Origin of the sequence: Cellulomonas biazotea (genome assembly GCF_004306155.1) — a bacterium.
In the GTDB taxonomy this organism is placed as follows: Bacteria; Actinomycetota; Actinomycetes; order Actinomycetales; family Cellulomonadaceae; genus Cellulomonas; species Cellulomonas biazotea.
Map to the genome: position 1 here is coordinate 1 of NZ_BIMR01000059.1, position 49,979 is coordinate 49,979.

Annotated in this window: 41 protein-coding genes and 1 tRNA gene; 16 read left to right on the forward strand and 26 right to left on the reverse strand. The window is 72.5% G+C overall.

Features of this window, described 5'->3' with window-relative positions:
- The 4 genes from whiA to uvrC form a co-directional block, all read right to left on the reverse strand.
- Window positions 1–505: DNA-binding protein WhiA (gene whiA, locus CBZ_RS05130; RefSeq protein WP_130780514.1), on the reverse strand; the 505-nt coding region annotated here is incomplete at its 3' end.
- 48 nt (window positions 506–553) lie between these two features.
- Entirely contained in the window at window positions 554–1,555 is a 1,002-nt protein-coding gene (locus CBZ_RS05135; protein WP_130780515.1) for a gluconeogenesis factor YvcK family protein, read from the reverse strand.
- Complete coding sequence (gene rapZ / locus CBZ_RS05140; protein ID WP_130780516.1) at window positions 1,552–2,496, reverse strand: RNase adapter RapZ; 945 nt, start codon at window positions 2,494–2,496, stop codon at window positions 1,552–1,554. Before rapZ ends, CBZ_RS05135 begins: the two co-directional genes overlap by 4 nt.
- Window positions 2,493–4,538, reverse strand: a complete 2,046-nt coding sequence (gene uvrC, locus CBZ_RS05145) for an excinuclease ABC subunit UvrC (RefSeq protein WP_246013070.1) — start codon at window positions 4,536–4,538, stop codon at window positions 2,493–2,495. Before uvrC ends, rapZ begins: the two co-directional genes overlap by 4 nt.
- A gap of 115 nt (window positions 4,539–4,653) precedes the next feature.
- On the opposite strand from uvrC, the gene CBZ_RS05150 reads away from it, so the two are divergent.
- Window positions 4,654–5,181 (forward strand): OsmC family protein, encoded by a 528-nt coding sequence (locus CBZ_RS05150; protein WP_130780517.1) that lies wholly within the window; start codon window positions 4,654–4,656, stop codon window positions 5,179–5,181.
- A 131-nt stretch (window positions 5,182–5,312) separates the two neighbouring features.
- On the opposite strand, the gene uvrA is transcribed toward CBZ_RS05150, so the two are convergent.
- Entirely contained in the window at window positions 5,313–8,198 is a 2,886-nt protein-coding gene (gene uvrA, locus CBZ_RS05155; RefSeq protein WP_130780518.1) for an excinuclease ABC subunit UvrA, read from the reverse strand.
- A gap of 107 nt (window positions 8,199–8,305) precedes the next feature.
- Here uvrA and CBZ_RS05160 point away from each other — a divergent pair, with 107 nt between their 5' ends.
- A complete protein-coding gene (locus CBZ_RS05160; RefSeq protein WP_130780519.1) occupies window positions 8,306–10,192 on the forward strand; it encodes a glycoside hydrolase family 15 protein in 1,887 nt (628 codons plus the stop codon).
- Between the two features lie 4 nt (window positions 10,193–10,196).
- Window positions 10,197–10,904: an MBL fold metallo-hydrolase gene (locus CBZ_RS05165; protein WP_165446660.1), complete on the forward strand. Its 708-nt coding sequence runs from the start codon at window positions 10,197–10,199 to the stop codon at window positions 10,902–10,904.
- Between the two features lie 30 nt (window positions 10,905–10,934).
- On the opposite strand, the gene CBZ_RS05170 is transcribed toward CBZ_RS05165, so the two are convergent.
- Window positions 10,935–12,098 (reverse strand): acyl-CoA dehydrogenase family protein, encoded by a 1,164-nt coding sequence (locus CBZ_RS05170; RefSeq protein WP_130780520.1) that lies wholly within the window; start codon window positions 12,096–12,098, stop codon window positions 10,935–10,937.
- Window positions 12,099–12,146: 48 nt separating this feature from the next.
- Between CBZ_RS05170 and CBZ_RS05175 the strand changes: the two genes are divergently transcribed.
- Complete coding sequence (locus tag CBZ_RS05175; protein ID WP_130780521.1) at window positions 12,147–12,434, forward strand: YciI family protein; 288 nt, start codon at window positions 12,147–12,149, stop codon at window positions 12,432–12,434.
- A gap of 76 nt (window positions 12,435–12,510) precedes the next feature.
- Here CBZ_RS05175 and CBZ_RS05180 read toward each other — a convergent pair whose 3' ends face one another.
- Window positions 12,511–13,521 (reverse strand): TerC family protein, encoded by a 1,011-nt coding sequence (locus CBZ_RS05180; protein WP_130780522.1) that lies wholly within the window; start codon window positions 13,519–13,521, stop codon window positions 12,511–12,513.
- A 257-nt stretch (window positions 13,522–13,778) separates the two neighbouring features.
- Window positions 13,779–15,884: an excinuclease ABC subunit UvrB gene (gene uvrB / locus CBZ_RS05185; RefSeq protein WP_130780523.1), complete on the reverse strand. Its 2,106-nt coding sequence runs from the start codon at window positions 15,882–15,884 to the stop codon at window positions 13,779–13,781.
- A gap of 130 nt (window positions 15,885–16,014) precedes the next feature.
- Here uvrB and CBZ_RS05190 point away from each other — a divergent pair, with 130 nt between their 5' ends.
- Window positions 16,015–17,091 (forward strand): hypothetical protein, encoded by a 1,077-nt coding sequence (locus tag CBZ_RS05190; protein ID WP_130780524.1) that lies wholly within the window; start codon window positions 16,015–16,017, stop codon window positions 17,089–17,091.
- Here CBZ_RS05190 and pcp read toward each other — a convergent pair.
- From pcp to CBZ_RS05230, 8 genes are all read right to left on the reverse strand, one after another.
- Complete coding sequence (gene pcp, locus CBZ_RS05195; RefSeq protein WP_130780525.1) at window positions 17,071–17,709, reverse strand: pyroglutamyl-peptidase I; 639 nt, start codon at window positions 17,707–17,709, stop codon at window positions 17,071–17,073. The genes CBZ_RS05190 and pcp overlap by 21 nt on opposite strands.
- Window positions 17,706–18,335, reverse strand: a complete 630-nt coding sequence (gene coaE, locus CBZ_RS05200) for a dephospho-CoA kinase (RefSeq protein WP_130780526.1) — start codon at window positions 18,333–18,335, stop codon at window positions 17,706–17,708. Before coaE ends, pcp begins: the two co-directional genes overlap by 4 nt.
- A gap of 150 nt (window positions 18,336–18,485) precedes the next feature.
- Window positions 18,486–19,970: a 30S ribosomal protein S1 gene (gene rpsA, locus CBZ_RS05205; protein WP_130780527.1), complete on the reverse strand. Its 1,485-nt coding sequence runs from the start codon at window positions 19,968–19,970 to the stop codon at window positions 18,486–18,488.
- A gap of 241 nt (window positions 19,971–20,211) precedes the next feature.
- Window positions 20,212–21,237, reverse strand: coding sequence for a 6-phosphofructokinase (locus CBZ_RS05210; RefSeq protein ID WP_130780528.1), 1,026 nt, complete (start codon window positions 21,235–21,237; stop codon window positions 20,212–20,214).
- A 172-nt stretch (window positions 21,238–21,409) separates the two neighbouring features.
- Complete coding sequence (locus CBZ_RS05215; RefSeq protein ID WP_130780529.1) at window positions 21,410–23,167, reverse strand: dipeptide ABC transporter ATP-binding protein; 1,758 nt, start codon at window positions 23,165–23,167, stop codon at window positions 21,410–21,412.
- 5 nt (window positions 23,168–23,172) lie between these two features.
- Window positions 23,173–24,114 carry an ABC transporter permease gene (locus tag CBZ_RS05220; RefSeq protein WP_130780530.1) on the reverse strand — a complete coding sequence of 314 codons (942 nt, stop codon included), beginning with the start codon at window positions 24,112–24,114 and terminating at the stop codon, window positions 23,173–23,175.
- Complete coding sequence (locus CBZ_RS05225) at window positions 24,111–25,118, reverse strand: ABC transporter permease (RefSeq protein ID WP_130780531.1); 1,008 nt, start codon at window positions 25,116–25,118, stop codon at window positions 24,111–24,113. The genes CBZ_RS05220 and CBZ_RS05225 overlap by 4 nt, the downstream gene beginning before the upstream one ends.
- 18 nt (window positions 25,119–25,136) lie before the next feature.
- Window positions 25,137–26,804 (reverse strand): ABC transporter substrate-binding protein, encoded by a 1,668-nt coding sequence (locus CBZ_RS05230; RefSeq protein WP_130780532.1) that lies wholly within the window; start codon window positions 26,802–26,804, stop codon window positions 25,137–25,139.
- A gap of 130 nt (window positions 26,805–26,934) precedes the next feature.
- Here CBZ_RS05230 and CBZ_RS05235 point away from each other — a divergent pair, with 130 nt between their 5' ends.
- On the forward strand, window positions 26,935–27,786 hold the full coding sequence (locus CBZ_RS05235) for a class I SAM-dependent methyltransferase (protein ID WP_130780533.1): 852 nt from the start codon (window positions 26,935–26,937) through the stop codon (window positions 27,784–27,786).
- Window positions 27,787–27,864: 78 nt separating this feature from the next.
- On the opposite strand, the gene CBZ_RS05240 is transcribed toward CBZ_RS05235, so the two are convergent.
- From CBZ_RS05240 to polA, 3 genes are all read right to left on the reverse strand, one after another.
- Window positions 27,865–29,517, reverse strand: coding sequence for a monocarboxylic acid transporter (locus CBZ_RS05240; RefSeq protein WP_130780534.1), 1,653 nt, complete (start codon window positions 29,515–29,517; stop codon window positions 27,865–27,867).
- The gene (locus CBZ_RS05245) at window positions 29,514–29,867 is read right to left on the reverse strand and encodes a DUF485 domain-containing protein (protein WP_130780535.1); all 354 of its coding nucleotides are present in this window, start codon (window positions 29,865–29,867) and stop codon (window positions 29,514–29,516) included. Before CBZ_RS05245 ends, CBZ_RS05240 begins: the two co-directional genes overlap by 4 nt.
- A 176-nt stretch (window positions 29,868–30,043) precedes the next feature.
- A complete protein-coding gene (gene polA / locus CBZ_RS05250) occupies window positions 30,044–32,701 on the reverse strand; it encodes a DNA polymerase I (RefSeq protein WP_246013074.1) in 2,658 nt (885 codons plus the stop codon).
- A 133-nt stretch (window positions 32,702–32,834) separates the two neighbouring features.
- On the opposite strand from polA, the gene CBZ_RS05255 reads away from it, so the two are divergent.
- On the forward strand, window positions 32,835–33,248 hold the full coding sequence (locus CBZ_RS05255; protein WP_130780537.1) for a PaaI family thioesterase: 414 nt from the start codon (window positions 32,835–32,837) through the stop codon (window positions 33,246–33,248).
- Here the strand turns inward: CBZ_RS05255 and CBZ_RS05260 are convergent.
- Entirely contained in the window at window positions 33,164–33,883 is a 720-nt protein-coding gene (locus tag CBZ_RS05260; RefSeq protein WP_165446662.1) for a GNAT family N-acetyltransferase, read from the reverse strand. The two genes, CBZ_RS05255 and CBZ_RS05260, sit on opposite strands and share 85 nt — an antisense overlap.
- Window positions 33,884–34,216: 333 nt before the next feature.
- Between CBZ_RS05260 and CBZ_RS05265 the strand changes: the two genes are divergently transcribed.
- The 4 genes from CBZ_RS05265 to CBZ_RS05280 are packed head-to-tail and all read left to right on the forward strand — an operon-like array spanning window position 34,217 to window position 38,467.
- Window positions 34,217–35,653, forward strand: coding sequence for a branched-chain amino acid ABC transporter permease (locus tag CBZ_RS05265; protein ID WP_130780538.1), 1,437 nt, complete (start codon window positions 34,217–34,219; stop codon window positions 35,651–35,653).
- 12 nt (window positions 35,654–35,665) lie between these two features.
- The gene (locus CBZ_RS05270; RefSeq protein WP_130780539.1) at window positions 35,666–36,652 is read left to right on the forward strand and encodes a branched-chain amino acid ABC transporter permease; all 987 of its coding nucleotides are present in this window, start codon (window positions 35,666–35,668) and stop codon (window positions 36,650–36,652) included.
- Complete coding sequence (locus CBZ_RS05275) at window positions 36,642–37,601, forward strand: ABC transporter ATP-binding protein (RefSeq protein ID WP_130780540.1); 960 nt, start codon at window positions 36,642–36,644, stop codon at window positions 37,599–37,601. Before CBZ_RS05270 ends, CBZ_RS05275 begins: the two co-directional genes overlap by 11 nt.
- Window positions 37,598–38,467, forward strand: a complete 870-nt coding sequence (locus CBZ_RS05280; protein ID WP_246013072.1) for an ABC transporter ATP-binding protein — start codon at window positions 37,598–37,600, stop codon at window positions 38,465–38,467. The genes CBZ_RS05275 and CBZ_RS05280 overlap by 4 nt, the downstream gene beginning before the upstream one ends.
- A gap of 84 nt (window positions 38,468–38,551) precedes the next feature.
- Here CBZ_RS05280 and CBZ_RS05285 read toward each other — a convergent pair whose 3' ends face one another.
- Together CBZ_RS05285 and CBZ_RS05290 are read right to left on the reverse strand one after the other, a co-directional pair.
- Window positions 38,552–39,958 (reverse strand): cellulose-binding domain-containing protein, encoded by a 1,407-nt coding sequence (locus CBZ_RS05285; RefSeq protein WP_130780541.1) that lies wholly within the window; start codon window positions 39,956–39,958, stop codon window positions 38,552–38,554.
- Between the two features lie 132 nt (window positions 39,959–40,090).
- Window positions 40,091–40,732 (reverse strand): nucleotidyltransferase family protein, encoded by a 642-nt coding sequence (locus CBZ_RS05290; RefSeq protein ID WP_130780542.1) that lies wholly within the window; start codon window positions 40,730–40,732, stop codon window positions 40,091–40,093.
- A 58-nt stretch (window positions 40,733–40,790) separates the two neighbouring features.
- On the opposite strand from CBZ_RS05290, the gene CBZ_RS05295 reads away from it, so the two are divergent.
- Window positions 40,791–41,555 carry an endonuclease/exonuclease/phosphatase family protein gene (locus CBZ_RS05295; RefSeq protein WP_130780543.1) on the forward strand — a complete coding sequence of 255 codons (765 nt, stop codon included), beginning with the start codon at window positions 40,791–40,793 and terminating at the stop codon, window positions 41,553–41,555.
- Between the two features lie 90 nt (window positions 41,556–41,645).
- On the opposite strand, the gene CBZ_RS05300 is transcribed toward CBZ_RS05295, so the two are convergent.
- Complete coding sequence (locus tag CBZ_RS05300; RefSeq protein ID WP_130780544.1) at window positions 41,646–42,905, reverse strand: ABC transporter substrate-binding protein; 1,260 nt, start codon at window positions 42,903–42,905, stop codon at window positions 41,646–41,648.
- 206 nt (window positions 42,906–43,111) lie between these two features.
- Window positions 43,112–43,795: an ANTAR domain-containing response regulator gene (locus tag CBZ_RS05305; RefSeq protein ID WP_130780545.1), complete on the reverse strand. Its 684-nt coding sequence runs from the start codon at window positions 43,793–43,795 to the stop codon at window positions 43,112–43,114.
- A gap of 141 nt (window positions 43,796–43,936) precedes the next feature.
- On the opposite strand from CBZ_RS05305, the gene CBZ_RS05310 reads away from it, so the two are divergent.
- A tRNA-Leu gene (locus tag CBZ_RS05310) sits at window positions 43,937–44,010 on the forward strand.
- 66 nt (window positions 44,011–44,076) lie between these two features.
- Here CBZ_RS05310 and CBZ_RS05315 read toward each other — a convergent pair.
- Window positions 44,077–44,793: a NosD domain-containing protein gene (locus CBZ_RS05315; RefSeq protein WP_165446663.1), complete on the reverse strand. Its 717-nt coding sequence runs from the start codon at window positions 44,791–44,793 to the stop codon at window positions 44,077–44,079.
- Window positions 44,794–45,013: 220 nt separating this feature from the next.
- Between CBZ_RS05315 and CBZ_RS05320 the strand changes: the two genes are divergently transcribed.
- Window positions 45,014–46,297, forward strand: coding sequence for a Fic family protein (locus CBZ_RS05320; protein ID WP_218022713.1), 1,284 nt, complete (start codon window positions 45,014–45,016; stop codon window positions 46,295–46,297).
- 73 nt (window positions 46,298–46,370) lie between these two features.
- Entirely contained in the window at window positions 46,371–47,258 is an 888-nt protein-coding gene (locus tag CBZ_RS05325; protein WP_130780547.1) for a phenylalanine 4-monooxygenase, read from the forward strand.
- A gap of 15 nt (window positions 47,259–47,273) precedes the next feature.
- Here the strand turns inward: CBZ_RS05325 and CBZ_RS05330 are convergent, their stop codons facing one another.
- Window positions 47,274–49,187, reverse strand: coding sequence for an FAD-binding monooxygenase (locus CBZ_RS05330; RefSeq protein WP_130780548.1), 1,914 nt, complete (start codon window positions 49,185–49,187; stop codon window positions 47,274–47,276).
- 180 nt (window positions 49,188–49,367) lie between these two features.
- On the opposite strand from CBZ_RS05330, the gene CBZ_RS05335 reads away from it, so the two are divergent.
- Window positions 49,368–49,979: thiamine pyrophosphate-binding protein (locus CBZ_RS05335; RefSeq protein ID WP_130780549.1), on the forward strand; the 612-nt coding region annotated here is incomplete at its 3' end.

Consider the following 49,979-nt stretch of genomic DNA (forward strand, 5'->3'; position numbering starts at 1 on the left):
GGCGCCGCGCGGCGCCGACGAGCGCGAGGGCCGCCTCCGGGCCGGGGCACGTGACCTCGAGCGCCGACGACCGGCCGGGCTCCGTCAGCGAGCCGTGCGCGAGGAACGCCCCACGCCACGCCGCCTCGGCCTCGGCGATGCCCGCCGAGACGACCTGGGGCGGCAGCCCGCGCACGGGTCGGCCGCGGTTGTCGAGCAGGCCCGTCTGCCGCGCGAGCGACTCGCCGTCCTTCACGACGCGCACCACGTACCGGCTCCCCCGGCGCAGCCCGCCGCCGGAGACGACGATGATCTCGCTCTCGTGCCCGTAGACCTCGGAGATCGCCTGCCGCAGCCGTCGCGCCGCGATGCCCGTGTCGAGCTCCGCCTCGATGACGATCCGGCCCGAGATGATGTGCAGGCCGCCTGCGAAACGCAGGGTCGCCGAGACCTCCGCCTTCCGGACCGAGGTCCGGTCGATCTTCAGACGCGCGAGCTCGTCCTTCACCTGTGCCGTCAACGCCATGGCGTCATCCTGCCATCCGGGACACGCGTCCGGGTCCGGTCCGGGAGGTCAGCGTGCGTCGTCCGCGCGCGTCCCCACGTCGCCCAGGAACCCCTCGACGACGTCACGGAAGGCGGCCGCGAGGCGTAGCGGGTCGTGCAGCGGCGTCCCGTCGCCGCGGCTCACCTGGCGCAGCAGCAGCCGGGCGCCCAGGCGCTCGCTCGCCGCGCCGAGCTCACCGACGTCGTCCACGGCGCCCGGGTCGGCGACGACCGCGTCGACCCGCAGCTCCGGCGCGTGCGCGTGCAGCGCGTCGAGGTACTCGTCCGCGCGCATCCCCTCCGTCTCCCCCGACTCCGGGGAGAGGTTGAGCGTGAGGATCGTCCGCGCGGACGTCCGGTGCAGCGCGTCACGCAGGCCCGGGACCAGCAGGTGGGGCATGACGGACGTGTACCAGGAGCCCGGTCCGAGGACGACCCAGTCGGCGGCCTCGATCGCCGCGACCGCCTCCGGGCACGCCGGCGGGTCCTGCGGCTCCAGGCGCAGGTGCTCGATGCGTCCCGGCGTCGTCGCGACCGACACCTGGCCGCAGACCCGCTCCCGGGCGCCGTCGGCGTGCACGACGTCCGCCTCGATGCGCAGCGGCACGGAGACCATCGGCAGGACGCGGCCGCGCGCCCCCAGCAGCCGCCCGACCCAGTCGAGGCCCTCGACGGTGTCGTCCAGCAGCTCCCACAGGGCGACGATCAGCAGGTTGCCGACCGCGTGGCGGTCCAGGGCGCCGTCCGAGGAGAAGCGGTGCTGCAGGACGTCACGCCACGTGCGGCCCCACTCCGAGTCGTCGCACAGCGCCGCGAGGGCCATCCGCAGGTCGCCGGGCGGCAGGACGCCGAGCTCGTCGCGCAGCCGCCCGGAGGAGCCGCCGTCGTCGGCGACCGTCACGACGGCGGTGATCCGGTCGGTCATGAGCCGCAGCGCCGAGAGCGTCGCGGACAGCCCGTGACCGCCACCGAGGGCGACCACCGCCGGTCCGGAGCCACGGGCGTCACGCAGGGAGGGCAGTGCGCTCATTCCTTGCCGAGGTCCCGCGCCGTCACCGCCACCTGGTGCCCGCGCTCGCGCAGGCGGGCCGCGACGGCCTCGCTGATCGCGACCGAGCGGTGCTTGCCGCCGGTGCAGCCCACAGCGATCGTCACGTACCGCTTCTCCTCGTGCAGGTACCCCGCGAGGACGGGCTCCAGTGCGTCGACGTACCGGTCGACGAACGTGAGGGCACCGGGCAGGCCGAGCACGTAGTCGCGGACGGGCGCGTCCCGGCCGGACAGGTGCCGCAGCTCGGTGATCCAGTACGGGTTGGCGAGGAACCGCACGTCGGCGACGTGGTCGGCGTCGAGCGGGATGCCGTACTTGAACCCGAAGGACATGACGGACACACGCAGCACGTCGGGCGTCGCGCCGGCGACGACCTCGCGGACCTGCCGGGCGAGGTCGTGCACGTTGAGGTCGGACGTGTCGATCACCGTGTCCGACCGCTCGCGCATGTCGCCGAGGACGGCGCGCTCGGTCGTGATGCCGTCGAGGATCGTGCCGTCGCCCTGCAGCGGGTGCGGGCGCCGGACCTGCTCGTAACGGCGCACGAGGACCTCGTCCGACGCGTCGAGGAACAGGATCCGGTAGTCGACGCCGGCGGCGCGCAGGCTGTCGAGGACCTGGCGCACGTCGGCGAAGAACTCGCGGCCGCGCACGTCGACGACGGCGGCGAGACGCTGCGCGCGCTCCCCCGAGACGCCGCTGGTCAGCATGCCGACGAGGTGCGTGAGCATCTGCGCGGGCAGGTTGTCCACGACGTACCAGTCGAGGTCCTCGAGCACGGCGGCGGCTCGCGTGCGCCCCGCACCGGACATGCCGGTGATGATGAGGAGCTGCGGGGCGGTGCGGCGCGGGCCCTCGGTCGCGGCCTCGATCGCGGGGATGCCGGCAGGGACGGTGATCGGCGACGGCTCGTCGGTCATGACCTCAGCATGCCAGCCTCGTCGCCGTCGGCGACGTCCGCCACGTCGGGGGCGTCCGACCCGGTGGTGACCGGACGCGCCGCGGTGTCCCCGGCCAGGGCGGCGACGACGGCGGCGGCCGTGCGCTCCCCCATGCCCTGCACGGTCGCGATCTCCTCCGCGGAGGCCGCACGCAGCCGCTTGACGCTCCCGAAGTGGCGCAGCAGCGCCGCCTGCCGCGCCGGGCCGAGGCCCGGGACGTCGTCCAGGACGGACGCGGTCATGCCCTTGCTGCGGCGGCGGCGGTGCGCGGTGATCGCGAACCGGTGGGCCTCGTCGCGCAGGCGCTGCAGAAGGTACAGGCCCTCGGAGCTGCGCTGCAGGATGACCGGGTAGTCGTCGCCCGGCAGCCAGACCTCCTCGAGCCTCTTCGCGAGACCGCACAGCGCGACGTCGTCGATCCCGAGCTCCGCCATCGCGGCCGCGGCGGCCGCGACCTGCGGCTGGCCGCCGTCGACGACGATGAGGTTCGGCGGGTACGCGAACCTCTGCGGCCGTCCCGTGGTCTCGTCGACCGGTCCGGACCGGCGCGGCGCGTCGTCCTCGTCGTCCGCGCCGATGCCGAGCTCGACGTCGCCCGCGGCGGAGCGCTCCGCGAGATACCGCCGGAACCGGCGCGTGATGACCTCGTGCATCGCAGCCGTGTCGTCGCGCGCCCCCTCGCCGTCGGGACCGCGCAGGTTGAACAGGCGGTACTCGCTCTTGCGGGCGAGCCCGTCCTCGAACACGACCATGGACGCCGACTGGTACGTGCCCTGGTTGTGGGACACGTCGAAGCACTCGATGCGCAGCGGGGCAGAGGCGAGATCGAGCGCCTCCTGGATCTCCCGCAGCGCCTGGCTGCGGGTCGTGAGGTCGCCCGCTCGACGCGTGCGGTGCAGGACCAGCGCGTGCTCGGCATTGCGCTGCACGGTCGCCGCGAGCTCGCGCTTGTCACCCCGCTGCGCGACCCGGACCTGCACGCGCGACCCGCGCATGCCGCCGAGCCAGTCCTGCACCTGCTCGACGTCGGGCGGCAGGACGGGTACGAGGACCTCGCGGGGCACAGAGGCGGTGCCCGCGTCGTCGTCGGTGCCGTACACCTGCTGCAGCAGGTGCTCGACGAGCTCGCCGTCCGTGACGTCCTCGACCTTCTCGACGACCCACCCGCGCTGGCCGCGGATGCGCCCGTCGCGGACGTGGAACACCTGCACCGCCGCCTCGAGCTCGTCGCCCGCCAGAGCGAAGATGTCGGCGTCGGTGCCGTCCTTGAGGACGACCGCGTTGCGCTCGGTGGCCTTCTCGAGCGTCGCGATGTCGTCGCGCAGGCGCGCAGCCTGCTCGTAGTCGAGCTCGGCGGCGGCCTCCTTCATGCGGGCGGTCAGGCGGCGCGTGAAGCGGGCGGTGTCGCCCGCCATGAAGTCGCAGAAGTCCTGCGCGAGCGCGTGGTGGTCCTCGGGCGAGATCCGGCCGACGCACGGTGCGGAGCACTTGTCGATGTACCCGAGGAGGCACGGCCGGCCCTGCTGGTGCGCCCGCTTGAAGACGCCCGCGGAGCACGTGCGGACCGGGAAGACGCGCAGCAGCAGGTCGACGGTCTCGCGGATCGCCCACGCGTGCGCGTACGGCCCGAAGTAGCGGGTGCCCTTGCGCTTGGCGCCGCGCATCACCTGGACGCGGGGGAAGGCGTCGGCCATCGTGACCGCGAGGTACGGGTACGACTTGTCGTCGCGGTACTTGACGTTGAACCGCGGGTCGAACTCCTTGATCCACGTGTACTCGAGGGCGAGCGCGGCGACCTCGGTCGGCACGACGGTCCACTCGACCGACGCCGCCGTGGTCACCATCTGCTGGGTGCGCGGATGCAGCCCGTGGACGTCCTGGAAGTAGCTCGACAGGCGCGAGCGCAGGCTCTTGGCCTTGCCGACGTAGATGACCCGACCGTGCTCGTCGCGGAAGCGGTACACCCCGGGGCTGTCGGGGAGCTCCCCCGGGGCGGGCCGGTACGTGGCGGGATCAGCCATGGTGCCGAGCGTAGTTCGGGGCGCCGACGTGCCCGTGCGGGCAGGTCGCGCCGACCGTCCGGGACGAGCGGCGACGGTCGGTGCACGGGGCGGTGCCGCGGGCTACCGTGGGCCGATGGGCCCCCTGCACACGTACTCGATCGACGTGACCTGGACCGGAGCGGGGACGCGCGGGACGGCGAGCTACACGTCGTACAGCCGCGACCACGACGTGCAGATCGGCAGCAAGCCGCCGCTGCCCGGCTCGTCCGACCCGGCGTTCCGCGGAGACCCGTCCCGGTACTCGCCCGAGGAGCTCTTCGTCGCGTCGATCGCGCAGTGCCACATGCTGTGGTTCCTGCACCTGGCCGCCGCCGCGGGCGTCGTGGTCGTCGCGTACACCGACGAGGCGGTCGGGACGATGCGTGTGGAGTCGGCCGGTCACGGTCAGTTCACGGAGGTCGTCCTGCGCCCGCGCGTCACCGTGGCGCGCGGCAACCACCTGCCGGACGGGTCGGCGGTGACCGATGCCGTCCTGGCCGGCCTGCACCATGCGACGCACGAGCACTGCTTCATCGCCCGGTCGGTCAACTTCCCCGTGCGGCACGAGCCTGTCCCGCTGCGCGTCGCCGCCCCGGTCGGCGCCACCCCGACCGCGGGCTGACGTCGGGCCCCGGCTCGACGAGGCGGCGACGAGCGCGCCACGACCCGCGACGGCGCCGCCAGGACGGGTGTCGGGGCGAGCGTCGGGCAGGGCGTCACCGAGAGGTCGCTCGACGAGGCGGACGTCCCCGGTCAGGCCGTCGCCCTCTCGCGCTCGCGGACCGGCTCGTCCTGGACGTCGCCGTCGAGGACCTCGGCGAGGAACCGGCCGGTGTGGCTGGCCTTCACCCGGGCGACGTGCTCGGGCGTGCCCTGCGCGACGACGGTTCCGCCGCCGCTGCCGCCCTCGGGGCCCATGTCGACCACCCAGTCGGCGTTCTTGATGACGTCGAGGTTGTGCTCGATGACGAGGACGCTGTTGCCCTTGTCGACGAGCGACTGCAGGACGCCGAGGAGCTTGCGGATGTCCTCGAAGTGCAGACCGGTCGTGGGCTCGTCGAGCACGTAGATCGTGCGGCCCGTGGACCGTCGCTGGAGCTCAGCGGCGAGCTTGACGCGCTGTGCCTCGCCACCCGACAGGGTGGGGGCGGGCTGGCCGAGCCGGACGTAGCCGAGGCCGACGTCGACGAGCGTGCGCAGGTGCCGCGAGATCGCGGGGACGGCGGCGAAGAACTCCGCGGCCTCCTCGATGGGCATCGCGAGCACGTCGGCGACGGTCTTGCCCTTGAAGTGCACCTCGAGCGTCTCGCGGTTGTACCGGGCGCCGTGGCACACCTCGCACGGCACGTAGACGTCGGGCAGGAAGTTCATCTCGATCTTCAGGGTGCCGTCGCCCGAGCACGCCTCGCAGCGGCCGCCCTTGACGTTGAAGGAGAACCGCCCGGGCGTGTAGCCGCGGACCTTCGCCTCGGTGGTCTCCGCGAAGAGGCGACGGACGTGGTCCCAGACGCCGGTGTACGTCGCGGGGTTCGAGCGCGGGGTCCGCCCGATCGGGCCCTGGTCGACGTGCACGACCTTGTCCAGGTGCTCGAGGCCGGTGACGCGCTTGTGCCGTCCGGCGACCTGGCGGGCGCCGTTGAGCTCGTTGGCGAGGACCGTGTAGAGGATGGAGTTGACGAGCGTCGACTTGCCCGAGCCCGACACGCCGGTGATCGCGGTGAGGGTGCCGAGCGGGAAGGACACGTCGATGCCGCGCAGGTTGTGCTCGCGGGCGCCGACGACGGTGAGCTGCTTCTTCGGGTCGGTGGGGCGCCGCTCGGCGGGCATCGGGATGGACCGGCGGCGCGACAGGTAGGCGCCGGTGACCGACTCGGGGGCCTTCAGCAGGCCCTCGAAGTCGCCGGAGTGCACGACGCGGCCGCCGTGCTCCCCCGCGCCGGGGCCGATGTCGACGATCCAGTCGGCAGTCCGGATGGTGTCCTCGTCGTGCTCGACGACGATGAGCGTGTTGCCGAGGTCGCGCAGGCGCGTGAGCGTGTCGATGAGGCGGCGGTTGTCCCGCTGGTGCAGGCCGATGCTCGGCTCGTCGAGGACGTAGAGCACGCCGACGAGGCCGGACCCGATCTGCGTCGCAAGCCGGATCCGCTGAGCCTCGCCGCCGGAGAGCGTCGCGGCGGGGCGGGTCAGCGAGAGGTAGTCGAGGCCGACGTCGAGCAGGAAGCCGAGGCGGGCCTGGATCTCCTTGAGGACCTGGGCGGCGATGGCGCGCTCGCGCTCGCCGAGCTCGAGCTGGTCGAGGAACGCGCGGGCCTCGCGGATCGGCAGGTCGCAGACCTGGGCGATGGACTTGCCGCCGACGCGGACGGCGAGGACCTCGGGCTTGAGTCGCGCGCCGGAGCAGACCGGGCACGGGACCTCACGCATGTAGGCCTCGTACTTCTCCTTGCTCCAGTCCGACTCGGTCTCGGAGTGGCGGCGCTCGAGGAACGTGATGACGCCCTCGAAGCCGGTCGAGTAGGACCGCTCGCGGCCCCACCGGTTCTTGTAGCGGACCTTGACCTCGTGGTTCTGGCCGAAAAGGACGGCGTCCCTGGCCCGCTGCGGCAGGGCGCGCCACGGCACGGTGGTCGAGAAGCCCATGTCCTGGGCGAGGGCGCCGAGGACCCGCGTGAAGTACTCGCTCGACACCTGCGCCCACGGGGCGACCGCGCCCTCGTCGAGCGAGAGGTCCTCGTCCGGCACGACGAGATCGGGGTCGACCTCGAGGCGCGAGCCGATGCCGGTGCACTCGGGGCACGCGCCGTACGGGGCGTTGAAGGAGAACGTGCGGGGCTCGATCTCGTCGAGGGTCAGCACGTGGTCGTTCGGGCAGGCGCGGTTCTCCGAGAACCGGCGCTCGCGCGTCGGGTCGTCCGTGTCGGCGTCGACAAGCTCGATGACGAGCAGGCCGCCGGCGAGGCCGAGCGCGGTCTCGACGGAGTCGGTCAGGCGACGCTGGACGCCGTCGCGCGCGACGAGGCGGTCGACGACGACCTCGATGTCGTGCTTGAGCTTCTTCTCCAGCGTCGGCGGCTCGGTGAGCTGCACGACCTCGCCGTCGACGCGGGCGCGGGAGAAGCCCTTGCCCTGGAGCTCCTTGAAGAGGTCCGCGTACTCGCCCTTGCGGCCGCGCACGACGGGCGCGAGCACCTGGTAGCGGGTGCCCTCGGGGAGCTCGAGGAGCCGGTCGACGATCTGCTGCGGGGTCTGCGCGGTGACGCGCTCGCCGCACTCCGGGCAGTACTGCGTGCCCGCGCGGGCGAAGAGCAGGCGCAGGTAGTCGTAGACCTCGGTGATCGTCCCGACCGTCGACCGCGGGTTGCGGTTGGTCGACTTCTGGTCGATCGACACCGCGGGCGACAAGCCCTCGATGAAGTCGACGTCGGGCTTGTCCATCTGCCCGAGGAACTGCCGCGCGTACGCGGACAGCGACTCGACGTACCGCCGCTGCCCCTCCGCGAAGATGGTGTCGAAGGCGAGCGACGACTTGCCGGAGCCGGACAGTCCCGTGAACACGATGAGCTTGTCGCGCGGGAGGTCGAGGTCGACGTTGCGGAGGTTGTGCTCGCGGGCGCCCTGCACCACCAGTCGATCATTCACGGCGGGAAGTCTACGTGCCGCCACCGACAATCGCACACCTGTTCGACGTGAGCGGAACCCGGTGCTCCGCGTGCCGCCCGGTCGTGCGCACCGCATCCTGGGACCCCATGGACGCCACACCCGACGCCCCCGCCCCCCGTCCCGCCCCTGCACGCGCCCCCGGTCGCACCCCCGGCGACGAGGCCGCACCGATCTCCGAGTACGCCGCACTGGGCGACGGCCGGTCCGTCGCGCTCGTGTCCCGCTTCGGGTCCGTCGACTGGCTGTGCCTCCCGGCGTTCGACAGCGCCGCGTGCTTCTCGCGCCTGCTCGGGACGTCCGACCACGGCCGCTGGCTGCTCACCGTGGCGCACGCCACCGACGTGCGGCGCCGCTACCTGGACGACTCGTTCGTGCTGGAGACGACGTACACGACGCCGACCGGGACCGCGGTCGTCGTCGACGCGATGCCCATGGCCGACGGGCGCGCCGACCTGGTGCGGCGCGTCGAGTGCACGGACGGGACCGTCGAGGTGCGGCACGAGTGGGTGGTGCGGTTCGGGTACGGCGCCATCGAGCCATGGGTGCACCGCCTGACGGACGACGAGGGCGAGCCGGCGATCCGCGCGGTCGCCGGGCCCGACGCGCTGCTGCTGCGCGGCGACAGGCTGCCCCGCCCGTCGGACCACCGGCACCGCGACGAGTTCACGCTCGCGGCCGGCGAGGCCGTCGACCTCGCCCTCACGTGGACCCCGTCGTGGGAGCCGCTCCCGCCGCGGCTGAGCGTGCCCGACCGGCTCGACCGCACGCGCGTCCTGTGGGGGCTGTGGGCCCGCTCCGCCGAGTACGAGGGGTCCTACCGGGAGGCGGTCGTCCGGTCCCTGCTCGTCCTGCGCCTGCTCACCGACGTCGAGACCGGCGGCATCGTCGCCGCCGCGACGACGTCGCTGCCCGAGGACTTCGGGGGCGAGCGCAACTGGGACTACCGGTACTGCTGGCTGCGGGACGCCGCGATGACGCTCGAGGCGCTGCTCGAGCACGGCTACCGCGAGGAGGCGACCGCGTGGCGCGACTGGCTGCTGCGCGCGGTCGCGGGCGACCCCGCGGACCTGCAGATCATGTACCGCGTCGACGGCGGCCGTGACCTGCCCGAGCGCACGCTCGACCACCTCCCCGGCTACGCCGGGTCACGGCCGGTCCGGGTCGGGAACGCGGCCGTCGGCCAGGTCCAGAACGACGTCCTCGGCGAGGTCATGTGCGCCCTCGAGCTCGCGCGGCAGTCCGGGCTGCCCGACAGCGCCGACTCGTGGTCGCTGCAGCGCCACCTCGTCGAGGAGCTCCTCACCCACTGGCGCGACCCCGACCGTGGCATCTGGGAGGTCCGCGGCGACCCGCAGCACTTCACGCACTCCAAGGTGATGTCCTGGGCCGCGGTCGACCGTGCCGTCCAGGCGGTGGAGGTGCACGGGCTCGACGGACCTGTCGAGCGGTGGCGCGCCGCCCGCGACGAGATCCACGCCGACGTCCTCGCGCACGGCTGGGACGAGGAGCGCGGCACGTTCGTGCAGGCCTACGGAGCGAAGCACACCGACGCCGCCCTCCTGCAGATCCTGCAGGTCGGCTTCCTGCCACCCGACGACCCGCGCCTGCGCTCGACCGTCGCCGCCGTCCGGGCCGACCTCGAGATCGCCCCCGGGCTGCTGCGGCGCTACCCCACCAGCCGCACCGACGACGGCCTGCAGGGCGGCGAGCACGCCTTCCTCGCCTGCTCGTTCTGGCTCGCCGACGCGCTCGCGCGCCTCGACGACGTCGACGAGTCCACCGCGCTGCTCGACGACCTCACCGCGCTCGCGAACGACGTCGGGCTCCTCGCCGAGCAGTACGACCCCACCGGGCGACGCATGGCCGGCAACGTGCCGCAGGCGCTGTCGCACCTCGCCCTGGTCCGCGCCGTGCACAGCCACGACCTCGCGCTCGAACGCGCGGGACTGCGCCACCGGGTCGGGAGAGGATGAGGTCGTGACGTACACGGGCGACGTGCAGCGCGACGGCCCCACGGCCGTGCGCGTCCTCGACGAGATCGAGATCCGCAAGGTCAGCGTCGGCCCCATGGACAACGACGCCTACCTGCTCACGTGCCGCCGGCAGCACGCCCAGGTGCTCGTCGACGCCGCCGACGACGCCGACCGGCTCCTCGCCCTCGTCCGCGAGGGCTCCCCCGCCGCCCGGCTCGACCTCGTCGTCACGACCCATCAGCACGCCGACCACCACCGGGCGCTCGCCTCCGTCGTGGCCGTCACCCGCACGACCGTCGCCGCCGGCGCCGAGGACGCCCCCGCCGTCGAGGCCGCGACCGGCGTGACCGTGCACCGCCCCCTGCGCCACGGCGACGTGCTCACCGTCGGCCACCTCACGCTCGAGGTCGTCGGCCTGCGCGGGCACACCGACGGGTCCGTCGCGCTCGTCTACCGCGAGCCCGAGCACGTCGCCGCACCCGGCGCCGTCGCCGGCCGCGCGCACGTCTTCACCGGCGACTCACTCTTCCCCGGCGGGGTCGGCAACACCGGCGGCGACCCCGCCCGGTTCACCCGGCTCCTCGACGACGTCACCGCGCGCCTCTTCGACCGGTTCGGCGACGACACCTGGGTCTACCCCGGGCACGGACGCGACACGACCCTCGGCGCGGAACGTCCCCACCTCGACGAGTGGCGCGCCCGCGGCTGGTGACCGCCCCGCGACGGCACGCCGCCTCGCCCGCTACTCCTCGACCGGCCCCAGCACCGACGTCGCGACCGTCGCGTGCGCCGACTCGTCGTCCGACGGGTGGAACATCCCCGCCAGGACATCCCGGTACAACCGCCCCAGCTCGCTGCCCGTGAAGTACGAGCCGCCGCCCGACACCCGGATCGCCAGGTCCACGACCGTCCGTGCCGACTCCGTCGCCCGCACCTTGAGACCGACCAGCTGCGCGAACCACCGCGCCCCGTGTTCCACCCGCTCGTCGACGTCCCGCGCCAGCGCGAACACCTGCAGCTCCGCACCGTCCTGCACCAGCGCCGCCTCCGCGACCTTCCACCGGATGTCCGGGTCCTGCGCGTACGGCCGGCCGTCGTACTTCATCGACGTCCGACGACGCGTCGCCGCCGCACCGACCTCCAGCGCACGACGCCCGATGCCCGTGTACACCGCCGCGAGCAGCACCTCGAACACCGCGAACAGCGCGAAGACGAACGGGTCACCGCTCGGCCCCGGCGGCAGGCGGCGGTACACCCGGTCCGCCGGGGCGAGCGCACCGTCGAGCACCGTCGTCGCCGACTGCGTCGCCCGCATCCCCAGCGTGTCCCAGTCGTCCCGCGCCGTCGCACCCCCGTCCGCACGCGACACGACACCGTGCACCAGACGCGGGTCGTCCGGGTCGGAGTCGTCCAGCCCGAACGTCGCGAGCCGCGTCCACACCGGCGACAACGACGTGAAGATCTTCGTGCCGAAGTACCGGTAGCCCCCGTCGGGCTGCCGCTCCGCCCGCGTGCGCGACCCGAACATCACCAGGTCGTTGCCCGCCTCCGAGTTCCCGAACGCGAACACCTCCCCCTGCGCCGCGTCGGACAGCACGAACTCGAACGCCTCGTCGCCCCGGTCCACCAGCAGCGCCGCCAGACCCGTCACCACCAGGTGCATGTTGACCGCCAGCGCCGTCGCCGGCGCCGCACCCGCCAGCCGCACCTGCTCCCGCGCGACCTCCTCCAGCGTCAGACCCGCACCACCGAGACGCTCCGGCACGAACGCCGTCAGGTACCCCACCGCGACCAGATCCGCCAGGTCGTCGTGCGGGAACGTGTTGTCCCGGTCGTGACCCGGCGCGCGCTCGCGGATCCTCTCCAGCAGGTCGTCGGTCAGGAGCGTGCGCAGCGGGCGGGCCATCCCGCCACTCTGCCACCCGCCCCACCAGGCCTGCGGCAGGATGGGCGCATGCCGACCTATGCCGTGCGCTACACCTACGACGAGCGCACCGACGTGCGCGACGCCGTCCGCCCCGAGCACCGCGACTACCTCCGCGGGCTCGCCGACCAGGGGCTGCTCCTCGGCTCCGGCCCGTTCACCGACGGCGACCCCGGCGCCCTGCTCGTCTTCCGCACCGACGACCGCGACGCGCTCGCGGCCCTCCTCGCGGCCGACCCGTTCGCACGCGAGGGGATCGTCGCCGCGACGGACGTCCGCGGCTGGGACGTGGTCATCGGCCCGTGGAGCCAGGTCTGACGGCTCGTCCGCCACGCACGACGACGCCCGGGTCCCCCACTGCTGGGGCCCGGGCGTCGTCGTGTGCTGAGCGGTGTCAGGCGTCGGTGCGGCTCGCCTCGAGGCGGGCGTCGTTGCGCGTCTTGACCAGGCTCGCGACGGTGGCGACCGCGAGCGTGCCGAGGATGACGGTGAGCGACAGCCAGATCGGGATCTCGGGCGCCCACTCGACGGGCTCGCCGCCGTTGATGAAGGGCAGCTCGTTGACGTGCAGCGCGTGCAGGACGAGCTTGATGCCGATGAAGCCGAGGATGACCGACAGGCCCTGCGACAGGTAGACGAGCCGGTCGAGCAGGCCGCCGATGAGGAAGTAGAGCTGGCGCAGGCCGAGCAGCGCGAACGCGTTGGCCGTGAAGACGATGTACGGCTCCTCGGTGAGGCCGTAGATCGCGGGGATCGAGTCGAGCGCGAACAGGATGTCGGTCGAGCCGATCGCGACCATGACGACGAGCATCGGCGTGAAGAACCGCTTGCCGTCGATGCGGACGGTCAGCTTGTCGCCGTGGTACTGCTCGGTCGTCGGCACGAGGCGCTTGAAGAGGCGGACGGCGATGCCGTCGCCGGCCTTGTCGTCCTCCACGTGGTCGGGGTCGTGGTGCTCGCGCGCCAGCTTGACGGCCGTGTACACGAGGAACGCGCCGAAGATGTAGAAGACCCAGGAGAACTGCTCGATCGCGGCGGCGCCGGCGAGGATGAAGACGGTGCGCAGCACGAGGGCGATGACGACGCCGACCAGCAGGACCTTCTGCTGGTACTCCCGGGGTACCGCGAACTTCGTCATGATGATGAGGAAGACGAAGAGGTTGTCGACCGAGAGGCTCTTCTCGGTGACGTACCCGGCGAAGTACTCGGTGCCGAAGTCCCAGCCGGACACGATCCCCAGGCCGATGCCGAAGACCACCGCGAGGCCGATGTAGAACAGCGACCAGCGCACGGACTCCTGGAAGGAGGGCGCGTGCGGGGTGCGCACGTGGGCGTAGAAGTCGAAGATGACGAGCCCGAGGACTCCGGCGGCGGTGACCGCCCACACCCAGCCAGTGACGTCCATGAAGATACCTACCTCCGGTACGGGAACAAGGTCGAGTACCGAAGGTCTCCCCCACCCGACTGGTCGGGCCGAGCGTCCCGGGGACCGCTGGGTCCCGTGCTGACGACACGCTCGCTCGTGGGGTACTCCCCTTCAGAGTGGCCAGCGTAAGTGACCAAGGGCCCAGGAGCACCACGCCACGGCCGACTGTGTGCGGCGTCACATGCGAACGCATGGACCGGCCCGCCGACGGCGTGCCGTGGAGCCGAGCCGAGCGGTCAGGCGGTCGCGGCCTGCATCTGCCGGAGCTCCTTCTTGAGGCCGGAGATCTCGTCACGCAGACGCGCCGCGAGCTCGAACTGCAGCTCTCCCGCCGCGCCGTGCATCTGGTCGGTGAGGTCCTGGATGAGCCCGGCGAGCTCGCCTGCCGCGGCACCGGCGAGCCGGGTGCGCTCGTCACGCGGCGCGCCCTTCGACCCGAAGCCCGGCACGGGAGCCTTGCCGCGGCTCGACTGCCGACCCGCACCGCCCAGCAGCTCGGCCGTGTCGGCGTCCTCGCGGGCCAGCAGGTCGGTGATGTCGCCGATCTTCTTGCGCAGCGGCGTCGGGTCGATGCCGTGCTCGGTGTTGTAGGCGATCTGCTTCTCGCGGCGACGGTTCGTCTCCTCGATGGCGATCTGCATCGCGGCCGTGATCTTGTCCGCGTACATGTGGACCTGGCCCGACACGTTGCGGGCCGCACGACCGATCGTCTGGATGAGCGACTTGCCCGACCGCAGGAAGCCCTCCTTGTCGGCGTCGAGGATCGCGACGAGCGACACCTCGGGCAGGTCGAGACCCTCGCGGAGCAGGTTGATGCCGACCAGGACGTCGTACTCCCCGAGTCGCAGCTCGCGCAGCAGCTCGACGCGGCGCAGCGTGTCGACCTCCGAGTGCAGGTACCGGACCCGGACGCCCTTCTCCAGGAAGTAGTCCGTGAGGTCCTCGGCCATCTTCTTCGTCAGGGTCGTGACCAGGACGCGCTCGTCCTTCTCGACGCGCTCGTGGATCTCGCCGAGCAGGTCGTCGATCTGGCCCTTCGTCGGCTTCACGACGACCTCGGGGTCGATCAGCCCGGTCGGTCGGATGATCTGCTCCACCACGCCGTCCGCCATGGACAGCTCGTAGTCGCCCGGCGTCGCCGACAGGTACACCGTCTGACCGATGCGCTCGACGAACTCCTCCCAGCGCAGTGGCCGGTTGTCGGTCGCGCTCGGCAGCCGGAAGCCGTGCTCGACGAGCGCGCGCTTGCGCGACATGTCGCCCTCGAACATCGCGCCGATCTGCGGGACGGTCACGTGCGACTCGTCGATGACCAGCAGGAAGTCCTCGGGGAAGAAGTCGAGGAGCGTGTTGGGCGCCGAGCCGGCGGTGCGGCCGTCGATGTGCCGCGAGTAGTTCTCGATGCCTGAGCACGAGCCGATCTGGCGCATCATCTCGATGTCGTAGGTGGTGCGCATGCGCAGCCGCTGGGCCTCGAGGAGCTTGTTCTGCTTCTCCAGCTCGTCGAGGCGCGCCTCGAGCTCGAGCTCGATGCCCGTGATCGCCCGCTCCATCCGCTCGGGGCCGGCGACGTAGTGGGTCGCCGGGAAGATCATCATCTGCTCCTCGCTGCGGACGACGTCGCCCGTGAGCGGGTGCAGGGTGGCGATGGCCTCGATCTCGTCGCCGAAGAACTCGATCCGGATCGCGAGCTCCTCGTACATCGGGATGATCTCGACCGTGTCGCCGCGGACCCGGAACGTCCCGCGCGTGAACGCCAGGTCGTTGCGCGTGTACTGCATCTGCACGAACCGCCGCAGCAGCTGGTCGCGGTCGATCTGCTGCCCGACGTTCAGCGTGACCATCCGGTCGACGTACTCCTGCGGGGTGCCGAGGCCGTAGATGCAGCTCACCGACGCCACCACGACGACGTCCCGCCGGGTCAGCAGCGAGCTCGTGGCGGAGTGCCGCAGGCGCTCGACCTCGTCGTTGATCGACGAGTCCTTCTCGATGTAGGTGTCCGTCTGCGCGATGTACGCCTCGGGCTGGTAGTAGTCGTAGTACGACACGAAGTACTCGACGGCGTTGTTCGGCAGGAGCTCCCGGAACTCGGTCGCGAGCTGCGCGGCGAGCGTCTTGTTGGGCGCCATGACGAGCGTGGGTCGCTGGACCTGCTCGATGAGCCACGCCGTCGTCGCGGACTTGCCGGTCCCCGTCGCACCGAGCAGCACGACGTCCTTCTCCCCCGCGTTGACCCGTCGGGTGAGGTCGGCGATCGCCTGGGGCTGGTCGCCCGAGGGCGAGTACTCGGAGATCACCTCGAACGGTGCGACGGTCCGCTGCAGCTCGGTCACAGGACGCATGCCCCCACGGTACGTGGCACCACCGACACCCGCCCCGGTCGTGGTCCAGGGCGGTCGTGCCCGCGCGGAGCGCGCAGACCGACCGGGCGTTCCCGCCCGTTGTGCCGCCTCAGGATGGTACACATGGAGGATGCGGATAACGGCACCCTCGCAGGTCGCGACGGCGAAGCCCCCGACCCGGCTCCCCGCGCCCGCGCAGCAGCCCGCCCTCGACGGGCTCGGCCCCCTCCCCGAGGCCGCCTGGGCGACCGTCCGCGGCCCCGAGCGGTACGCCCCCCAGCTGCGCCGCCTCGCCGACGCTGCCGTCGCCGCCGGCCTCACGCCCACGGACCTCTCCTCCCCCGCGGGCCCGTGGGGGAAGCAGACGGGGATGGACCACCTCGGCGACGTCCGCGGCTGGAAGCCCGCCACGCGCGCGCTCTACGGCAAGGTCGCCCGCTACGCCGGCATCGCACTGCCCCAGCCGCACACGCCCGAGCCCGCCGTGCGCCGCCTCGACCTCGCCTGGCTGCTGCGCGCCGCCCCCACCGACGTCGACGACCTCGACGCGATCCGCGCCCGCGCCTGGCTCGCCGTCGCCGTGCACTGGCCCGCACCGCTCCCCCAGTGGGCGGCGCTGCGCCGTGAGCACGTCTCCACGACGCCCGACGGCCACGTCGCGATCGTCGCCCCCACCGCCCACGACGCCGCCCGCCACCACCCGGCCGGGGTCGGCGACGAGGCCGCCCGCGCGTGGCTCACCGGCACCGTGTCCGTCCCGGCCGCCGTCGCGTGGGAGACGTGGGACCGGACCCGTGACCGCGACCCGCGCCTCGCCGCGAGCCCGTGGGCGCTCGCCGCGCTGGTCCCCGGTCGGCTGCCCGGCTCGGCCGTGGGCGACCCCCTGTCCGTCCGCGGGCTCCAGGCCGCGTTCGGGCGGCACACGGCGCGCGCGGCCGTCGTCGTCCAGCTCGCCGGCCGGGACGACCTCGCCCGCGCCTACGGCGCGCTCTCGTACGACACCGTGCGCCGGCTGGCGCAGACGGGCGGCTGGACCGCGGACGGGCTGCACGTGCCGCGCGGGCTCGTGCGCGCGTCACGGCGGCCCGCCACGGCGACCGACCCCGACCGGCCCGCACGACGCGGCACCGTGCGCGAGGCACGCCCCTCGCCTGGCACCGCCGTCGGAGGCGGGTCCGGCCGGGCGTCAGGACAGGGCGCCCGCTGACACCCGCACGTCCGTCTCCGTGCGCACCGCCGCCCCCACCAGCGCGACCAGGGCACGCGCGACGTCCACCGTCGCGAGCGTCGGGCCGTCCCCGACCTGCTCCGGCGCCCGAGGGACGTGCACGAAGCCGCTGCGGACCTCGGGACGTGCGGCGAGCAGGTGCTGCAGCGCGTAGAACGTGGCGTTGCAGACGTACGTCCCGGCGGTTCCCGACACCTCGGCCGGCACACCGGCGTCGCGGGCCGCCAGCACGCACGCCTTGACGGGCAGCGTCGCGAAGAAGGCCGCGGGCGCCCCGGCGATCACGGGGACGTCGACGGGAGCGGACCCGTCCGCGTCCGGGATCCGCGCGTCGATGACGTTGACCGCGACGCGCTCCACGCCGACGGCCGCCCGTCCCCCGGCCTCGCCGACGCAGAGGACCACGTCCGGCTCGACCTCGGCCACGGCGGTCCGCAGCTCCTGGCGGGCGCGCCGGAACGACACCGGGAGGCGGCGCACGACCAGCTCGACGTCGGCGTCGTCCCAGGCGTCACGCACGACGGCGACGGCCTCCCACGACGCGTTGAGGGCCTGCCCGTCGAACGGCTCGAACCCGGTCAGCAGGACGCGGGTCACGGGGTCTCGGCCGCGATCTCGTCCGCGGCCTCCACCTCGAGCCGGTCCCACAGCTCGTCGACCTGGCCGCGCAGGTCGGCGTCGCTGCCGGTGCCGTCGAGGACGACGTCGGCGACCGCGAGGCGCGCGTCGTCGGCGGCCTGGGCGGCGACCCGGGCCTCGGCGTCCTCGCGCGACATGCCGCGCAGCCGCACGAGCCGCTCGACCCGCAGGACGGCGGGCGCGTGCACGACGACGAGGACGTGGAAAGCGTCGGCCTGACCGGTCTCGACGAGCAGCGGGATGTCGTGGACGACGACCGCACCGTGGTCGACGACGGCGGCGGCCGCCTCCCGCTCGGCGGCGAGGCGCCGCACGACGGGGTGCACGATGGCGTCCAGGCGTGCGCGTGCCGCGGGGTCGGCGAACACGATCGCCGCGAGGGCGGGACGGTCGAGCGTCCCGTCGGCCGCGAGCACGCCCGGGCCGAACTCCTCGACCACGGCGTCGAGGCCCGCGGTCCCCGGCGCGACGGCCTCGCGGGCCAGCTCGTCGGAGTCGATGACGACCGCCCCGAGCTCGCGCAGTCGCTGGGCCGCGACGGACTTGCCGGCCGCGATCCCCCCGGTCAACCCGATGCGTTGCATGCGCCCATCCTGCCGGACACGGCGCGGGTGGGCGCGGCGCGAGATCGACGCGGGCCGAGACGGCGCGAGGTCCACGCACGCCGACGGGCCGGCCACCCGAGGGTGACCGGCCCGTCGATCGAGCTCACCGGGGACGAGCCCCGGACGAGATCAGTTGCCCGTGAGCTTCTCGCGCAGGGCGGCCAGCGCCTCGTCGGACGCGAGGGTGCCGGTGGCCTCCTCGGTGGACGACGAGTACGTCGACGGCGTGCTGCCGCCGCCGCTGCTGCTGCTGCCCGTCTCCGAGGTCGCGGCCTCGGCGTCGGCCTTCGCGGCGTCGGCGACCTGCTTGCGGTGCGCCTCCCAGCGCTCGTGCGCGGCCGCGTACTGGGCCTCCCACGTCTCGCGCTGCGACTCGAAGCCCTCGAGCCACTCGTTGGTGGTCGGGTCGAAGCCCTCGGGGTACTTGTAGTTGCCGGCCTCGTCGTACTCCGCCGCCATGCCGTACAGCGCGGGGTCGAAGTCCTCGGACGCCGGGTCGAAGCCCTCGTTCGCCTGCTTGAGCGACAGCGAGATGCGGCGACGCTCGAGGTCGATGTCGATGACCTTGACGAAGACGTCGTCGCCGACCTGGACGACCTGCTCGGGGATCTCGACGTGGCGCACGGCCAGCTCCGAGATGTGCACGAGGCCCTCGATGCCGTCCTCGACGCGCACGAACGCACCGAACGGGACGAGCTTGGTGACCTTGCCGGGGACGACCTGGCCGATGGCGTGCGTCCGGGCGAAGGCCTGCCACGGGTCCTCCTGCGTCGCCTTCAGCGACAGGGAGACACGCTCGCGGTCGAAGTCGACGTCGAGGACCTCGACGGTGACCTCCTGGCCGACCTCGACGACCTCGGACGGGTGGTCGATGTGCTTCCAGGACAGCTCGGAGACGTGCACGAGGCCGTCCACGCCACCCAGGTCGACGAACGCACCGAAGTTGACGATCGAGGACACGACACCGGGCCGGACCTGGCCCTTCTGCAGCGTCTGCAGGAAGGTCGAGCGGACCTCCGACTGCGTCTGCTCGAGCCACGCACGGCGCGACAGGACCACGTTGTTGCGGTTCTTGTCGAGCTCGATGATCTTGGCCTCGATCTCCTTGCCGACGTACGGCTGGAGGTCGCGGACGCGACGCATCTCCACGAGCGAGGCGGGCAGGAAGCCGCGCAGACCGATGTCGAGGATGAGGCCGCCCTTGACGACCTCGATGACGGTGCCGGTGACGACGCCGTCCTCCTCCTTGATCTTCTCGATCGTGCCCCACGCGCGCTCGTACTGGGCGCGCTTCTTGGACAGGATCAGCCGGCCTTCCTTGTCCTCCTTCTGGAGGACCAGGGCCTCGACCTCGTCGCCGACCTTGACGACCTCACCGGGGTCCACGTCGTGCTTGATGGACAGCTCACGGGAGGGGATGACGCCCTCGGTCTTGTAGCCGATGTCGAGAAGGACCTCGTCGCGGTCGACCTTGACGATGGTGCCCTCGACGATGTCGCCATCGTTGAAGTACTTGATGGTGGCGTCGATGGCAGCGAGGAAGTCCTCGGCCGAACCGATGTCGTTGACCGCGACCTGCGGGGTGGCGGGCTTCGCGGGGGTGGAGATGCTCATGTAGGGATGGGCTCCGTTGCGGACAGGATGTTGTGCGGACAGGGTGTCGGTGCGGGTGCACCGCTGTGCGTCGTGCGTTCGGTCGTGCTGCGGTGCCCTCACGATCAACGCAGGGAGACCTCCGGCCCACGGACGAGGTCCGGGAGCAGGTTCGTGCGAGGTCGTTCCTGGAGGAAGGCGCGCGGCACCGCCGTCCACCCTATCGGGGCGGCGACGGGCGGGTCAAAGCGCCGGGGCGGGCTCAGGCCAGCGCGCGCGCCACCGCGAGGAGCTCGTCGGGCACGTGCTTGACCTTGCCGGCGACCTCGCTCAGCGGGACCAGCTCCACCTTCTCGCCCCGCAGGGCCGTCATGACGTTCGAGCGGCCCTCGGTGATGGCGTCGATCGCCGCGACCCCGAACCGCGACCCGAGGATCCGGTCGGTGGGCGACGGCGTCCCGCCGCGCTGCACGTGGCCGAGCACGGTGACGCGCGTGTCGAACCCGGTGCGCTGCTCGATCTCCGCCTTGAGCCGCTCGCCGATCGCGCCCGCGACGATCTCGCCGAACTTGCCGACCTGCGTCTCGTAGTGCATCGACGTGCCCTCGGCCGGCACGGCGCCCTCGGCGACGACCACGATCGAGAAGCTCGCGTGCGCGCGGTGGCGGTGCTTGAGGAACCGCTCGATGCGGTCGATGTCGAACGGCGCCTCGGGCGCGAGCACGAGCTCGGCGCCTCCCGCGATGCCCGACGTCGCGGCGATCCAGCCCGCGTGCCGTCCCATGACCTCGACGATCATGACGCGGTTGTGGCTCTCCGCGGTCGTGTGGATGCGGTCGATCGCGTCGGTCGCGATCGCGACGGCCGTGTCGAAGCCGATCGACTGGTCCGTGCCCCAGACGTCGTTGTCGATGGTCTTGGGGATCGCGACGATCTTCACGCCCGCCTCGGCGACCTTGCTCGCGGCGTGCAGCGTGCCGTCGCCGCCGATGCAGATGAGGGCCTCGATGCGCTCGGCCTCGAGCGTCGCGAGGACCGCGTCGATGCCGCCCTCGCCGGCGTGCGGGTGGAACCGCGCCGTGCCGAGCAGCGTGCCGCCGACGGGCAGGACGTTGCGGATGTGCTGGCGCGTCAGCGGCTCCGAGGCACCGTCGACGACGCCCCGCCAGCCGTTGCGGAAGCCGATGATCGAGTGGCCGTACTGCCCCTCGCCGTGCTTGACGACGGCGCGGATCGCGGCGTTGAGGCCGGGGACGTCCCCGCCTCCGGTGAGCAGACCGACACGCACGGGGAACTCCTTCGGCACGACTGGTACGGGGGACGACGTCAGCGCACCGTCGGGCTGCCGTGGTCGCCAGCCTAGTCGTGGCCAGGAAGGACGTCCGTGCCTTCGGTCCCGGTCGGGGCGTCGCCGCCCGGGGTACGTCCCCGCAGGGCCGGCCGCCGACCCGTGCGGAGCGTCAGCCCGCGCGGCCCAGCTCGAGCGTCCGGCCCGGGATCGCCTCCAGCAGGGTCCGCGTGTACGCGGTCTGCGGCGCGTCGAACACCTCGTCCGCGGTGCCCTGCTCGACGATCCGGCCCTGCTCCATCACGCAGACGACGTCCGCGATCTGCCGGACCACGGCGAGGTCGTGGCTGATGAACAGGTACGACAGCCCGAGCCGCTGCTGCAGGTCCGCGAGCAGGTGCAGGATCTGCGCCTGCACGACGACGTCGAGCGCGGAGACCGCCTCGTCGCACACCACGAGCTCCGGGTCGAGGGCGAGCGCGCGGGCGATCGCGACGCGCTGCCGCTGCCCGCCCGACAGCTCGCCCGGGTAGCGGCGCAGCAGCTGGGTCGGCAGGGCGACGTCCTCCATGAGCCGGTGCACGCGCTCGCGCCGCTCGGCGGCGGTGCCGGCGCGGTGCGCGCGCAGCGGCTCCTCGATCGTGCGGTAGATGGTGAACAGCGGGTCGAGCGACGCGTACGGGTCCTGGAAGATCGGCTGCACGCGTCGGCGGAACGCGACCTCGGCGGCCCGGTCGCGGCCGGTGCCGACGTCGGTTCCGTCGAACCGGATGGTCCCGCTCGTGGGCTCGAGCAGGCCGAGCATCATGCGGGCCACGGTCGACTTGCCCGAGCCGGACTCGCCGACCAGCGCCACCGTCCGACCGCGCGGGACCGTGAAGCTCACGTCGTCGACCGCCGTGAAGTCGGTGCCCCGCGAGAACAGGCCGCGGCCGCGCAGGCGGAACACCTTGCTCACGTGCTCGACCTCGACGATGGTGTCGGGCTCGGCGGGCGCACCCGGTGCTCCCGGGGTCGACACGGCGACCGCGCCCTCCCCCAGCGACGGCGCGAGCAGGTCGTCGGCCGCCGCGTCGGCGTCGCCCGACTCCTTGGCGAGAGCGATGCGTCGCGAGGCGAGGGACGGCGCCGCGGCGATGAGCCGGCGCGTGTACTCGTGCTGGGGGTCCTGCAGGATGCGCCGAGCCGGCCCCTGCTCGACGATCTCGCCGCGGTACATGACGACCACGGTGTCGGCGCGCTCGGCCGCGAGGCCGAGGTCGTGCGTGATGAGCAGGACCGCGACACCGAGCCGGGACGTCAGCGACGTCAGCCCGTCGAGGATGGTGCGCTGCACCGTGACGTCGAGCGCGGACGTGGGCTCGTCGGCGACGAGCAGCCGCGGCCGTGCGGCCAGTCCCATCGCGATGAGCGCGCGCTGGCGCATGCCGCCGGAGAACTCGTGCGGGTACTGCTGCGCGCGGCGGGCGGCGTCGGGCAGACCGGCCTCCTCGAGCAGCTCGACGGTGCGCGCCTGCGCCGCGGCGCCCTTGGCGACGCCGTTGTCCTCGAGCGCCTCGACGATCTGCGCCCCCACGCGGCGCACCGGGTTGAGGTTCGACATGGGGTCCTGCGGCACGAGGCCCATCTGGGCGCCGCGCAGCCGCGCCATGTCGGAGGCGCTCATCGTGACGACGTCCTCGCCCGCGAACAGGATGCGGCCGCCGGTGACCTTGCCGTTGGTCGCGAGCAGCCCGAGCACCGCCGCGGCGGTGGTCGACTTGCCGGACCCCGACTCCCCCACGACCGCCACGGTCTCGCCGGGGTGGACGTCGAGGCTGACGCCGCGCAGCGCGCGGGACGAGCCCGCGTCGGTCCGGAACGTCACCTCGAGGTCCTGCACCGACAGCAGCGGCTCGCCGCCGAACAGCCCGCCCGTCGTGCCCGTCACGCCGCTCACCGCTTCCTCGACCGGGGGTCCAGCGCCTCGCGCAGCGCCTCGCCGAACAACGTGAACCCGAGCGCCGTGACGGCGATGCAGGCGCCCGGCCACAGGGCGAGGCGGGGCGCGATCTCGAGCTCGCTCTGCGCGGACGTCAGCATGCGGCCCCACTCGGCCGTGGTCGGGGAGCCGCCGCCGAGGCCGAGGAACGACAGCGCGGCGGCCTCGATGACCGCGGTGGCGAGCAGGAGCGTCGCCTGCACGATGACCGGCGACGCGCTGTTCGGCATGACGTGGCTCATCGTCACCGTCCGGCGGCTCAGGCCGAGCGAGCGGGCGGCCAGCACGTAGTCCTGCCCGCGTTGCGCGAACATCGACCCGCGCAGCAGCCGCGCGAAGATCGGCACCTGCACGGCACCGATCGCGATGACGATGGCAGCGGGCGTCGGTCCGGCGATCGCCGCGATCGACACCGCCAGCAGCAGGCTCGGCACCGCGAGGAGCAGGTCGACGAAGCGCATGACACCCGTGTCGGTCCAGCCGCCCAGGCCGCCCGCGAGGCCGCCGAGCAGGATGCCGCCCAGCAGGCCCAGCAGCGTCGACAGCACGCCGATGAGCAGCGACGCGCGCGCGCCCCAGACGAGCTGGGAGAACAGGTCGGCGCCGTACCGGTCGAGGCCCAGCAGGTACTCGTCCGACGGGCCGGGGATGTAGGTCGGGCGGATCTCGGCCCGGCCCGGGAGCTCGCCCGCGTCGTACGGCGCGATGAGCGGGGCGAAGACGGCGACCAGCACGAACACCGCGACGATCGCCGCCCCGACGACCGCCCCGGGGTTGCGGCGCAGGCGACGCGCGGCGACGCGCCAGTGCGACGCGCCCGCCAGCCGGGCCTCGTCGTCCGCCCGGCCCAGGTCGAGCGGTGCGCTGGGGACCTCGTAGACCTCGGGCGCGCTCATCGCGTCGCCCTCGTCCGCGGGTCGATCACGCCGTAGGAGACGTCCACGAAGAGGTTCACGAGCGCATACACCACCGCGATGATGAGGATGAAGCCCTGCAGGACGGCGTAGTCGAGGTCGAAGACCGCGTTCGCCAGGAAGCTGCCGATGCCGGGGAAGGCGAAGACGGTCTCGGTGAGGACGGCGCCCGAAAGCAGCAGACCCACCTGCAGGCCGATGGTCGTCGCGACCGGGAGCATCGCGTTGCGCAGGATGACCCGTCGGCGCAACCGGTCCGCACCGAGCCCCTTGGCGCGGGCCGTCCGCACGTAGTCGGCGTCCTGGACCTCGATGACGGACGACCGGGTGATGCGCGCGATGATCGCGAGCGGGATCGTCCCGAGCGCGATCGCGGGGAGCACGAGGTGCATGAGCGCGTCCCAGCTCGCGTCGAACTCCCGCGTGAGGATCCCGTCGAGGACGTAGAACCCCGTCGGGTGCGTGGCCACCATCGTCGGGTCCTGCCGACCGGTGGAGGGGAACCACCCCAGGTTGACCGCGAACGCCCACTTGAGCAGGAACGCGAGGAAGAACACGGGGATCGTCACGCCGATGAGCGACGCGACGACCGTGAGGTGGTCGAGCGGCCGGCCCTGGCGCCGAGCGGCGACGTAGCCCAGCGGGATCGCGATGCCGATCGCGATGATCAGCGCGACGACCGTGAGCTCGATGGTGGCCGGGAACCGGTTGGTGAACTCCTCGAGCACGGGGCGGCCCGTGCGGGTGGAGACGCCGAAGTTGCCCTGGAGCAGCTGGCCCAGCCAGGTGACGTACTGCTGCACGAGGGGCTTGTCGAAGCCGTAGAGCTCGTTGAGGCGAGCGACCGCCTCCGGGGTGGCGCGCTCCCCCAGGAGGGCCGTGGCAGGACCTCCCGGGAGAGCGCGCACCCACAGGAACAGCAGGACCGACAACCCGAGCAGGGTGGGGACGAGCAGCGCGAGGCGCCGCAGGATCAGTCGGGGCATCGGGTGGTGCGGTCTCTCTCAGTCGCCGAGCGTGATGACGTTGTAGACCTCGTCCTGGACCGGCGAGGCCGGGTAGCCCTTGACGTCGTCCTTGAACGCAAGGGACGGGACGGGGTGCGCGAGCGGGATGCCGGGCAGGAACTCCAGGAGCTCGGCGTTGGCGGCCTCGTACGCGGCCTTCTGCTCGTCGATGTCCGCGACGTACCGGGCGTCGTTGATCGCCTGGAAGATCGCGGGGTTGTCGAAGCCCCACTCGTTCGACGGACCGCCGAAGAAGACGCCGATGAAGTTGTAGGTGTCGTTGTAGTCGCCGGTCCACCCGAGCAGGTGGATGCCGTGGTCGGACGTGCCCTGCATCTTGTCCAGGTACTCCGGGTTCCACGGGTCCGGCACCGGGTTCACCGTGATGCCGACCGCCTCGAGGTCCGCCTTGATCGCCGTGAACACCTGCTCCGGCGTCGGCATGTACGGCCGCGAGACGTTCGTCGGGTAGTTGAAGTCGATCGTGAGGTTCGACTTCCCCGCCTCGGCGAGCAGGCTCTTGGCGAGGTCCGGGTCGTAGTCGTACGTCGTGACGTCGGCGTTCCAGCCGGAGACCGACGGCGGCACGAAGTTCGTCGCGACCTCGGTGCCCTCGGGCAGCGTCTGCGCGACGAGCGCCTCCTTGTTGATCGCGTGGGCGATGGCCTGCCGGACCTTGAGGTCGGCCAGGTCGGGGTTCGCCTGGTTCATCGCGAGGTACAGGATGTTGAACGGCTCGCGGTTGACGATCTGGAAGCCCTCGTCGGCCAGCGCCTGCACGTCGGCCGGGCCGACCAGGTCGTAGCCGTCGATGTCGCCCGCCTGCAGCGCCTGCCGGCGCGCCGTCGGGTCGGAGATCACCGGGAAGACGATCCGCTTGATCTGGCCCTGGTCGCCCCAGTAGTCCTCGTTCGCGACGAGCACGACCTCCTCGCCCGGGCTCCACGAGTCGAACGTGTACGGGCCGGTGCCGGTCGGGTGCGCGTTCGCGTACTCGGGCAGGATCGGTGCGTCGCCCTCGCCGGTCACGTTGTCGGCGTCGTACTCCTCGAGCGCGGTCGGCGACTGCATCGAGAACGACGGCAGCGACAGCGCCGAGACGAGCTCGGGCAGCGGGCTCTTGAGGTGGACGACCGCGGTCGCGGCGTCGGGCGCCTCGCAGCTGTCGTACTTGCCGGTCCCGTTGAGCGTCTCGACGTCGCTCGTCGCGAACCCGCCGTTGACCTTCTGCCAGTAGTACGACAGCGACTCGGACTGCAGGATCCCGGTGAAGTTGTTCCAGCGGTCGAAGTTGAAGCAGACCGCCTCGCCGTCGAAGTCCGTGCCGTCGTGGAACTTCACGTCCTCCTTGAGGTGGAACGTGTACTCCAGGCCGTCGTCGCTGACGTCCCACGACTCCGCGAGCAGCGGCGCCGGGTCGGCCGTGCCGGGTTCCGTGCCCACGAGACCCTCGAAGATCTGCCGGGCCACGCGGAACGACTCGCCGTCGTTCGCGAAGGCGGGGTCGAGCCCCGCCGGGTCGCTCGAGGCGGCGAAGATGAACGTGTCGCGGCCACCGCTCGCGGCGTCGCTCGCGCCGCCGTCGGCGTCGCGATCGCTCGCTGCGCACGCCGTCAGGGCGAGCGCTCCGGCCGCCGAGACGGCCACCAGCTTCCAGGACTTCACCACGACCACCCTCCGTCAAGTACGTCGATCGACCGGCGCTCCTGGCACCAGCCGGGGCTGACGCTAGGTCTCCCACGTCACGACGCTGTTACGAGTGAGTACCTATTCGGGTCCGGGCGACACTATCGACATGTCCGACTTCGCGCAGCCCGTCCCGTCCGATCCGTCCGGCCCTCCGACGACCGACCCGCTCGCCGACGCCGGGTTCCGCGAGGTGCCCGACGAGGAAGGCGGAACCGCGGGCCGCCGGTGGTGGGACGAGAACGCCGCCGAGTACCTCGACGAGCACGGTGCCTTCCTCGGTCCGGCCGACTTCGTGTGGTGCCCGGAGGGCGTGCGCGAGCAGGACGCCCGGCTCCTCGGGGACGTCGCGGGCCGGCGGGTGCTCGAGATCGGGGCCGGGGCGGCGCAGTGCTCACGGTGGCTCGCCGCGCAGGGTGCCGAGGCCGTCGCGACCGACGTGTCGGGCGGCATGCTCGCCGCCGGCGCGCGCTACGACCGCGCGGCAGGCACGCGCACGCCGCTCGTCCAGGCGGACGCGCGCGCGCTGCCGTTCGCCGACGACGCCTTCGACGTCGTGTTCACGGCGTTCGGCGCCATCCCGTTCGTCCCGGACCCCGGTCGCGTGCACGCGGAGGCGCGGCGCGTCCTGCGGCCCGGCGGCCGCTGGGTCTTCGCGGTGACGCACCCGCTGCGCTGGGCGTTCCCCGACGACCCGTCCGCGCACGGGCTGACCGCGACGCGGTCCTACTTCGACCGACGTCCCTACGTCGAGACGGGCGAGTCGGGCCGCGTCCTGTACGCGGAGTACCACCGCACGCTCGGCGACCACGTCGCCGACGTCGTCGGTGCGGGCTTCGTGCTCGACCGGCTCGTCGAGCCCGCCTGGCCCGACGGGCACGACCGCGTCTGGGGCGGGTGGGGACCGGTCCGTGGCGCGCTGCTGCCGGGGACCGCGATCTTCGTGTGCCACGCGGCGTGAGGGCCCGGGACGCACCGGCACCCGGGTCCGCCGCTGCGCGGCGGCGTGCCCGGGTGCCGGGGTCCGGTCAGCGCGCCGTCAGTGCACGACCGCCTTCTCCGAGCCGGCGCCCGTGAGGGAGCGGACCTCCATCTCGGCGGACTTCTCGACGTTCGGCTTCTCCTTCGTGAGGACCGTGCCGAGGATCCCCAGGAGGAAGGCCAGCGGGATCGAGATGATGCCCGGGTTCTCCAGCGGGATGAGGTGGAAGTCGACGGACGTGTCCTTGATCATCGACAGGCTCGCCCCCGTCTTCGGGTCGACCTTGCCGGACACGACCGGCGAGATCGCGATGAGCACGATGCACGAGATCAGGCCGCCGTACATGCTCCACAGCGCGCCCGACGTGTTGAACCTCCGCCAGAACAGCGAGTAGAGGATCGTCGGCAGGTTGGCGCTGGCCGCGACCGCGAACGCGAGCGCCACGAGGAACGCGACGTTCTGCCCGTTGGCGAAGATGCCGCCGATGATCGCGAGGATGCCGATCGCGATGACCGTCATCCGCGCGACGCGGACCTCGCCGTCCGGGTTGACCTTCCCCTTCTTCAGGACGTTCGCGTAGATGTCGTGCGCGAACGACGCCGCGGCCGTGATCGTGAGACCGGCGACGACCGCGAGGATCGTCGCGAAGGCGACCGCGGAGATGAGGCCCAGCAGGATCGTGCCGCCGAGCTCGTAGGCGAGCATCGGCGCCGCGGAGTTCACGCCGCCCGGTGCCGCCATGATCGTCTCGGGGCCGACCAGCGCCCCCGCGCCGTAGCCGAGCACGAGGGTGAACAGGTAGAAGATGCCGATCAGCCAGATCGCCCAGACGACCGAGCGACGCGCCTCCTTGGCGGAGGGGACCGTGTAGAACCGCATGAGGACGTGCGGCAGCCCGGCGGTGCCGAGAACCAGCGCGAGCGCCAGGGACACGAAGTTGAGCTGGCTCATCGCGCTCGCGCCGTACTGCTTGCCGGGCTCGACGAGCGCCTCGCCGCCCTCGCCCGCCTGGTCGATCGCGCCCTGCAGGAGGTCGGACAGGTTGAACCCGTACTTCGACAGGACCCAGACCGTCATGACGCCCGCGCCCGCGATGAGCAGGACGGCCTTGATGATCTGCACCCAGGTGGTGCCCTTCATCCCGCCGACGAGGACGTACAGGATCATGAGCGCGCCGACGACGGCGATGACGAGGCCCTGCGCGGCGGTCCCCTCGATGCCCAGCAGGAGCGCGACGAGACCACCGGCGCCGGCCATCTGCGCGAGCAGGTAGAAGAACACGACCGCGAGGGTCGACAGCGCGGCGGCCATGCGGACGGGACGCTCGCGCAGCCGGAACGACAGGACGTCGGCCATCGTGAACCGGCCGGTGTTGCGCAGCAGCTCGGCGACGAGCAGCAGGGCCACGAGCCACGCGACGAGGAACCCGATCGAGTAGAGGAACCCGTCGTAGCCGTTGATCGCGATCGCGCCGCAGATGCCGAGGAACGACGCGGCGGACAGGTAGTCGCCCGCGATCGCGGTGCCGTTCTGCGGCCCGGTGAAGGACCGGCCTGCGGCGTAGTAGTCGGCCGCCGTGCGGTTGTTGCGGGACGCACGGAAGACGATGACGAGAGTGACGAGGACGAACGCGCCGAAGATCGCGATGTTGACGATCGGCTCGCCGATCTGGTCGGACTGCTCCGCCGCGGTCCGCACGGCGGCGCTCACGCGACCTCACCGTCGTCGAGACGCCCCTCCTCGATGTGCCGGCGGAGCCGGTCGGCGACCGGGTCCTGCCGGTTGTTCGCCCAGCGGGCGTAGATCATCGTGATGGCGAACGTCGAGACGAACTGGCCGAGGCCGAACAGCAGGCCGACGGTGATCGTGCCCCAGACGCGCGTGCCCATGAAGTCGTGCGCGTACGTCGAGAGCAGGACGTAGACGAAGTACCAGACGAGGAAGAGCGCCGTCATCGGGAAGACGAAGCGCCGGAAGCGTCGCTTGAGCGCCTGGAACTCGGCGCTGCGCTGCACGCGTTGGTAGTCGGTCTCTGGGGTGCCGCTGAACGTGTCGGTCATGCACGCCTCCAGGGGACGTCGGGCGTGGCCTCGTTGCCACAGACGCCTACTGTGGCCCAGATCACGTCCGTCCACTACCGATGTTTTCGGGGGGATTCCCGAAACTTCCCCCGATACCTCCGGTTCGGACGGCTCCGCGTCCGCGCGACCTGCTGCGCGCCGTCAGCGGCGCCGCGTCAGTGCCCGGCGTCGTGCCAGCTGGCGCCCACCCCGACGCTCACGTCGAGCGGCACGTCCAGCGGACCGTCGCTCGCCGCGTCGCCCGCGGCCGCCATCTGCTCGCGCACCAGCGCCTCGACCTCGTCCCGCTCCCCCGCGGCGACCTCCAGGACGAGCTCGTCGTGGACCTGCAGCAGCACGCGCGAGGTCAGCCCGCGTCGCGTGAGCTCGCGGTCCACCCCGAGCATCGACACCTTGATGAGGTCCGCCGCGCTGCCCTGGATCGGCGCGTTGAGCGCCATCCGCTCGGCCGCCTCACGGCGCTGGCGGTTGTCGCTCGTGAGGTCCGGCAGGTACCGGCGGCGCCCGAGGATCGTCTGCGTGTAGCCCGTCTGGCGCGCCACGTCGACGACACCCGTGAGGTAGTCCCGCACGCCGCCGAACCGCGCGAAGTAGTCCTGCATGAGCCCCGCGGCCTCGGAGACCTCGATCGAGAGCTGCTGCGACAGTCCGTACGACGACAGCCCGTACGCCAGGCCGTAGCTCATCGCCTTGATCTTCGACCGCATCGCGGCCGTGACCTCGTCGGTCGGCACGCCGAACACGCGCGAGCCGACGTACGAGTGCAGGTCCTCGCCCGAGCGGAAGGCCTCGATGAGGCCCTCGTCGCCCGACAGGTGCGCCATGATCCGCATCTCGATCTGCGAGTAGTCGGCGGTCAGCAGCGTCTCGAACCCGTCGCCCACGACGAACGCCCGCCGGATCTGGCGGCCTGCCTCGGTCCGGATCGGGATGTTCTGCAGGTTCGGGTCCGCCGACGACAGCCGGCCCGTCGCCGCGATCGTCTGCTGGAACGTCGTGTGGATCCGCCCGTCCGGCGCGACCGAGCGGAGCAGCCCCTCGACCGTCTGCCGCAGGCGGATCGCGTCGCGGTGCGCGAGCAGGTGCTCGAGGAACGGGTGCTGCGTGCGCGCGAACAGGTCCGTGAGCGCCGCGGCGTCGGTCGTGTACCCCGTCTTGATCTTCTTGGTCTTGGGCATGCCGAGCTGGTCGAACAGGACCTCCTGGAGCTGCTTGGGCGACCCCAGGTTCACCTCCCGGCCGATGACCGCGTACGCGTCCGCGGCCGCACCCTGCACCTGGCCGTCGAACGACTTCTCGAGCGAGGACAGGTACGGCGCGTCGATCGCGATGCCGGTGCGCTCCATCCGGGCGAGCACGTCGACCAGCGGCAGCTCGAGGTCGCGCAGCAGGCCGTCGGCGCCGCGGTCCGCGAGCTCGCCCGCCAGCACGTCGGCGAGGTCACGCACCGCCGACGCCCGCACGGCCGCCCGACGTCCCTCGTCCGTGCCGTCGAGCTCGAGGTCCAGCGCACCCTGGCCACCGGTCGCGGCGTCGTCCGCGCCGAGCTCGCGGCGCAGGTACCCGATCGCGAGGTCGGCCAGGTCGTACGCCCGGCGGTCCGGCTGGCACAGGTACGCGGCGAGCTCGGTGTCGAAGGTGACACCCGCGATGGGCAGGCCGCGCCCGGCCAGGGCGTGCCACGCCTCCTTCGACGCGTGCACGACCTTCGGCTGCGCGGCGTCGGCCAGCCACGCGGCCAGCGCGGCCTCGTCGACGGGGTCGATCTCCGCGAGGTCGAACGCCGCCGCCTGGCCCGACGCGTCCGCCAGCGCGACGCCCCAGGCGTCCCCGCCCGACGGCGACCCGGAGCCACGCACGTCGACACCGAGCGGCTGGCCCGACCGGCCCGCGAGCCACGACCCGAGCTCGCCCGTGCCCAGGGCCGCGACGTCGAGGGCCGCCGCGGCGACCGCGGCCGGCTTCTCGTTCTCGTCCGGCAGCATCGCGAACAGCCGGTCGCGCAGCGCGCGGAACTCGAGCTCGTCGAGGATCGCGTGCAGCTCGTGACGGTCCCACGGCCGCGCCGCCAGGTCCTCCGGACCGAGCGGCAGCTCGAGGTCCGTGAGGAGGTGGTTGAGCTGCCGGTTGAGCTGCACCTGCTCGAGGTTCTCGCGCAGCGACTCCCCCGCCTTGCCGGTGACCTTGTCGGCGTTCGCGACGATGCCCTCGAGGCCGTCGAACTGGCCGATCCACTTCGCGGCGGTCTTCGGGCCGACGCCCGGGATCCCCGGCAGGTTGTCCGACGTCTCGCCGACGAGCGCCGCGAGGTCCGGGTACCGCTCCGGCGGCACGCCGTACTTGGTCTCGACCGCCGCGGGCGTCATGCGCGCGAGCTCGGAGACGCCCTTGACCGGGTACAGCACGGTGACGTCGTCGTTGACGAGCTGGAGGGCGTCGCGGTCGCCCGTGCAGATGAGCACCTGCATCCCCTGCGCGCGGGCCTGGTGCGAGAGCGTCGCGAGGATGTCGTCCGCCTCGTAGTGCGGCTTCTCCAGGACCGGGATGTGCATCGTCGCGAGCACCCGCTGGATGATCGGCACCTGGCCGCGGAACGGCTCGGGCGTCGCGTCGCGGTTGCCCTTGTACGCCTCGTACTGCTCGGTGCGGAACGTCGTGCGGCCCACGTCGAACGCGACCGCGACGTGCGTCGGCTCCTCGTCCCGCAGCAGGTTGGCGAGCATCGACGTGAACCCGAAGACCGCGTTGGTCGGGGTGCCCGTCGACGTCGCGAACTTGTCGACCGGAAGCGCGAAGAACGCGCGGTACGCCATCGAGTGGCCGTCGATCAGCAGGAGCCGCGCGGGACCCGCGGGGACGGCCGGGGCCGTCGACGACGGGGCGTCGGGCAGGACGTCGGGCAGGGCGGCTGGCTGTGCGTCGCTCACGGGTGCCAACCTATCTGCCATGTCCGACACCTCTGACGCCCTGGCCGCGACCCCGTCGATCGCCGGCACCCTCCTCGAGCGCATGGGCATCGAGGTCGTCGAGCTCTCCGCCGGGCGGGCCGTCGGCACCATGCCCGTCGAGGGCAACACCCAGCCGTACGGGCTGCTGCACGGCGGTGCGTCGGCCGTGCTCGCCGAGACGCTCGGGTCCTACGCGGCCCAGGTGCACGCCGGAGCCGGACGTGCCGCGGTCGGCATCGAGCTGAGCGCGACGCACCACCGGTCCGCACGGTCCGGACTCGTCACCGGGACGGCGACGGCCCTGCACCTGGGCTCGACGCTCGCGACCTACGAGGTCGTCGTCGAGGACGCCGACGGCCGTCGGCTCTGCACCGCAAGGCTCACCTGCATGCTGATCGACGCCCGCCGCTGACCCGCGGCGTCGACCCCGGGAGCGGACGCCTGCTCGGGCACCTCGGTCGCGCGGATGCGACCCTGCCGCCGCCGCGCGATGAGGTCCTCCAGCCCGCGTGAGCCCGCGCGCCGCGGCGCGCCCTGCATCACCGCGGGCGCGAGGTCGTGCGCGAGGCGGCGCTGCAGCGCCGACGTCGTGACGACCCGGTGCGACGCCGCCGGGGCGAAGCCCAGCCGGGCCAGGAAGCGCTGCATCCCGCGGGCGCCGGGCAGGGGCGAGGCGTACAGCTCGGTGGCCCCGACCTCCTCGGCGCGGGCGACCGCGGCCACGAGGAGCGCGTGCCCGAGACCGCGTCGACGCGCCTCGGGGACGACGTACACCGCCTCGATGTTCATGCTGACGACGTCCGTGAACGGCCCCGGCCCGACGACGCGGGCGAGCAGCAGCCCGCTCGCGTGGCCGTCGAGCGAGGCCACCAGGACGAGACCGCCGGGGAACGCTCGGAGCGCTCCCAGCTGGTCGCGGAGACGGTCGGCGTCGTCCGTGCACAGCTGCGCCCCGACGGCCGCCTCGCGGCGCGCCAGCAGGCACACCTCGACGAGGTCTTCGAGATCGTCAGGGCACGCGATGCGGACGTGGACACCTGGGCGCACGGCGGTCGAGCCTCCAGACGGGACGAGGGGGATCCCTTCGGGCTGGTGCCGTCCTGCCCGCGGCGGCACCGAGACCGATCATGGCGCAGCGGCCGTCCACCTGCCTAGTCCCCCAAGGTCCCGGGCCTCCCGGACCTGGACGGACGCCCAGCATCGAGGCTCGTCGGAGGCGACACCGGCTCACTCGTTCGGCGCGGCTCTCGCGTTCACGTAATGAACAAGACACAATCCCTCCCTATCGTCCTGCCACCCCGGCTGGGCGTCGCACCCGCTCGACAGCGCCGCCGAGCCCACTCGTCTCGCGCTCCTACACACGACGGACGGAGGTCCCAGGTGCGACCAGTCGCCGCGGACCCGCTCGCCGGCTCGCCACCTCGAGCCGCACGCCCCCTCACGCTGCTGCTCCTCGTGGCCGCCTTCCTCACGTGGTCGGTCCTCGGTCTCGCGACCGCGCCGTCCGCCCGCGCCGCCACGCAGGCCTGCGTCGCCGACGCGGCGACCGGCTGCATCAACGGGACCATCCGGACCTCGGCGGGCGCGCCCGCCGCCGGGACCACGCTCACGGTCGACGGACCCGGCGGGGAGTCCACGGCCACGACCGACGCCGAGGGCCGCTGGTCCGTCGCCGTCACCGAGGCCGGGGAGTACGAGGTGACGCTCGACACCGCGACGCTGCCGGCCGGGGAGACGTTGCGGCTGCCCGACCAGAACCCCCGCGTCGTCCAGGTGAACCTCGGCTCGTCGTCCGTCGCGCTGTTCCCGCTCGGTGCGCCCGTCGAGGCGCCCGCGGGCGGCGACGACGGCTCGACCGACGAGCCCAGCGCGGCCCCCGCACCGGGCTCCGGCACCGGGCAGGCCGCCACGGCCGCGTCCAGCGGGTCCGGGATCACCGCGGCCCGGGTCGCCCAGCTCACGGTCAACGGGCTCGTGTTCGGCACGCTCCTGGCGCTCGCCAGCGTCGGCCTGTCGCTGATCTACGGGACGACCGGCCTGAGCAACTTCGCGCACGGCGAGCAGGTGTCCCTCGGCGGGATCCTCGCGTACGTCGGCACGCAGCTCGTCGGGCTGCCGCTCGTGCCGTCGGCGATCATCGCCGTCGCCATCGGTGCCGCGACCGGCTGGCTGCAGGACACGTTCCTGTGGCGGCCGCTGCGGCGCCGCGGCGTCGGGATGATCCAGCAGATGATCGTGACGATCGGTCTGTCGATGGCGATCTCGTACGTCTTCCAGTTCTTCTTCGGCGCCGGGCCCCTGCGCATCGTCACCGACACGCCCCAGTCCGTGATGATCGGCCCCGTCCGGCTCACGGTCACGACGCTCATCTCGATGGGCGTCGCGGCGGTCGCGCTCGGCGGCGTCGCGTACTTCCTGCTCGGCACCCGGGCCGGCCGCGCCACCCGTGCCGTCGCCGACAACCCCGCGCTCAGCGCGGCGTCCGGCATCTCCGTCAACCGGATGATCCGGCTGGTCTGGGTGCTCGGCGCGGGCCTCGCGGCCCTCGGCGGCGTCCTCGTCGGGCTCTACTTCGGCGCGACGTCGTGGTACTCCGGCGGTGCGCTGCTGCTGCTCATGTTCGCCGCGGTCACCCTCGGCGGGCTCGGGGCGGCGTTCGGCGCCCTCGCCGGATCCATCGTCATCGGCCTCGTGGTCGAGCTGTCGAGCCTCTGGATCCCTATCGACATGCGCTACGCCTCGGCGCTCGTCATCCTCATCCTCGTCCTGCTGGTACGACCGCAGGGCATCCTCGGCCGAGCGACGCGCGTCGGATAAGGAACCACCACCATGGACTGGACACGCATCCTCACGCTCGTCGTCGCCGAGTTCTTCGCGCCGACGACCGCCGCCTACGCCCTCGCGGCGATCGGCCTCAACATCCACTTCGGGCTCACGGGCCTGCTCAACATGGGCCAGGCGGGCTTCATGCTCCTCGGCGCCTACGGCTTCGCCATCTCGACCATCGCGGGCTGGCCCCTGTGGGCCGCCGTGCTCGTCGCCATCGCGGCGGCCACGGTGTTCGCGCTGATCCTCGGCATCCCGACCCTCAAGCTGCGCGGCGACTACCTCGCGATCGTCACGATCGCGGCGGCGGAGATCGTCCGGCTCGTCGGGCGCTCCACGACGTTCACCGACCTCACGGGCGCCTCGAGCGGCCTGCGCGGCAACCAGTACAAGGGCAGCTTCCAGGACGCGTCACCGTTCCCCGACGGGACGTGGGCGCTCGGGCCGTTCGAGTACGCCGTCAACGCGTCGAACAGCTGGTGGGTCCGCCTCGTCGGCTGGGCCGTCGTCGCCCTCGCCTGCCTGCTCGTCTGGCTGCTCATCCGCTCGCCGTGGGGCCGCGTCCTCAAGGGCATCCGGGAGGACGAGGACGCCGTGCGCTCGCTCGGCAAGAACGTCTACTCCTACAAGATGCAGTCGCTCGTCCTGGGCGGTGCGATCGGCGCCGTCGCGGGCATCCTCTACGTCCTGCCACGGGCCGTGCAGCCCGACTCGATGGGGCGCTCCATGACGTTCTTCGTCTGGACGATCCTGCTGCTCGGCGGCGCCGCGACGGTCTTCGGACCGGTGCTCGGCTCGATCATCTTCTGGGCCGTCCTGGCGCTCGTGAAGCTCACGATGCGCGAGACGATCCCGACGACGGTCCTGCGCAGCGAGCAGATCGAGCAGTTCGGCTGGATCATCGTCGGCGTCGCCCTGATGCTGCTGATCATCTTCCGGCCACAAGGCATCCTCGGAGACAAGAAGGAGCTCGCGATCCATGCCCACTGAGCCCACTTCTGCGACCGTCGACCACCGGGCCGCCGTCGAGGCCGCGCTGCGGGACGTCGAGCACGTCCCCGGCGCCGCCAAGCCGGACCCGATCCTCGTCGCCGACGACGTGCGCCGTCACTTCGGCGGCGTCAACGCGGTCGACGTCGACCACCTCGAGGTGCAGCGCGGCGCCATCACCGCGCTCATCGGCCCGAACGGCGCCGGCAAGACGACGCTGTTCAACCTGCTCACCGGCTTCGACAAGCCCAGCAGCGGGCGCTGGACGTTCGAGGGGCGCACGCTCGGCGGGGTCCCCGCCGCCCGCGTCGCCCGCGCCGGCATGGTGCGCACGTTCCAGCTCACCAAGGCGCTCAACCGCATGACCGTCATCGAGAACATGCGTCTCGGTGCGGTCAGCCAGCCCGGCGAGAACCTGCTCACCGCGCTCGTGCCGCCGCTGTGGCGCCGGCGCGAGGAGGAGATCACCGCCCAGGCCGAGGAGCTGCTCGCGCGGTTCAAGCTCGACACCAAGCGGGACGACTTCGCGGGCAGCCTGTCGGGCGGTCAGCGCAAGCTGCTCGAGATGGCGCGGGCCCTCATGGCGACGCCGACGATGATCATGCTCGACGAGCCCATGGCCGGCGTGAACCCCGCGCTCACCCAGTCGCTGCTGGGGCACATCCAGGCGCTGCGCGACGACGGCACCACGGTGCTGTTCGTGGAGCACGACATGCACATGGTCCGGCACATCTCCGACTGGGTCGTCGTCATGACCGAGGGCCGCATCGTCGCCGAGGGGCCGCCCGAGTCCGTCATGGGCAACCCCGCCGTGATCGACGCGTACCTCGGTGCGCACCACGACACGGACCTGGGCGACGACGCGCTGCTCGACGAGGCGGCGCTCGAGGACGTCGCGCCGGACCAGGACGCGGCCGGCCGGCCCGGCACCGAGGAGGGGACCCGATGAGCGACGCGATGGACGCCGTCACGCGCGACGACCACGAGGCCGCACCGACTGCGACGGCCGTCACCACCGGGGACCGCGCCGCCCTGCACCGGGGCGCACCCCAGGGTGAGCCGCTGCTCGAGGCCACCGACCTCGTCGCCGGGTACCTGCCGGGCGTCGACATCCTCAACGGCTGCAACCTCGTCCTGCACCCGGGCGAGCTCGTCGGCATCATCGGCCCGAACGGCGCCGGGAAGTCGACGCTGCTCAAGTCGCTGTTCGGGCTCGTGCCCGTCCGGTCCGGCACGGTCACGCTCGGCGGGGAGGCGATCACCAACCTGCGGGCCGACCACCTGGTCCAGCGCGGGGTCGGCTTCGTCCCGCAGACGAACAACGTGTTCCCCTCGCTCACCATCGAGGAGAACCTGCAGATGGGCGCCTTCCAGGCTCCCAAGCGGTACGCCGAGCGGTTCGCGTTCGTCGCGGACCTCTTCCCGACGCTCGCCGAGCGGCGCCGCCAGCGGGCGGGGTCCCTGTCGGGCGGCGAGCGGCAGATGGTCGCCATGGCGCGCGCGCTCATGATGGAGCCGTCCGTGCTGCTGCTCGACGAGCCGTCCGCCGGCCTGTCGCCGGTGAAGCAGGACGAGACGTTCCTGCGGACCCGGCGGATCAACAAGGCCGGGGTGTCGGTCGTCATCGTCGAGCAGAACGCCCGGCGTGCCCTGCAGATCTGCGACCGCGGCTACGTCCTCGACCAGGGCCGCAACGCCTACTCGGGGCCGGGCCGCGAGCTCATGCACGACCCGAAGGTCATCGAGCTGTACCTCGGGACCCTGGCGGCGGACGTCGAGAGCGCCGCGAAGAAGGACGAGCCCGAGGCGTCCTGAGCGGCTCGCCGGGGGCGGTGGACGGACGACCGGTCCGCCCACCGCCCCCGCCCTTCATGCAGCGTCACGCGCCCCCGTCGCGCGTCACAGGCCGTAGCGCGACTTGAGGTGCCGCCACCAGTCGCGGAACATCCACGCGTCGAAGTCCGTGATCGCGGCCGACGACCCGGCGAGCATGACGAACCGCGACACGCCGGTCGGCGTCCAGTCGTAGAAGTCGTCGAGGCCGAACGTGTGCCCGATCTCGTGCTGCAGGATCGTCACGTCGGCGTTGTCGAGCGCCCCGAGGAAGTACTCGGTGCCCATCCGCTGCCCCCAGTCGCCGCCCGCTCCCCCGCCGAAACCGTCGGTCAGCCAGAACGACTGGTCGTAGTGCCGAGCCGCACCGCCCGGGTAGCTCCCGTCCTGGTGGAAGAACCGCCCGAGCGACTCGGGGCACTGCGGCGCGTTCTCGCGGATGTCACCGACGTAGACGTCGACCGAGCTGTCCGACCACTGCAGCAGCGACCGGTCGCGGACCGCCCACCCGACGACCCGGATGTCGACCTCCTGGTACGGCCAGCCGTTCCAGCGTGTGCCGTCGGGCTGGAGCATGCGCGCGAACCACTTGCGGTACTGGGCCTCGTACTGCGCGTGGATCTTGTCCCGCTGGGCCGCCGTGACGGTCCTGGTGGAGTCCCAGCGGACGCACACGTTGAGGTAGCCGCCGTTGGCCATCACCTGGTCCCAGCCGTAGTTGCGGAAGCCGTAGAGGTTGCCGTTGTTGTACGTCTGCTCCTGGTGGCGCCAGACCTCGTCGAGCGCCGGAGCCAGGGCCGCGGGCGGGTTCCAGACGGGTGCGGTCGTGGGCGACGGCGTCGGCGTGGGAGTCGGCGTGGGTGTCGGGGTCGGCGTCCGGGTGGCGGTCGGCGTCGGGGTGGGGGTGCGCGTGACGGTCGGCGTCGGGGTGGGCGTCGTCGTGGACGTGGGCGTCGGCGTGGGCTGGCCGACGACGGTGCAGGCCACGCCGTTGAGACGCAGGTCGGTCGGCGCGGGCGTCCGGCCGACGTGGGTCGCGTTGAAGCCGACCGACCACGTCTCGCCGGTGGCCAGGCGCTGCTTCCAGCCGGGTGCCCTCGCCCGGACCTGGGTGCCGGTCGTCGCGAGGTCGGCGTTCCAGCCCTGGACGAGGTACTCGCCCGCGGTGAAGGTCCACGTGAGCTCCCAGCCGTCGACGGGGGCGTCGACGGTGAAGGCGACGTTGCCGGTGAAGCCCGTGTTCCAGGACGCGGTGACGGTGTAGGTCGCGGTGCAGCCGGCCGCGGCGGACGCCGGGGCGCTCGGCACGGCGACGAGGGTGGCCGCGAGCCCGGCCGTGAGGGCCGCGGCGGTGGCAGCGACGCGTCGAACGGGGCGGGTCGCGGCGGGTCCCGTGCCGGCCGGACGGGAGCGGGCGGAGCGGGGGCGGCGCACCCGGGACGTGCGGGTGCGGGCGGACGGGTCGGAGGTCATGGCGCTCCAGACGTCGGACGGCGGCGGGCTGTGCCGCGGGGACCGGGAAGCGGCACACGCTAGTGACGTCGAAGCGCTTCCGAGCCCCCCTGAAGCCTTTCAGGTCAGCGTTTCGGCGACCCGCGCCGGGCGTCAGGCGTCGCTCGTGGCCGCCGGTGCGTCGGTCCGTCCGGGCTCGACGTCGACCGGACCGTGCGGCGCCCCCGTGATACCTAGCTCGTCCACGAGGAACAGGAAGGCCTTGCCGTACGGGTGGTCGCGGACGTCCTCGCGGACGCGGTCCCAGTCGATCTGCTCGCGCAGCGCCCGGACGATCGCGAGGAGCCGCCCGAAGTCGCACGCGTGCTCGCCCAGCACCCGCATCTTGGCCGACACGATGTCGGTCGCCGCGAGGACGGGCATCCGCACCGCGAGCACCTCGAGCTCGTCGCTGCGGGCCAGCAGCTCGCGCGTCACCGGCTCCCCCACCATGCGGAACAGGACGTCGACGAGCTGACCGTGGTGGAAGGCCTTGAACAGCCAGTTCTCCGCCGGCTGCTCGACCTGCAGGCCCGCTGCGGCGATCGCGGCCTTCGCCCGCTCGACGTCTTCCTCCGGCACCGCGAAGTCCGCGTCGTGGCTCGGCTCGGGCGCGCCGCGCGCCCACGACGCGTAGCCGCCCACGAGCGCGAACGGGATCTGGGCATCGGTCAGCGCCACCGCGACGAGCCGCAGCCCGTCCTGCAGAGCCGTGCGGTCGTCGGGGGGATTCTCCAGGGCGCCCTGCACCGTCATCGGGCCAATCTCTCACCCCGCCGCGCACACCCGCAGGTCGGCGACGAGAATCGCCAGGGTGCGCGTCGCGACCTTCAACATCCTGCACGGCCGCTCGACCGTCGACGGCGAGGTGCGGCTCGACCGGTTCGCGGACGCCGTGCGCGACCTCGACGCCGACGTCCTGGCCCTCCAGGAGGTGGACCGGGACCAGCCGCGGTCGCACGGTGCCGACCTCACCGTGATCGCGGCCGACGTCATGGACGCCCCGCACCATCGGTTCGCCGCGATCCTGCACGGCGAGCCGGGCCTGTGGACCGCCGTCACGGGCGACCAGCAGCCCGCGGCCGCGAGCTACGGCATCGCGCTGCTCAGCCGGTACCCCGTGCGCGAGTGGCGCGTCCTGCAGCTCCCGACGCTGCGCCGCCGCGCGCCCGTGCGGTGGCCCGGCACGCGCTGGCCCACGCTCGTGCGCGACGAGCCCCGGGCCGCACTGGCCGCCGTCGTCGAGGCACCCGAGGGGCTCGTCACGGTCGTCGGGACGCACCTGACGTTCATCCCCGGGTGGAACGTGCGACAGCTGCGGCACCTCGTCGCGCAGACGCGCACGCTCCCCCGGCCGCTCGTGCTCATGGGCGACCTGAACCTCGAGGGCGACCGGCCCCAGCGGGCGACCGGACTGCGGCCCGTCGTCGTCGCCGACACCTACCCCGTCGCGCACCCCGAGCGGCAGCTCGACCACGTGCTCGTCGACGGCGCGCTGCACCCGGTCCGCCCCGGCCGCGCGGTCGACACCGGGCTGTCCGACCACCGCGCGCTCGTCGTCGACCTCACGACGCTCTGACGACCGGACGCGGTTACCGGCCGCCGGACACGCCGACGGGGCCGGTGCCTGAGCACCGACCCCGTCGACCCTGTCATCGATCCGTGGGGATCAGCCGACCTCGCCGAACTCCGACTTCGTGAAGGAGTACATGTTGGCGCCGTCGAACGTGTAGACGCCGATGTACGCCGACGACGGGTCGTTGTCCGCGTTGAACGGACCCGCACCCGACTGCCCCTCGTAGTCGATGTCCTTGTCGTCCTCGAGCAGCGCCACGCAGTCCGCGAACGTGTCGCACTTCTCGCCGCCGTCGGCACCGGAGACGGCCGCCATGTTGGCCTGGATGGTCTCACCGTCCGTGGCACCGCCCTTGACGGCCGCGAGGGCCGCCAGGATCGTCGCGTCGTACGCCTCGGCCGCGTAGGAGAAGTCCTGCAGCGAGTCGTTGACCTCGAGCAGGCGCGCCTGGAAGTCCTCCGTCGGGAAGGCACCCGGGAGCGTGCCCTGCGCACCCTCGAGCAGACCGGCCTGGAACTCCTCGCCGAACTGCGTGAGGTTGCCGTCGACGAAGTAGACCTTCGACATGTCGAAGCCCTGCGTCGCGAGCTCGTTGACGATGAGCGGCGTCTGCGTCGTGAAGGCGATGATCGCCAGCGCGTCCGGCTGGGCGGCGAGCGCGTCGCTCACGATCGTCGTGTAGTTCGTCTCGTTCGGGTCGAACTCCTGGCCCTCCGTGCCGTAGACGAGCGACAGGCCGTTCGTCTCGACGACGGACTGCACGACGTTGCGCAGCGAGATGCCGTAGTCGTCGTTGAAGACGATGACACCGGGCTTCTGCGAGCCGTCACCGAGGATGAGGTTGGCGAGCGCCGAACCCTGCACCGTGTCCGGCGGGGCCGTCCGGAAGTAGAAGTCCGAGTAGCCCGAGAGGTCCGTCGCGGTGTTCGCCGGCGAGATCTGGACGATGTTCGCGCCCGTGATGTCGTCGATGACGTTGCGGGTCACGGAGGACGACGCCGCACCGATGATGACGGAGACGTCCTGGCTGATGAGGTCCTGCACCGACTGGGTCGCGACCTCGGCGTGCTCCGCGTCCGAGGAGTCCGTGTGGATGGCCTCGACGTCCGAGCCGAGGACACCGCCCGCCTCGTTGATCTCGTCGACCGCGAGGTCGACGCCGGCGATCTCGGGGGGACCGAGCTGGGCGAGCGAGCCCGTCTGCGGCAGGAGCGTGCCGATCTTCAGCGCGCCGGCCTCCGACGTCGTGGTCTCCTCGTCGCCGGACTCTCCCCCGCTGCTGCACGCGGCGAGGACGAGCGCGGCGGCACCGGCCAGGGCTGCTGCCCGAAAGGCGTGTGTCGAACGAATCATGCGTGGTACCCCTCTGTGAGTACACCGATCCGCAGGCCCCGGGTCAGGGCCTCACGATGTGGCGCGAAGGTACTCATTCTTTGTGTCCGCCATGTGAATGCGAACATCTCACCGCGTGTTGTTGCCGAGTTGTGACAAAGCGGGAGGCCGGTCGAACTGGACGTCCGACCGGCCTCGTGACCAGCGCTCTCAAGCCCTCCCAGGGCTCAGGAACCGCCTCCGACCTGGTCGATCACCGCGTCGGCGACCTCGCGCATCGTCAGGCGGCGGTCCATGGAGGTCTTCTGGATCCAGCGGAACGACTCCGGCTCCGTCAGGCCCATCTTCGTCATCAGCAGACCCTTGGCACGGTCCACGCGCTTGCGCGTCTCGAACCGCTCCGCCAGGTCCGCGACCTCGGACTCGAGCGCGGAGATCTGCGCGTAGCGGGAGATCGCGATCTCCACCGCCGGCAGCAGGTCGGCGGGGCTGAACGGCTTCACGACGTACGCCATCGCGCCCGCGTCACGCGCGCGCTCCACCAGCTCGGTCTGCGAGAACGCCGTGAGCAGCACGACCGGCGCGAGGTGTGCCTTGCCGATCCGCTCCGCCGCGGAGATGCCGTCGAGCACGGGCATCTTCACGTCCATGACGACGACGTCCGGCTTGAGCTCCGTGGCCAGCGCGACCGCCTGCTCGCCGTCGCCGGCCTCGCCGACCACGTCGAACCCGGCGTCGCGCAGCGTCTCGACGACGTCCATGCGGATGAGCGCCTCGTCCTCGGCGACGACCGCGCGCCTGGCCGGACGCGCCGCGGGAGCGGCCTCCGTCGGCTCCTCCGCCGGGGCGGTGGTCGGCAGGTCGAGGTCCGGCGTCGCCTCGGTGGGCTCGGGGGTTGCGTCCTTGGTCACGGGCACAGCGTAGTCGCCGCAGGCCGTCGCAACGCTGCAGGGTTCCTGTGTGACGTGCGCCGCTCGCCGTGCACGGGGTCCCGTCCCGCCCGTGAGCAGGCGCGTCCGTGGCGTCGCCCGGCTGACTATCCTGGCCGCCTGGCCCCGATAGCCCAACCGGCAGAGGCGTTCGGCTCAAACCCGATCCAGTGTGGGTTCGAATCCCACTCGGGGCACCCAGCTCGTCCAGGTCAGCGAATCTCGGCCGGCCTGGAACGTGGCCGCATTCGCGACCGCTGCTCTCAGGAGCGCGTCTCGCAGACGACGCCCGTGCACTGGGGCTCGGTGCCGTTGCGGTAGGCGACGTTGCCGCCCAGGTCGGTCGCGAGCGGTGCGTAGATCCCGTAGCCCGTGTTCCCGATCGCGACCGTGTCCTTCAGGCTCGCCGGGTGGGTCAGGTAGACGGCGTCGCCGTTGCGCCGGAACGTGTTGCCCTCCATCGCGACGAACGGGACGCCCGGGGTGATCTGGTCGGGATCCGAGGCCACCGCGACCCGGTTGCCGACGAACGTGTTCCCCACCAGGTGCTTCGGCGTCGTCGCGCTCACCGCGAGGTCGTTGTCGACGAACCTGTTGTGCAGGATCTCGTCGGCGTCGAGCGAGAAGTCCGAGCCGATGACGATGCCGTTGCGGGCGAACGTGTTGCCCTCGAAGAAGGCACCCACGCCGTCGTAGTTGTCGTAGACGATCCTGCTGCCGGTCACCACGGAGTCGGTGAGACGGAGCCGGGTCTCGCTGCCGGTGAAGGTCTGCTCGTTGTCGACGAAGCGAGACCGGGCGATCGTGATGAGCCTGTTGCTCGATGCCGCGAACCTGTTGCGGAGGAACGTGGAGTCGGAGATCGTCGCGCTCGCGTAGAACGTCGAGATCGCGTGCTCGTTGTCGACGAACCGCGATCGGCGGACGTCGACGTCTGCACCAAAGCTGCTGAGCAGCGCGAAGACGTTTCCGCGGAACACGACGTCCTCGACGACGACTCGCCTGATCGTGCAGTCGCGGGTGCGGGGCGGGTGCACGGGCGGACACGCACGCACGCCGGCCTTCCTGCGGTCTGGCTCTACCCGGCTTCCGCACGGGCGGAGGGGTCGTCGCCGAGGCGTTCGCTGCACCGTGACGGAGGGATGCACGACCGGTGTGCTTATCCATCTTTAGTCACCGATCGAGTGATAACGTCGAGGCGTGTCGAAGGATGGCGGGCAAGAGCGGGCGCACGGCGGCCCCACCCCGGGTGCGGGGCGGTCGGCCGCCGCGACGCCGACGGCCGACCCCGCTCCCCTGTGGCCGGCCGTCGGGTGGGAGGAGCACCCGTGGCGGTCGAGCCTGCCGCCCGAGCTGCTGTCGCGGTCGGCACGCGCCGAGATGTCGTCCCCCTACCGTGCCGCGGTGCCGCCCCGGATCGCGGACCTCGACGTGCGGCTGCCGCGCGCGACGGCGGCGGCCGCGGAGGAGGCGTCGGTCGTCGTCCGGGACTTCGACGTCGAGCTGGGGCGGGACGTCGCACCGTTCGCGGCGATCCTCCTGCGGTCGGAGTCGGCGTCGTCGTCGCAGATCGAGAACCTCACGTCGGGGGCCAAGCAGGTCGCGCTCGCCGAGCTCGGGGAAGACGCGAAGCGCAACGCCGCGCTCATCGTCGGGAACGTGCACGCGATGCAGGCGGCCGTCGAGCTGTCGGAGCGGCTGGACGCGGCGTCGGTCCTGGCGATGCACCGGGCGCTCGTCGAGGCCGCGGAGCCGGAGATCGCCGGTCGGTGGCGCACGCAGCAGGTGTGGATCGGCGGGGGCGGGTACTCCCCGCACCGGGCGGCGTTCGTGCCGCCGCACGCCGACCGGGTGCCGGCCGCGATCGACGACCTCGTGGCGTTCATGGCGCGCGACGACGTGCCGGCCCTGCCGCACGCCGCCGTCGCGCACGCGCAGTTCGAGACGGTGCACCCGTTCCCCGACGGCAACGGGAGGACGGGTCGGGCGCTGGTGCACGCGCTGCTGCGGCGGCGCTCGCTCACGCGGTCCGTGACGGTCCCGGTGTCGGCGGGGCTGCTGGTCGACACGCGGGGGTACTTCGACGCCCTGACGGCGTACCGGGAGGGCGACCTGGCGCCGATCGTCGACGCGATGGCGCAGGCGTCGTTCGACGCGGTCGTCAACGGCCGGCACCTCGTGGCCGACCTGCGGGAGGTCCGCGAGCGCTGGGCGGCGTCGGTGCGGGCGCGGTCGGACTCGTCGGTGTGGCCGCTGATCGACCTGGTGCTGCGGCAGCCGGTCGTCAACACGGCGGTCGTGCAGCACGAGCTCGGCGTCTCGCACACCAACGCGATGAAGGCCGTGACGCGTCTGGTCGAGGTGGGCGCGCTGGCTCCGGTCGGCGGTCGGCGGCGCTCGATCCTGTGGGAGTCGTCGCCGGTGCTCGCGGCGCTGGACGCGTTCGCCGCCCGGGCGGGGCGGCGCCGGGTCGGCCTGCCCTGACGTCGCCCGTCTCGCCCGCTGCGGCGTGCAGGGAGGGATGCGTCGTCCCCGTTTCAGGCGTACAACGGATCGCATGTTCGAAGAGGGCCAGCTGTACGCCCCCGTCACCGCGGACGAGGACGGCAAGGCCAGGGTGCATCTCGCGGACGACCACCCGGGTGCGAAGGACGAGGAGTACCGGCGCCGTCGCGACGAGATCGCCGGTCCCGCGCTCGCGTGGAGGCCCGGGGACCCGGTGCCGCGGGTCGAGTACACGGAGTCGGAGAACGCGATCTGGGCGACGGTGTGCCGGGAGCTCGCGCCGAAGCACGAGCGCCTCGCGATCCGCGGGTACCTGGAGGGCAAGGAGGCCCTCGGGCTGCCGACGGACCACGTGCCGCAGCTCGACGAGGTCAGCGCGGCGCTGGAGCCGCTGAGCGGGTTCCGGCTGCACCCGGCCGCGGGGCTCGTCCCGCTCGACGTGTTCTACGGGTCGCTCGCGGACGGGGTGTTCCACTCGACCCAGTACCTGCGCCACCCGTCGCAGCCGCTGTACACGCCGGAGCCGGACATCCTGCACGAGGTCGTCGGGCACGGGAACCTGCTCGCGAACCCCGCGATCGCCGAGGTCAAGCGCCGGGCCGGGGAGGCCGCGCGACGCTGCGAGACGGCTGAGGGGCTGCAGTACGTCGCGGACGTCTTCTGGTTCACGATCGAGTTCGGCGTCATGCACGAGGGTGGCGAGCTGCGCGCGTACGGCGCGGGGCTCCTGTCGTCGTACGGGGAGATCGAGGAGTTCCGCGGGGCCGACATCCGTCCGGTCGACTTCCACCAGATGGCGACGCTGGCGTACGACATCAGCCACTACCAGCCGATCCTGTTCGCGTGCGACGGCATGGGTGAGCTCACCGACCGGGTGGCGGGGTTCTTCGCGGAGTTCGACGACGACACCCCGGCGCGGCTCGCCCGCGGCGCGGCGTAGGTCCCACCCGCCGCGTCAGGCCTCGGGCGGATCCACCTGCACGAGCAGGTGCCGGCGGAAGAAGGCCGCGAGCGCGGCCGTGTCGTGCAGCGGGAGGACGGCGGCGACGTACTGGTCGGGGCGGACGACGACGACGCAGCCGTCGCGGTCGATGCCGCGGGTGTCGAACAGGTCCTCGTCGGGGTGGGTGGCGAAGACCTTCTCGTAGTCGACGAGGTCGTAGGGGCCGGTGCGGGGCAGGAAGAGCGCGGGGACGGCGCCGAGGTCGAGGTCGGTGTGGTGCTGCTGGTAGACGACCTTGACGTCGAGGACGGCGTCGCGCTGGTCGCCGGGGCGGGTGTGGGCGCGGACGGGTGAGTCGGGTGCGGTGTGCATCCAGGTGGCCCAGTCGGTGAGGGCGGAGGGCTGGCCGGCGGCGGGGGTGTCGGCGAAGGCGTAGACGCGCCAGCGGCCGTCGGCGCGGTGCTGGTGGCCGAGGTGCAGGGGGTTGGCGTCGGCGACGCGGACGACGGGTGCGGACTTGAAGCGCTTGCCGAGGGGGAAGCCGGTGGCGAGGTGCTGGTGGGTGGGCTCGGCGACGAGCAGGGACGGCGGGTACTGGGTCATGAAGCCGAAGAGGAACTCGGTGGTGCGGACGTAGAAGTCGGCGAGCTGTCCCGGGTCGAGCTCCTCCGGCTTGCGGGCCATGAGGGAGGACCACTCGCGGTCGAAGTCGATGAGGTTCTGGGCGATGACCTGGCGCTCGGCGGAGTAGGTGGCGAGGAGGGACTCGGGGCTGCGGCCGGTGAGGACGTAGCCGAGCTTCCAGGCGAGGTTGAACCCGTCCTGCATGGAGACGTTCATGCCCTGGCCGGCCTTGGCGCTGTGGGTGTGGCAGGCGTCGCCCTCGATGAAGACGCGGGGGGTGCGGGTGCCGACCTGGTCGAGGGGGACGTCGTCGAAGCGGTCGGTGACGCGGTGCCCGACCTCGTAGACGGAGTGCCAGGCGACGTCCTTCACGTCGAGGGTGTAGGGATGCAGGATCGCGCGGGCGCGGTCGACGATCTGGTCGATCGTGGTGCTGCGGGTGGCGGCGTGGTTGTCGGGTCGGACCTCGCCGAGGTCGACGTACATGCGGAACAGGTGCCCGCCCTCGCGCGGGATGAGCAGGATGCTGCCGCCGGTGCCGGACTGGATGGCGCACTTGAGGCGGATGTCGGGGAAGTCGGTGACGGCGAGGACGTCCATGACGCCCCAGGCGTGGAAGGCGCTGTCGCCCTGGGGGGTGCAGCCGATGGCGTGGCGGACGGCGCTGTGGGCACCGTCGGCTCCGACGACGTACCGGGCGCGGACGGTCTTCTCCTGCCCGGTGTCGGGGCCGTCGGTGCGCACGAGGTGGACGGTGACGGGGTGGCCGTCGGGGTCGGTGTCGGGGTCGAGGCTGAGGTCGCGGAACTCGTAGCCGTAGTCGGGGGCCATGCGGGTGGGGGCGTGGGCCATGTACTCGGCGAAGTAGTCGAGGACGCGGGCCTGGTTGACGATGAGGTGCGGGAACTCGCTGATCCCGGCGGGGTCGTCGGGCGGGCGCTCGCCGCGGACGATGCGGGTGGGGTCGGCGGGGTCGGGGTGCCAGAAGCACATCTCGGTGATGCGGTAGGCCTCCTCGGCGATCCGCCCGGCGAAGCCGAACGCCGCGAACGTCTCGACGCTGCGGGCCTGGATCCCGTCGGCCTGGCCGATGGGCAGGCGTCCGGGCCGGCGGTCGACGATGCGGGTCGTCACGTCGGGGAACTGGGAGAGCTGGGCGGCGGTGATCATGCCGGCGGGTCCGGTGCCCACGACGAGGACGTCGACCTCGTCGGGCAGGTCGTGGGGCCGGTCGAGGCCGACGCCGGCGGCGGGCTGGACGCGGGGGTCGCCGGAGACGTAGCCGTGGTGGTGGAACTGCATCGGTCGACTCCTCGGACGTCGTTGTCGAGGTGCGGTCCTCTCTCGAGCGGATCGTATACGGCCCGGCTACGATGCCGCCGTACGGCCGGTCCCCCGGCCCCGTGCCCGGCAGCGTCGCCGGCGCGGGACGTCCGCGGGGCGCTCCGGCGCACACCCGACGACTACGGACAGGTGGCATCGATGCCCTCGGTCTCCGCGCACGCCGCCGTCACGCTCGCCGCGCACGTCGAGCACGTGTTCGGCGTGATGGGCAACGGCAACGCGTACTTCCTCGACGCGCTCGCGCGGCAGACCGCGGCGACGTTCACCGCGGTGCGGCACGAGTCGGGCGCGGTGGTCGCGGCGGACGCCTACCACCGGTCGTCGGGGCGGCTGGCCGCGGCGACGACGACGTACGGCGCGGGGTTCACGAACACCCTCACGGCGCTGGCGGAGGCGGTGCAGGCGCACGTGCCGCTGGTGCTCGTGGTGGGCGACGAGCCGACGTCGGGACCGCGGCCGTGGGACGTGGACCAGATCGCGATGGCGTCGGCGGTCGGGGCGCGCACGTACACGGTGGGACGCACGGACGCGGCGGCGACGACGCTCATCGCGGTCGAGCACGCCCTGACGTACCGGGTGCCGACGGTGCTGGCGATCCCCTACGACGTCGCGACGCTCGACGCGGGCCCGGTGCCCGATGTGCCCGCACCGCGCCTGCCCGACCCGCTCGCGCCGCGCGGCCCGTTCGCCGAGGCGAGCGTGCGGGACGTGGCCGCGGCCCTGGCGTCGGCGCGGCGGCCGCTGCTGCTC

Excerpts from the sequence above, each read along its gene's own strand:
- CBZ_RS05220 (WP_130780530.1), bottom strand. The coding sequence starts at position 24,114 with ATGAGCGCGCCCGAGGTCTACGAGGTCCCCAGCGCACCGCTCGACCTG.
- CBZ_RS05270 (WP_130780539.1), top strand. The coding sequence starts at position 35,666 with ATGGACTGGACACGCATCCTCACGCTCGTCGTCGCCGAGTTCTTCGCG.
- rpsA (WP_130780527.1), bottom strand. The coding sequence starts at position 19,970 with ATGAGCATCTCCACCCCCGCGAAGCCCGCCACCCCGCAGGTCGCGGTC.
- CBZ_RS05275 (WP_130780540.1), top strand. The coding sequence starts at position 36,642 with ATGCCCACTGAGCCCACTTCTGCGACCGTCGACCACCGGGCCGCCGTC.
- uvrC (WP_246013070.1), bottom strand. The coding sequence starts at position 4,538 with ATGGCTGATCCCGCCACGTACCGGCCCGCCCCGGGGGAGCTCCCCGAC.
- rapZ (WP_130780516.1), bottom strand. The coding sequence starts at position 2,496 with ATGACCGACGAGCCGTCGCCGATCACCGTCCCTGCCGGCATCCCCGCG.
- CBZ_RS05180 (WP_130780522.1), bottom strand. The coding sequence starts at position 13,521 with ATGGACGTCACTGGCTGGGTGTGGGCGGTCACCGCCGCCGGAGTCCTC.
- CBZ_RS05300 (WP_130780544.1), bottom strand. The coding sequence starts at position 42,905 with ATGATTCGTTCGACACACGCCTTTCGGGCAGCAGCCCTGGCCGGTGCC.
- CBZ_RS05225 (WP_130780531.1), bottom strand. The coding sequence starts at position 25,118 with ATGCCCCGACTGATCCTGCGGCGCCTCGCGCTGCTCGTCCCCACCCTG.
- coaE (WP_130780526.1), bottom strand. The coding sequence starts at position 18,335 with ATGCAACGCATCGGGTTGACCGGGGGGATCGCGGCCGGCAAGTCCGTC.
- uvrB (WP_130780523.1), bottom strand. The coding sequence starts at position 15,884 with ATGCGTCCTGTGACCGAGCTGCAGCGGACCGTCGCACCGTTCGAGGTG.
- CBZ_RS05255 (WP_130780537.1), top strand. The coding sequence starts at position 32,835 with ATGTCCGACACCTCTGACGCCCTGGCCGCGACCCCGTCGATCGCCGGC.
- CBZ_RS05280 (WP_246013072.1), top strand. The coding sequence starts at position 37,598 with ATGAGCGACGCGATGGACGCCGTCACGCGCGACGACCACGAGGCCGCA.
- CBZ_RS05285 (WP_130780541.1), bottom strand. The coding sequence starts at position 39,958 with ATGACCTCCGACCCGTCCGCCCGCACCCGCACGTCCCGGGTGCGCCGC.
- CBZ_RS05325 (WP_130780547.1), top strand. The coding sequence starts at position 46,371 with ATGTTCGAAGAGGGCCAGCTGTACGCCCCCGTCACCGCGGACGAGGAC.
- CBZ_RS05170 (WP_130780520.1), bottom strand. The coding sequence starts at position 12,098 with ATGGCCCGCCCGCTGCGCACGCTCCTGACCGACGACCTGCTGGAGAGG.
- polA (WP_246013074.1), bottom strand. The coding sequence starts at position 32,701 with ATGGCGTACCGCGCGTTCTTCGCGCTTCCGGTCGACAAGTTCGCGACG.
- CBZ_RS05245 (WP_130780535.1), bottom strand. The coding sequence starts at position 29,867 with ATGACCGACACGTTCAGCGGCACCCCAGAGACCGACTACCAACGCGTG.
- CBZ_RS05160 (WP_130780519.1), top strand. The coding sequence starts at position 8,306 with ATGGACGCCACACCCGACGCCCCCGCCCCCCGTCCCGCCCCTGCACGC.
- CBZ_RS05290 (WP_130780542.1), bottom strand. The coding sequence starts at position 40,732 with ATGACGGTGCAGGGCGCCCTGGAGAATCCCCCCGACGACCGCACGGCT.
- CBZ_RS05235 (WP_130780533.1), top strand. The coding sequence starts at position 26,935 with ATGTCCGACTTCGCGCAGCCCGTCCCGTCCGATCCGTCCGGCCCTCCG.
- CBZ_RS05135 (WP_130780515.1), bottom strand. The coding sequence starts at position 1,555 with ATGAGCGCACTGCCCTCCCTGCGTGACGCCCGTGGCTCCGGACCGGCG.
- CBZ_RS05150 (WP_130780517.1), top strand. The coding sequence starts at position 4,654 with ATGGGCCCCCTGCACACGTACTCGATCGACGTGACCTGGACCGGAGCG.
- CBZ_RS05190 (WP_130780524.1), top strand. The coding sequence starts at position 16,015 with ATGCGGATAACGGCACCCTCGCAGGTCGCGACGGCGAAGCCCCCGACC.
- CBZ_RS05175 (WP_130780521.1), top strand. The coding sequence starts at position 12,147 with ATGCCGACCTATGCCGTGCGCTACACCTACGACGAGCGCACCGACGTG.
- CBZ_RS05330 (WP_130780548.1), bottom strand. The coding sequence starts at position 49,187 with ATGCAGTTCCACCACCACGGCTACGTCTCCGGCGACCCCCGCGTCCAG.